Genomic DNA, 56181 nt, shown 5'->3' on the forward strand with positions numbered 1-56181 from the left:
CTCCGTCGCCCGCGCCCATGGCGTCAGCCCCGCGCAGGTCCGCATCGCCTGGACCCTGCACCAGGGCCCGCACGTCCTCGCCATCCCCGGCACCGGCAACCCCGACCACCTGGCCGAGAACGTCGCCGCCGGTGCGCTGCGGCTCACCGGCGCGGAACTGGCGCTGCTCGGCGAAGCCCGTACGCCGAACGGCTGACGGAGAGGTCGGGGGAGCAGGGAGAACGGGGCGACTACCATCGTGCAGACGGGGCCGGGGCCAGACCAAGACGGGGTGAGGAACGTTCCCATGACCGACGCCAAGGACGAACGCCGGCCGGCCGGTGAACTCGAAGCGAGCGTCATGGCCGTCCTCTGGGCCGCCGACGCGCCCCGGACGCCCGGACAGGTCCAGCAGAGCCTGGGGGTCGACCTCGCCCGTACGACGGTGACGACCATCCTCACCCGGCTGCACGACAAGGGGGTGGTCGACCGCCGGCGCCAGGGCCGCGGCTACGCCTACGCTCCCGCCCGCGACGTTCCGGACGCCCACGGTCTCACCGCCCGCCGGATGCACAGCGAGCTGGACCGGGACGGCGACCGGGAGACCGTCCTCGCCCGCTTCGTCGCCCAGCTCAGTCCCGACGACGAACGCGTCCTGCGGGACCTGCTCGAAGCCGACGGCCGATGACCGCCCTGCTGCTGCTCCCGCTCCTGCTGCCGTGCGCCCTGCCGGCCCTGGCCCGCCGGGCCCTGGGCCGGCTGTCCCCGGCCGTCGCGCTGTGGACCGTGACCGGCTGCGCGGTGCTCCTCGCCGGGTGCTCGCTGGCGGCGCTCGCCGTGTTCCTCCTCATCGGGCTGCTCCGGCTGCCGCCGTTCGCCGCGCTCGGCGAGCTGGTCCACCCGCTGCACACCGCCTCCGCCGTCCTCGTCGTCCCGGCCGCCGTCGCCTCGGCCGGTGCCCTCGCGGGCTCGGGCTGGACCCTGGTCCGCTCGGCATTGCGCCAGGGCCGCGCCTACCGGTCGGCCCGGGCCCAGGCCGCGCGCCGGCCCCCCGCGGGCGACCTGTGCGTGGTGGACTCGCCCCGGCCGGACGCCTACGCCCTGCCCGGCCGCCCGCACCGGGTCGTCGTCACCACGGCGATGCTGCGCAGCCTGGACGGCCCCGAGCGGGAGGCGCTGCTCGCGCACGAGCGGGCGCACAACGCGGGCGGCCACCACATCGCCCTCGCCGCCGCCGAGCTGGTGGCGCACTGCCATCCGGCGCTGCGCGGGGTCCGCGCCACGATCCGGCTGGCCGCCGAACGCGCCGCCGACGAGGCCGCCGCCGCGTCGGTCGGCGACCGGCGCCTGACCGCCCGGGCCATCGCCCGCGCGGCCCTCGCCGGCCAGGCCGCGCGGTCCGTCCGCCCCGGCTTCGCCCCCGGCGCCGCGACCGGGCCCGTCCCGCAACGCGTCGAGGCCCTGCTGGCCGCCCCCCGCCCCCCGCGCCCCCGGGCGGGCGGTGCCGTGGCCCTGCTGCTCGCCGCCTGCACCGTCCTGTCCTGCGTGGCCTCGGCCACCGCCACGGCCGAGGTCCACCACCGCGTGGAGGTCGCGCAGGGAGAGGAGAGCCCCTGACAGGGGGGCCTGACAGCGGGTTCTGACGGCGGGATCCTGACGGCTGGATCCTGAGGAAAGCCCTGACAGCAGGTTCCTGGGGGAGCCCGTGCCGCCCCCGCCGTGACGCGCGTAGACCGGGACTGGCATCCGGGGAGTTTTACGTATAACCTCACCGGCTAACCAGTCCAGCCCGGAAGGTCAGCATGCGTCGCCTCGCCCTCGTCACCCTCGTCGTGCAGGACTACGACGAGGCCATCGGCTTCTACACCGAGGCCCTCGGATTCCGGCTCGTCGAAGACGCCCCGCGCCCCGACGGCTCCCGCTGGGTCGTCGTCGAGCCCGGCGACGGCTCCGGCACCGGTCTGCTGCTGGCCCGCGGCAAGGACGCGGACCAGCGGGCCCGGGTCGGGGACCAGACCGGCGGCCGCGTCGGCTTCTTCCTGCACACCGACGACTTCGCCCGCGACCACGCCCGGATGACCGCGGCCGGCGTGACCTTCCTGGAGGAGCCGCGCCACGAGCCGTACGGCACGGTCGCCGTCTTCCAGGACCTGTACGGCAACCGCTGGGACCTGCTCCAGCCCGCCGGTCACTGAACACCACCGCACCGCACCACCAGCCGAGGAACGAAACGCCCATGACCGCGTCCCGCATCGACACCGAGACCCTCCGCCGGCTCCCCAAGGCCGTCCTGCACGACCACCTCGACGGCGGCCTGCGCCCCGCCACCGTCGTCGAGCTCGCGGACGCGGTCGGCCACACCCTGCCCACCACCGACCCCGACGAGCTGGCAGCCTGGTACGTCGAGGCCGCCAACTCCGGCGACCTGGTCCGCTACATCGCGACCTTCGAGCACACCCTCGCCGTCATGCAGACCCGTGAGGGCCTGCTGCGCACCGCCGAGGAGTACGTCCTCGACCTGGCGGCCGACGGCGTCGTCTACGCCGAGGTGCGCTACGCGCCCGAGCTGAACACCAACGGCGGGCTCACGATGCGCGAGGTCGTGGAGACCGTCCAGGAAGGCCTCGCCGCCGGCATGGCCAAGGCCGCGGCGGCCGGCACCCCGGTCCGCGTCGGCACCCTGCTGTGCGGCATGCGGATGTTGGACCGCGTCCGCGAGGCCGCCGACCTGGCCGTCGCCTACCGGGACGCCGGTGTCGTCGGCTTCGACATCGCCGGCGCGGAGGACGGCTTCCCGCCCGCCGACCACCTCGCCGCCTTCGAGCACCTGCGCCGCGAGAACGTGCCCTTCACCATCCACGCCGGCGAGGCGCACGGCCTGCCCAGCATCCACCAGGCCCTCCAGGTGTGCGGCGCCCAGCGCATCGGCCACGGCGTCCGCCTCACCGAGGACATCCCCGACCTCGCGGCCGGCAAGCTCGGCCGTCTCGCCTCCTGGGTGCGCGACCGCCGCATCGCCCTGGAGATGTGCCCCACCTCCAACCTGCAGACCGGCTGCGCCACCTCGATCGCCGAGCACCCGATCACCGCCCTGAAGGACCTCGGGTTCCGGGTCACCCTGAACACCGACAACCGTCTGGTGTCGGGCACGACGATGACCCGCGAGATGTCCCTGCTGGTGGAGCAGGCCGGCTGGACCGTCGAGGACCTGCGCACCGTCACGGTGAACGCCCTCAAGAGCGCGTTCATCCCGTTCGACGAGCGCAAGGCCCTCATCGAGGACGTGGTCCTGCCGGGTTACGCGGCCGCGCTCTGAAGCAGCCCCCTGAGGTAGGCGGCCTGTCCGACGTGCTGGAGGTCGTCGGACAGGACGCTCACCAGCCGGACCCCCAGGGTCACCGGCGGGTCCCAGCGCTCGTCCACCACGCGTTCCAGGTCCTTGGCGGCCAGCGAGCGCAGGGCGCCCAGGGTCTGCTCGTGGACGGCGTCGTAGTACCCGGTCAGCAGGTCCGCCGACTCGACCCGCACCTTCGCGACCTTGGCGGGCGTGTGACCGTAACCGGTGTCGTGCCGGGGCAGGTCGAGGCCGAACCGCTTCTCCCAGCCCTGGGAGAGCCACACCTGGTCCAGGTCGAACGCGTCGGCGACGTGGTCGTCCTGCACCCGGGTGAGGTGCCAGACCAGCCAGGCGACGGAGTTGGCGTCACGGGCCGGGCGGTGGTGCAGTTCGTCCGGGCCCAGCCCGTCGAGGGCGGCGTGGACTTCTTCCTGGATGCGGCCGTAGCCGTCGATGAGGACGTCCTTTGCATGCATACCGTCCACCATCGCAAACCACCGCCGCTCACGCGTCCGGAATCCAGCTTCCGTGGAAGCCCAGCGGCACCCGCCCGGGCAGGTGCACCCGCGCCACCGGCTCGCCGGTGAAGTCCTGCGCCGCGAGGATCACCAGGTCGGTCGCCCCGCGCTCGGGATCGTGCACGTACGCGAGTGCGTAGCCGTCGTCCTCGGCGGCCCGGTGGTCCGCCGGATCCCGGGGCACGAACACCGCCTCGCCGGCCGCCGCGCCCCGGGGCAGGCGGTGCAGCCGGGTCGTACCGCGCAGCAGGTCGTGCTGGATCAGCGCGTTGGAGAAGGCGCCGTCGGGCGGGTTCCCGTCGGGGGAGAGGTAGGCCAGCGTCAACTCGGCGCAGGCCGCCGAGTAGCCGTAGCGGTGCCGCCGGGACACGAACGCCTCGTTCACGCGCGGGAACTCCTGCGGCCGGTCGTCCAGTACCCGCTGCCGTACCCGGCCCCGGTCCATCTCCACGGTCCACCGTTCCAGCCGCGGTGTGCCCACCGCGTGCGGCCCGCCCGAGCCGCGCCCGGCGACCTCGAACGGCGCCGGATACGTCGTCAGGTCGACCACCACCGACGTGCCCACGTCGTAGGCGTTCAGGGTGTGGGAGTAGAACACCGGGTCGATGGGGAACCAGCGCACCGGCCCGCCCGAGCGCGGCATGACCCCCACGCGGGCGGGGTGCCCGGGGTTCCAGACGTACGGCACCGGGGCGCCGCGCCCCGCCGCCCCCGGATCGAAGGTGACCGGGACGTCGATGACGACCACGTGCCGTGCGGTGAGCGCGAAGTCGTGGATCATCGGCGCGTCCGGCATCGGGATCCGCGTGGTGCGCGCGACCCGGCCCGACGGGTCCACCACCAGGTGCCGGATGTGGTCCCAGGCCGGGTAGTAGGCGAGGGCGTGCAGCTCACCGGCGTGGGCGTCGAACTTGGTGTGCGCGGTGAACGCGCCCTCCAGGGTGCCCCGGAAGTCGTACGCGCCGACGGTGTTCAGTTCGCCGTCGAGTTCGTACGGCAGTGGGCCGCTCTCCTGGAGGGCGAGGATCCGGCCCCGGTACGGGACCACGTGGGTGTTGCATGCGAAGTCGTCCGGCGGGACCGGGCCCGGGTACGGTTCGCCCAGCTTCCGCGCGACCTGCGAGGACCGCACCCAGCGGTTGCGGTACCACTCCGCCCGGCCGTCGCGCAGCCGCACCCCGTGCACCATGCCCTCGCCGAGCATCCAGTGGTGCGCCCGCGGATCCTCCAGGCCCAGCACGTTGGGCCCGTTGCGCAGCAGGCGGCCGTTGAGCCCGCGCGGTACGCGGCCGGTGACCGGCAGGTCGTACGCCGTCAGTTCCTCCGTGACCGGAGCGAACGCGCCTTCCAGGAAGGGATGGTGAGGCGGTGCGGGCGCGCTCGTCCCCTGCACCGCCGCCGCGGGCCGGCCGGCTGTGCCGGCGAGTGCGCCCGCCGCCGCGAGTCCGGCCGTGCCCCGCAGCAGGGTCCGCCGGGTGTGTTCCGCCATCGTGAATACTCCTGACCGTCGTCTCCGTGGCTGACGGTCCGAGTCTGCGGCGGCGGACGGCCGGAATCAGGAGGGCTGGACCCCGTCCCGGGGTGGTGTCAGACCCCCTGTTTCCAGCAGGGTGACCAGCGCCCGGGCGGCCGGACTCGTGGCCCGGTCCGGCGGCAGCAGGGCGACCGTCTCGTACTCCGCCTCCCCCGTGCCCTTCAGCGGGAGGGCCGTGAGCCCCAACCGCTTGTGCCGGAAGTGCCGGGGCACGACGGCGATCCCCAGGTTCTCGTCCACCAGGTCCAGCAGGCTGTGCACGTCGTTGACCTCCAGCGCCACCGTGCGCCGGACACCGGCCGCGGCGAACGCGGCGTCGGTGGCGCGCCGCGGACCCCAGTCGGGGTGGAAGTCCACGAAGACCTCCCCGGCGAGGTCGTCCGGGCCGAGCACGGCCGGGGCCGCGGCCAGACGGTGGCTGGGGTGGCACAGCACGGTCATCGGCTCGCTGGTCAGCGCCACCGAGCGCAGCTGGTCGGTGTCGGCCTGGGTGCGGTACGCGAACGCCAGGTCGAGCCGCCCGGCCGCGACCTCCTCGGCCAGCGCGCCCGAGCCGGCCTGCCGCAGCCGTATCTCCACGTCCGGGTGCCGGCCCCGGAAGGCCGCCAGCAGCCGGGCCACCTGTACCCCGGCGATGCACTGCTCGGTGCCGAGCGCCAGCGTGCCCCGCAGCACGCCCTGCACCGCCGCCACCGCCTCGTGCGCGGAGCGCACCTGCGCCAGGATGCGCTCGGCCTCCACCAGCAGCGCCCGTCCCGCCTCGGTCAGCGTCACTCTGCGGGTGGTCCGCACGAACAGCGGCGCCCGCAGCTCCCGCTCCAGGGCCCGGATGGACGCGGACAGGCCCGACTGCGACACCATCAGCCGCTCGGCGGCCCGGGTGAAGTGCTGGTCCTCGGCTACGGCGACGAAATGCTGGAGGTGGCGCAGTTCCATGATTGAGCAGCCTAGTCGCTGAATCCCATCCGATTCTCCTGTTGGACCACTGTCCGCCGCACGGGGAAGAGTGGAACCGGTAGATCGTGTGCCCACCCCTCAGGAGTCGCGTTGTACACCGCACACCCCGACCGCTATGCCGACATGCCCTACCGGCGGACCGGACGCAGCGGCCTGAAACTGCCCGCTCTGTCGCTCGGCCTGTGGCACAACTTCGGGCCCGACCGGCCCGTCGAGACCCAGCGGGCCATCCTGCGCCGCGCCTTCGACCTCGGCGTGACCCACTTCGACCTGGCGAACAACTACGGGCCGCCGCCCGGCGCCGCCGAGTCCGCCTTCGGGGAGGCGCTGCGGGTGGACTTCGCCCGCCACCGGGACGAGCTGGTGATCTCCACCAAGGCCGGCTACCGGATGTGGCCCGGCCCGTACGGCGAATGGGGCTCGCGCAAGTACCTGCTGTCCTCGCTCGACCAGAGCCTGGCGCGGATGGGCCTGGAGTACGTGGACATCTTCTACTCGCACCGCTTCGACCCGGACACTCCGCTGGAGGAGACGATGGGTGCCCTGCACACGGCGGTGCAGCAGGGCAAGGCCCTGTACGCCGGTGTGTCCAACTACTCCGCCGAGCAGACCCGCGAGGCCGCCCGGATCCTCGGTGAACTGGGCACCCCGCTCCTGATCCACCAGCCCCGCTACTCGATGCTGGACCGGCGCCCCGAGGACCAGGGCCTGCTCGACGCCCTGGACGAACTCCAGGTCGGCTCCATCGTCTACTCCCCGCTGGAGCAGGGCCTGCTCACCGGCCGCTACCTCGACGGCATCCCCGAGGACTCCCGGGCGGCGAGCGACAGCCCGTTCCTGAACTCGGACGCGGTCACCGAGGACCTGGTCGCCCGGCTGCGCGCGCTGGACGAGATCGCGCGGTCCCGCGGCCAGACCCTGGCCCAGCTCGCGCTCGCCTGGGTGCTGCGCGGCGGCCGGGTGACCTCCGCCCTGGTCGGCGCGAGCAGCGCACGGCAGCTGGAGGACAGCGTCGCCGCCATCCGCAACCTGGACTTCGACGCCGAGGAGCTGGCGCGGATCGACGCGATCGTCCGGGCGTAGCGCACGGGGTGGCCGGGGTGGCCGGGGAGGGCAGCAAGGGGCGGGGGAGCGCCGGCTGGTCAGGCGCCCGCCGGCACCCGGTCCAGGAATCCCAGTACCTGCCGGATGCGCCCCTCCTCGTCCAGGGTGACCACGTCGAACCCGGCCACCGGCGCCGAGCCGTCGGCCGGGTTCACCAGCTCCCAGCCGAAGCGCGCGGTGTCGTGGTGCCCGTCGACCGCGCCCAGCGGGCGGAAGACGAAGCCGGGGAACTGCTCGTGGACGGCCGCGATCACGGCCGCGATCCCGTCGTGGCCGCGGACGTCCGCGAGGGGGTCGGTGTACCCGCCGTCCGCGGTCCACGCGGCGGCGACGGCCTTCTCGACGGCCTCCGGCCCGGTGGCGTTCCAGGCCTCGAAGTAACGGGCGGCGGCGTTCTCGTAGCGGTCGGTGCGCACGGCCATGGCGAAACATCCTCCATCGAGGTGGTCTTGACTGGTCAGGGTCCGGATCGCGGGTTCGCCGATCCGGTGTGACCACCATGCGGGAGGAGGGGCGGCCGGGTCGATTACCTCAGGGGTCATGCCCCAACGGCCGTACGGGCCGCCCGGTTCCGGCCACAGCGGGCAGGGAATATGCCAAGAGACTGGCCGGAAAGACATGGTGACAGTGGTTCAGTAGTGAACATACTCGACTGTAAGGACTTCACTTCCAGCGAGGTTCCGCTCACGCACCGCACATGAGCCGCACCGAAAGCGAGGTCCGCCCGAGGCGACGACGCGACGGGGGAGTGTGCATGCACGACGAGTTCCTGTGCCACGTCACCGCGTACGGCACCTGTGGCGGCCGGCGCATCGGAGTGCCCCTGGGGACCTACCGGGCGCCCACCCTGGCCCTCGCCCTGTGGTGGCTGCGCGACCGTGCGAACTGGATCGCGGACCGCCTCGACCCGCAGCCCGGGGCGGAGCACTTACCGCCCCGTGCGCTCGTCCCGGTCGCCGACTCCGTGCCCGACGTGCCGTCCGTGCTGCGCGCCTGGTGCGGCGACCCGGGCCGGCAGGAGCAGGTCGCCGACGAGCTGGCCGCGGGCAGGCTCGTGCGGATCGTGACCGGCGACGACACCACCGAGTACGAACTGCTCGCGGAGTCCGTCGACGCACTGCGCATGCAGCGGACCGTCCCGGCCCTCGTCCTGCCCGTCGCCTGAGCGGCCACCACGCCCTCGGCGCGGGGTGCGCGCGCGGGTGGACGGATCGGCGGAATTCCGGCATGTGTGCTGCTGGTGATGCCGCCCGTGCTCCCCAGGTGCGCGGCCGTCCGGTCGCCGCGCCGGTGCGAGCCGGCCCCGGGAGGGAGGCGGGCGGGCGATGACCGCCCCCCCGATTCCGGCCCACGCACGTCGTCCCGCCGCACGGCCTGCCCGCGTGGGAAACCCCCGACCCGACGCGGCCCACCGTGCCCCTGGATCCGCTGCTGCCCGTGCAGCTCGTGGAACGGCGCGGCGACTGGGGGCACATCCGCTGCGCCAACGGCTGGGCCGCCTGGGTCGACGGCCGCCTGCTCGTCGCCGTACCCGACGACCCGCCCGCCGGCGGCGACCCCGGCGGCACCGCCGATCCGCGCCCCCTGCTGGCCCGGGTCGAACAGGCGCTGGCCGGCTACCGGGCGGCCGTGGAGGGCCTGGCGGCCGGCGCGACGGACGGCGAGGCCTTCGAGGCCCGCACCCGGGGCCTGCGCATCGGGCTCGTGGTCGACGGCGCGTCCACGTGGGTGTACGACCCGCAGGAGGGGCGGTGGCTGTACGGCGACGGACGCAGACTGAGCCCGTACGCCACCGACCGGCCGGTGGACGGGGCGGACGACACCGGGCGTGCCCCGGCCCGGCTGGTCGCGCCGGAGGGTGAGCGCTGACGACCGGCGGGACCGGCCTGTTCGCCGGCCGTCCCCCGGCGGAACCGGGCGGCGGCCGGGTGGCGGAGGCGTCCGCTCCGGCGCCCCCCCGAGACCCCGGCTCCCCGGACCGGCGGACCGTCGCAGGCACCGCAGCAGCAACAGCAGCCACAGCAGCAACAGCAGCAGTGACTCTTGTCACTGTGCGCGCTCGGCGAACGGATCGGGTGGACTGGCGGGCCGGGGTCGGGGTACGAGGACTGGTGCACCATCGACCGGCGGACCGGGTTTTCCGAGAGAGACAGTATGAGCGAGCACCTGGGCGGGGCAGTGATACCGACTGGTTTCGACGTACCCGTGGAGCCGCTGCGGCGTGCGGCGCACTACACGGGCGAACCCGGATGCATCGCCGACGCCCGCGCCTTCGCTGCCCAGTTCCTCCAGCAGCTGCGCACCGAGTGGTGCGCCAGCGCCGACGGCCTGGCCGACGGCGAGCTGCTCCTCATGGTGAGTGAGCTGGTCACCAACGCCGACCGGCACAGCAACGGGCCGTACATCCTGGAACTGGAAGGCACGGACACCGCGGTGGTGGTGTCCGTGTACGACAGCAGCAGCGCCCTGCCCCGCCGCTTTCCCAAGGACCCGCAGCGGATCGGGCGGCACGGTCTGGAGATCGTGCACGCCCTGGCCTCGCAGGTGACCGTCGAGCGCGTCCCCGTGGGCAAGCGCGTGCGGGCGGTCTTCGCGCTGCGCCGGGACTGAGCCGGCGCCCCGGCCTCAGGCGCAGTCGAGCTCGCCGAGCATCCCCTCGCGCAACCGGGCGATGATCCGCTTGATCAGCCGGGAGACGTGCATCTGGGAGCAGCCGAGCTGCTCGCCGATCTCCGCCTGGGTGGCCTCCTCCACGAACCGCAGGTGGATGATCCGGCGGTCGCGCTCGCTCAGCTCCGCCATCAGCGGGGCGAGTGCGTGGAAGTCCTCCACGAGCCGCAGCCCCTCCTCCTCGACGCCGATGAAGTCGGCCAGCACGGCCTCGCCGTCCTCGGGCCCGTCGCCGGTGAGCGCCGCGTCCAGGGAGGCGGAGTTGTAGCCGTTGGAGGCGAGCTGGGCCTCGACGACCTCCTTCTCGGAGATGTTCATCAGCGTGGCCAGCTCGGCGGTCGTCGGATCGCGGTCCAGCCGGCTGGACAGCTCCTCCCGGGCCTTCGCCAGCTCCACGCGCAGTTCCTGGAGCCGGCGCGGCACGTGGACGGCCCAGGTGGTGTCGCGGAAGAAGCGCTTGATCTCGCCGACGATGTACGGCAGCGCGAAGGAGGTGAACTCGACCTCGCGTGCCAGTTCGAACCGGTCGATGGCCTTGATCAGGCCGATCATGCCGGTCTGGACGACGTCCTCCATGTCGTCGCCGCGGCCCCGGAACCGTCCGGCGGCGAACCGCACCAGCGACATGTTCATCTCGATGAGGGTGTTGCGCGCGTACTGGTGCTCGTGCGTGCCCTCTTCCAGCTCGGCCAGCCGGCGGAAGAACTGGCGGGACAGTTCCCGCGCGTCGCGCGGGGCGACGGACGCCGGGTCCGCGATGCCAGGCAGTGCTCGCTCGCCCGTCCCGTCCTGCTCGGCCTGCTCCACGACCTCTGCTTGCGACCGGATCCCGGCGGCGGTCTTCATTGCCTCTCCCACGAAAGTCACGGTGCGACGTCTGCCTTCACAGCATGTGTCGGATTCCCGGCGCACCTGTCGGGCCCCGGGTACCCGTTGTCCGGCCGTCCATGCGTGCCGTTACGGCGCTCACCGCGCGGGTACCCACGGTGACACGACGTATGCACCCGCCGCTCGGCACTGGCGTGAAACAACCGGTCCGGGACCTTGGACGGCCCCGGGATTTCCCTCAGGGCGCAACCGTGCGCCCTTGCCCCCGACCGTACCGCTCCTAGGCTGACGGGATGAGCAACCCGGTGAGCGACGAAGCCGAAGTCATCCGCCTGCGGCCGGCCCCCGCCCGCCCGGCCGCGCCGGACACCGAGCCCCCCGCCCCCAGGGAACCCCTCTGGCGGGATCTGGTCGGCGAGGTGCTGCGCCGGGAGCGGCAGGCGCAGGAACGCACGCTCAAGGACGTGGCCGACGCGGCCCGGATCTCCCTGCCGTACCTGTCCGAGATCGAGCGGGGCCGCAAGGAGGCCTCGTCCGAGGTGCTCGCCGCCGCCGCCCACGCGCTCGGCCTGGGCCTGGGGGACCTGCTGTCGCTGACGCACGGCGAGCTGGCCCGGCGCACGGCCGCCGCGCAGCGGCGCGGCCGGCCCGCCGCCCCGCACCGGCCGCACCGGGGGCTCTGCTTGGCGGCCTGACCGGCCGCACCCCCCCACGCGTCCGTCCGGGCTCCCGGGGCGGTGACGCCGGACCGATGGACCGATGGACCGATGGACCGATGGACCGATGAGTTTCCCGCCGTGGCCCGGTCGATACCCATGACCGCGTACCCATGACCGCGTACCACGCCCTGTCCCGCCCGCAGGAGGAACTCATGACCACCGACGGATTCACCACGTGCCTCTGGTTCGACGGTCAGGCGGAGGAGGCCGCGCACCATTACGTGTCCGTCTTCAAGGACTCCGGTATCGGCCGCGTCGTGCGGTGGCCGGAATCCGGCCGCGGCCCGGCCGGTTCGGTGCTGACGGTGGAGTTCACCGCCAACGGCCAGAGGTTCGTCGCGCTCAACGGCGGCCCCGAGTTCACCTTCGGCGAGGCGGTCTCGTTCCAGATCCTCTGCGCCGACCAGGACGAGATCGACCACTACTGGACGAAGCTCACCGAGAACGGCGGCGAAGGCGGTCCGTGCGGCTGGCTCAAGGACAAGTACGGCGTCTCCTGGCAGGTGGTCTACGCCCCGCTGCTCGACATGATCGGCGACCCGGACCCGGAGAAGGCCGCGCGGGCCATGAAGGCCATGATGGGCATGGGCAAGCTGGACGCCGCGGCCCTGGAGCAGGCGTACGCCGGGGAGCAGCCGTAGCGTCCTGCCCCGTCATCGTCACCGTCACCGCACCCCGGCCTCGGCGAGGACCTCGGCGAGCGCGTGCCGGGAGTTCTCCGCCAGGGCCGGGTTGGTGTCCCAGTAGTACGGCAGCTGGATCAGCGAGATCGACAGCGCCCAGCCCCGCCCGCGTGCCCACTCCGCGTCCCCGGCGCCGACGGCTTCGCGGAACGTGTCCCGGGCGCCCGCCGGCAGCAGGTTCCAGGCCACGGCCAGATCCACGGCCGGGTCTCCGACGCCGGCGGTGCCGAAGTCGATGACCGCGCTCAGCCGTCCGCCGTCGACCAGCACGTTCCCCGGGGACAGGTCCGCGTGCACCCAGACCGGCGGGCCCGAGTGGGCCGGGACCCGCAGGGCCTCCTCCCACAGGGCCGTCACGGCCGCGGTGTCGATCCGGCCGCCGAGCCGGGCGAGCGCGGTCCGGGTCGGCCCGTCCCGGTCGGCGAGGGGCACGCCGCGGCCGGCGGCCGGCCCGCCGTGCGCGTCGGTCCGGCGCAGCGCGCGCACGAACGCCCCCAGCTCCTCGGCGACCCGCCGGGGTTCCGCCACGGCTCCGGCGACCGGATTGCGTCCCTCCAGCCAGCGGTACACCGACCAGGGCCACGGGAAGCCGTCATCGGGCCGGCCCACGCCCAGCGGCTCGGGCACGGCCACCGGCAGCAGCGGACCGAGCCGGGACAGCCAGCGCTGTTCGTGCCTGACGTCCGGCACGGCGGAGGGGCGCCGGGGGAGCCGGACCACGAGGTCGCCGCCCAGCCGGAACATGGCGTTCTCCGTCCCGGCGGAAGGGACACGCCGTATCGGGCAGCGCCGCCCACCGCGGGAACCGGCGGGCGATCAGCCGGTGGACCAGCGGGGCGTCGACGGCGATCTCGTCGGCGTGCATCGGCCGCGCGGGCGCCCGCTGCGGGGTGTCACCGTGGAAGGCACTCATGGAGGTCCATCCCAGCGCCTGGGCGCCCCCGCTGTCGACGGGATTTCGCCGGCCTCAGACCCGGTCGGCCACGATGAGCAGGTACTGGAAGCTGCCGTTGCGGTACGCGGACAGGAACGTGTCCTCGATGCCGGTGACCAGGTGGTCCGCCTCCTTGCGCAGTTCCCAGTACGGGATGGTGGCCTGCGTCAGGTCCTCCACGTGCACGGGCACGAGCCGGTGCCGGGCCATCGCCCGGAAGTACGCCGACCGCGGGTGGATGTCGCAGATGTAGTGCGCGTTGATCAGCGACACCTCGCGGGAGGCCCGCCCGTAGGTGTCGTTGTAGCAGCCGGTGATGACCACGTAGCGTCCGCCGCGGCGCAGCAGCCGGGCGTGCTCCGCGAAGAGCAGGTCCAGTTCGACGTACATGGTGGACTCGTTGTTCCAGGACGCCGCGTACGCGCCCGTCTCGAAACCGGTGTCCAGCATGTTGCGGTGGTGGTAGCGCACCTTGCCGTCGATGCCCCGCTTGCGGGCCTGCTCATGGGCGAAGTCGGCCTGCTTGGCGGAGATCGTGACGCCGTCGGCGTGGCAGCCGTACCGCAGGTGCGCCACCACGCTGCCGCCGCCGCGGCCGCAGCCGGCGTCGAAGACCCGGTCGGTGGGGGAGAGCGGGCCGAGGTGGGAGGCGAGCAGTTCGGCCTGGGCGTGTTCGAGCCGGTGCAGTTCGGTGGTGATGCGCTCGCGCCGCAGCGCGCCGTCCGGCTCGTCCAGCACCGAGCGGTCGGCCGCCCCGATGCCGTAGTGGTGGTGGTAGAGGTCGTCGATCTTGCCGAGTTCCAGGTTGACCGGGTTCTCCTCGGCGTTCCAGTAGTCGGCGACGCGGCTCTGGTAGGTGGACTGGGCCGGTACCGGAACCGATGCGGTCCGGGTGGCGGGCACGGTCGTCAAAGGTGGCTCCTCGGTGCGCGATGTGCGGTGGTTCGTTCCGTGCGGACGGGCGGTCACCAGTAGTCGGGCAGGTGGTAGCGGTGGGAGTTGGTGGCGTGCCACTCGTGGTTGCCGGACACCCAGGCGGCGAGCCCCTGGGCGTAGCGCTCCACGACGGGCGAGGTGCCGGACAGGACGGCGGACTCCTCCTCGAAGGCCTCCATGATCCGGTTGTGGATCTCGACGGACTTCAGGTAGGCGGCCTTCAGTCCGCAGCGCTCGTTGGCGGCGACGACCTGCGGCAGGTTGAGGTGGGTCGGATCGCTCGCCAGCTCCTTGGTGAAGGAGTACAGGTCGTTCACGATGGTGGTGGCGTTGCAGGCCAGCGCCGTGATCCGCTGGATCTCGGGGCGGGCGTAGACCTGCTCGGGCAGTTCGTAGCCGTCCACCGCGTCGACGATCGACAGACAGGGCCGGAAGTTGTTGAACTGCCGCATCACCAGGTACTCCCACACCCGGGGCGTGTACCGGGTCTCGGCCCAGGCGGCCTCGGCCAGGTAGCCCAGGTGCAGCCGGGCGATGTCGTGCACGAACCGGTCGGTCTGGCTGGGCGTGGCGAACGTCGCGTAGTCGGCGAGGGCGAAGTGGTACGAGCGCAGGGGACCGTCGGCCCGTACGCCCGCGCGCCACTCCTCCTCCAGCTCCGGGATGCCGTGGTAGGGGTCGATCGCCGACTGGGCCGTGATCAGCCGCCCGCCCAGGCCGCGGCGGGCGCCGCCCCGGCCCTCGTCCTCCTCGCAGTAGCAGGAGTCGACGACGTTCTCCGCGAGCAGCAGCTTTCCGGCGGCCGTCAGGCGGTCCAGGTCGAGGGCGCCGGGGTGCTGCAGTACGACGGCCCGGCCGAACTGGAAACCCGAGAAGTCCCCCTTCCAGGCCGCCGGGAACAGGTCGAGGCCGCGCGCCCAGGTCTCCAGCCGGTGGTCCACCTCGGCGGCCTTCGCCGGGTCGGCGGGAGCGGCCGGGCGGTGGCGCAGCCCGGGGATCGCCCCGGTGCGCCGGTCCCTGCGCAGGCTCCGTGCCACGTCCGGCGGCCCGGGCAGCCGGTAGGCGTGGGTCGGTGTGCTCATCGCGCGCTCCCGGCCGTCACTCGGCGGTCCGGCCGACCTGGACGTTCTCCAGGATTCCGGCCGCGTCGGGGACGAGGATGGCCAGCGAGTAGTAGGCCGTGACGAGGTAGTTGACGATCGCGGCGCTGTCGATGCCCATGAACCGGACGTTCAGGCCCGGCTGGAACTCCTCCGGGATACCGGTCTGGTAGAGGCCGATCACCCCCTGGTCGGCCTCGCCCGTGCGCAGCGCGATGATGCTGCTGGTGTGGTTCCCGGTGATCGGGATCTTGCTGCACGGGAAGATCGGCACACCTCGCCAGGCGGGCACCTCATGGCCGTCGACCTTCGCGGTGCCCGGCACGAGTCCCCGTTTGTTGCACTGCCGGAAGAAGGCCGCGATCGCCTTCGGGTGGGCCAGGAAGACCTTCGTCTTGCGCCGCATCGCCAGCAGTTCGTCCATGTCGTCGGGGGTCGGCGGCCCTGTGAGGCTGCTGATGCGCTGGCCGTAGTCGACGTTGTGCAGGAGCCCGAACTCACGGTTGTTGACCAGCTCCCACTCCTGTCGCTCGCGGATCTCCTCGACGGTCAGCCTCAGCTGCTGGGCGGTCTGGTCCATCGGGTCGCTGTAGAGGTCGGCGACCCGGGTGTGCACCCGCAGCACGGTCTGCGTGAGCGACAGCTCGTACTCGCGCGGGGAGAGTTCGTAGTCGACGAAGCCGGCCGGCAGGGTGGGCTCGCCGACGTGCCCGGCCTGCACGGGCAGTTCCGCCTCGCCCTTGCGGTTCATCGGCCGGCGCTGCCGCTCGACGTACTCGCGCAGGTGCGCCGCGAGGGAGGGCACCCGCGCGGTGAACTCCTCCACGACCGCCCAGGGCAGCGCCAGCACCACGCCTGCGGTCTCCGCCCGGACGGAGGTCAGCCACAGCGGATCCGACTGGCCGACCGCCTCGTCGCCCATCTGGTCGCCGTCCGTGACGACGCCGACGATCTCCTCGTCGCCGTACTTCCCGGTGGCGTAGCGGGTGAAGCGCCCGTGCGCCACGAGGTAGGCCTCGGTGACCGGCTGGCCCGCCTCGAACAGCACCTGGCCCGGGCGGATCTCCCGGGACCGGAAGCGCGCGGCGATCTCCCGCAGCACCTCGGTGTCGGGATAGCCGCGCAGGATCGGCAGCTCGGTCAGGGTCTCGGGGACCACCCGGACGTCGTCGGCGCCGTTGAGCTCGAAGTGCACGCGCCCGCGGCCGGTACGCAGTTGCAGACGCCGGTTGACCCGGTAGGCGCCGCCCTTGACGTCCACCCACGGCAGGCTCTTCAGCAGCCACCGGGAGGTGATGGCCTGCATCTGCGGTTCGGACTTGGTGGTGGTCGTGAGCTGGCGGGCCGCCCGGGTGCTCAGGCTGGTGAGCCGGGCGTCGGCCGGCGGGCCGGGATCCGGTTCGTCGACTGCGGAACCGGTGGCGATGTCCGGAGTGGACACATTCCCTCCTGCAAACAGGCGGACGGGGCGGTACGGATGGGACGGGTCGGTGGTGCGGGGGATGCCGGTGTGCTCGCACCAGCCAAACAGGACGCCTGTTGTCCCGGTACAGCGCGAAGGGGGCGGTTTTGATCACCGTGTGGCGTAAACCTGCGTGTGGGGTGTGGTGCGGTGTTCACGGTGATCCGCGCGCCGATCTTGTGCCTCCGCGCCCGGCTCCGCCCGGGTTTGCGGCGCGGGTGTTCGGCGCGCGGGGCGGGGGCGGGGTGGCTAGCGTGAGGAAGCGGGACAGTCCGGCCGACCGAGAGGGCTCCGATCATGGCCGTGCAACCGGAGGGAACGCCCTGTTGGGCCGATGCGATGTTCAGCGACGTCGAGGGAGCCGAACGGTTCTACGGTGACGTCCTCGGCTGGAGCTTCGGCGAGTCCTCGTCGGAGTACGGCCACTACACACAGGCCTACGCGGATGGCAAGGCGGTCGCCGCCGTCGTCCCGCCCATGCCCGGCCAGGAGGGGCAGTCGCAGTGGTGCCTGTACTTCGCCTCGCCGGACGCCGCGGCCACCGCGGACAAGATCCGGCAGAACGGCGGCGAGGTGCTGATGGAGCCGATGCCGGTCGGCGACCTGGGCACCATGTGCCTGGCCCGGGAACCCAGCGGGGCCGTGTTCGGCGTGTGGCAGGCGGGCACCCACGAGGGGTTCGAGACGACGGCCACGCCCGGCGCCTACTGCTGGGCCGAGGTCTTCACCAGGGAGCCGGAGCAGGCGGACGCCTTCCTCTCGGCCGTCTTCCCGTACCGGATGAAGCAGATCGAGGACGACGCGGTCGACTTCCGGATGTTCGACGTCGGAGGGGACACCGTGCTCGGCCGGATGCGGATGACGGACGACTTCCCGCCCGAGGTGCCGTCGTACATCAATGTGTACTTCACCGTCGACGACTGTGACGCTGCCGTCGACCGGGCCGTCAAGCTCGGCGGCATCCTCCGCTTCGGACCGATGAGCAGCCCCTTCGGCCGGTTCGCGGCGCTCAGCGACCCGCAGGGCGCGAACCTCTCGGTGATCGACATCGCCACCACCGAGGGCCGGATGCCCCAGGTCAGGGAGGTCTGACCGGTCCCGGAACGGCGTCGCCCGCGGCCATGGCATGATCGAGGTCATGGGTGAACGTGTGGTGGCCGCGTGCGACGGGGCTTCGAAGGGGAACCCCGGGCCGGCCGGATGGGCGTGGGTGGTCTCGGGCGGCGACGAGCGGACCCCCGCGCGCTGGGCGGCGGGCCCGCTCGGCCGGGCCACCAACAACGTCGCCGAGCTGACGGCGCTGGAGCAGCTGCTCGCCGCCGTCGAGCCGGACGTGCCGCTGGAGATCCGCATGGACTCCCAGTACGCGATGAAGGCCGTCACCACCTGGCTGCCCGGCTGGAAGCGCAACGGCTGGAAGACGGCCGCCGGCAAGCCCGTCGCCAACCAGGACCTGGTGGTCCGCATCGACGAGCTGCTCGGCGGCCGGTCCGTCGAGTTCCGTTACGTGCCCGCCCACCAGGTCGACGGCGACCCGCTGAACGACTTCGCCGACCGCGCCGCCAGCCAGGCGGCCTCCGTGCAGGAGCCGGCCGGCAGCGCGCTCGGCTCGCCGGAGCCCCCGCCGTCGCCCGACACCCCGAAGGCGGCCGGCGCACCGCGCGGGAAGGCACCCCGCCGCACCGGCGGCGCCGCGTCCGCCCGCACCGGCGGGGGGGCGTCCGCCCGCACCGGCGGGGGAGCGTCCGCCCGCACCATCAAGGCCAAGTTCCCCGGCCGCTGCCAGTGCGGCCGGCCCTACGCGGCCGGCGAGAAGATCGCCAAGAACGCGCAGGGCTGGGGCCACCCCGAGTGCCGTACCGCCGACGCCTGAATCAGACGTCGAACGTGTAGAACTTCGTGTGGTCCAGCAGGTCCGCCGGGCGCACGGTGTTCCACGGCTTCATGGTGTCGTTCAGGTCCACCACGTCCGGCGTGCCGCCCGTCGGCACGTAGCCGGCGCCCGGGTGCCGCCGCTGCCACTCCGACCACAGCTTGTCCACGAAGGCGTGGTGCAGCCAGAACACCGGGTCGTTGGGGGAGACGCCGGTGCCCATCTGCCCGCCGACCCACACGTGCACCCGGTTGTGCAGGTTGACCCCGCGCCAGCCCTCCAGGTGGTTGCGGAATCCGTCCGAGGAGCTGTTGTACGGCGCCATGTCGTACGTCGCCATCGACAGCACCGAGTCCACCTCGGCGCGCGTGGGCAGCTCCCGCACGCCGGTGCCGAGCGAGCGGCGCAGGAACGTACGGCCGTCGACCCGCACGTTGATCGGCCAGTTGCCCGCGGAGGCGGCGAACGGGCCGTCCATGACCCGGCCGTCGGTGCTGCGCCCGGTGCCGCCGAGGAAGTCCGGTGCCCACAGCGAGGCGCGCACGGTGCGGTCGGTGCTCCAGTCCCAGTAGGGCAGCGCCACCGAGGAGTCCACGGACTGCAGCGCCTGTTCGAAGTCGAGCAGGAATCTGCGGTGCCAGGGCAGGAAGGACGGGGAGCGGTGGCCGGTCCGCTCGCCGCTGTCGGTGTCCGACATGATGAACTCGTTGTGCGTACGGACGAAGTCGTCGTAGCGCCCGTTGCGCTTGAGTTCGAGGACGGCGGCGACGAACCGCTTCTTCTCGTCGGCGGTGAGGGCGGCCTGGTTCTTGCGTACGGTCATGGTGTGCGGTGCTCCGGAAGTCCTTGCGGGGGCGGTCAGTTGGCGGGGAACGGCAGCAGCGGCGCGCCCTGCAGCTCGTTCACCGCGGCGCGGGCGGCGGCGCGCGGGGTGGGCACCGGGTCGTAGTGGCTGACGACGCTGATCCAGCTGCCGTCGGCGTTCTGCATCACGTGCAGCTGTACGCCGTCGATGAGCACCTCGTAACCGCCGCCGTGTTCGTGGTGGTGTCCGCCGCCGCTCGCCGGACGGCCCTGTATCCGGCGGCCCTTGTAGACCTCGTCGAAGGAGTCGGGGGTGGTGGGCATGTGGTGGCCGGCGGCCGACGCGGCCGGTGCGGCGAGGGTGGCGGCGGCCGTGGCCGTGGCGGCGACGGCGGCCGCCGCGGTGAGCGCGCGGCGCCGGGTGATGTCGGGCATGCGGGTCCTCCTCGGGAGTGGTCCGGTGGTGACCACGCATGCCTATCGGGACGTTCCGGAGCAGAAGAAATCATCCGGAACCGGTTGGCTGTGATCCGGACAATCACCCCCATGTCGTACAGAGTTGAACGAAGATGATCTTGCTGGGGCGGTGGGCCGACCTGCTCCGGAACGGGGAATTCCTTGCCCGGCCGCCTGGGTTTACGAAGATCCTTTCCGGGTTCCACCGGTCCGAGTGGTACTCCTCACCCCGCGAAACTGGCGCGATCGCGGGCCGACGTGCTGCTACTCTCCGGTGCCGTCCGACCGCGTCCGGTGACTGTCAGGGGTGTGCGTGTGAAGGTCGTCTGCGTCGGAGGGGGGCCCGCGGGCCTGTACCTCGCGATCCTGCTCAAGCGGCAGGATGCGTCCCATGACGTCACCGTCCATGAACGCAACCCGGAGGGCTCCACCTACGGCTGGGGGGTGACGTACTGGCGCGGACTGCTCGACAAGCTCCACGAGCACGACCCGGAGTCGGCGCGCGCGGTCGAGGAGCACTCCGTCCGCTGGACCGACGGCGTCGCCCGCGTCGGCGACGTGACCACCCGGCACCGCGGCGACGAGGGCTTCGGGATCGGCCGGCACCGGCTGCTCGGCCTGCTCGCCGCCCGGGCCCGCGCCCTGGACGTCCGCCTGGAGTTCCGAAGCGAGCTGACACGGCCGCCCGCCGGCGCGGACCTCGTCGTCGCCGCCGACGGGGTGCACAGCGCCCTGCGCACCCGCGCGGCCGGCCACTTCGGCACCCGCGTCACGGCCGGCCGCAACCACTACATCTGGCTCGGCACGACCAAGGTCTTCGACGCCTTCACCTTCGCCTTCACCGAGACCGAGCACGGCTGGATCTGGGCCTACGGCTACGGCTACGGCGCCGGCCACAGCACCTGCGTCGTCGAGTGCTCCCCGCAGACCTTCACCGGCCTCGGCCTGGACCGGGCCGACGAGGCCGAGCGAGCCGCCCTGCTGGAGAAGCTCTTCGCCGACGTGCTCGACGGCCACCCGCTCATCGCCCGCCCCGGCGCCGGCTGGCTGACCTTCCGCACCCTCACCAACCGGACCTGGCACCACGGCAACCTGGTCCTGCTCGGCGACGCGGCCCACACCACCCACTACTCCATCGGCGCCGGCACCACCCTCGCCCTGGAGGACGCCATGTGCCTGGCCGGCACGCTGCGCACGCACGCCGGCCTGCCCGAGGCCCTCGCCGCCTACGAGCAGCGGCGCCGGGCCGAGCTGCTGTCCGTGCAGAGCGCCGCCCGCTACAGCGCCCAGTGGTACGAGAACCTGCCCCGCTACATCCGCCTGCCCCCGCACCGGATGTTCGCCCTGCTCGGCCAGCGCCACTCGCCGCTGCTGCCCCACGTCCCGCCGCAGCTCTACTACGGACTGGACAAGGCCGCCGGGCAACTGGAGCCGCTGCGCAGGTTCAAGCGCTGGCTCGGCCCCCGCGCCGCCCGCGCCCTGCACGCCCGTTCCACGGCGCGCCAAGGCTGAAGGTTGTCCCGTGGCGAGGGCTGGGGGCTCAGCCATACTGGCGTTCGTTGCCGCCGAGGTCCGGAACCAGGAAGGGAGCCCGAGTGCCTGAGCTGCGGTGCGAAGCGGTTCGTTGGGTGGATGACGAGCCGTTTCCCGGCATCGTCGAGGTTCAGTTCGTCGACGCCGCGGGCCGACGCCGGTCTTCGATCGACAAGAGTTCGGTCTTCGCGCGGTTCGCCGAGCTGACCCCCGAGTCGGTCTACCCGATCGAGGTCACGGTGGCGTGCGAGGTCCAAGGCGACATCGAGGCGACCTCCGGCGACGGAGTCGTGACTGTCTCCACTTGCCCGGACGGGGTCACGACGCCGGATGGACGGGACACCTTCGCTGTGCACAGGAGCCGGCTCATCCCGTGAGCGCGAGACCGCCAAGCCGGGCGATGCCGAGCACGGCCTGGTGAACGCCGGTGCCCTGATGGCCGCCGGCCGCCGGGTGAACACGCGTTGGTGAATACCCATTCACTCGATAAGGTGAATGGGTATTCACCTCGTCACCGTGCCGCCCGCCCCGCAGGAGCGCCGATGGACCAGCCCGCCCCCATACCCCCGCGGCCCCGGCTGCGCGACCGGCTCACCGTTCCCGTGCTGGCGTCGGGCGGCATCCTCATGGCCGTCATGCAGACCGTGGTCGTCCCGCTCCTGCCCGACCTGCCCCGGCTCACCGGCGCCTCGGCCGCCGCCGTCTCCTGGACGGTCACCGCGACCCTGCTCTCCGGCGCCGTCCTCACCCCCGTGCTCGGCCGGGCCGGTGACATGTACGGCAAGCGCCGGGTGCTCACCGCCGCGCTCGCCCTGATGACCGTCGGCTCCGTGATGTGCGCGCTCTCCTCCGACATCGGCGTGCTCATCGCCGCCCGCGCGCTCCAGGGCGCCGCCGCCTCCGTGGTCCCGCTGTCCATCAGCATCCTGCGCGACGAACTCCCGCCCGAGCGCCGCGGCTCGGCGGTGGCCCTCATGAGTTCCACCGTCGGCATCGGCGCCGCGCTCGGCCTGCCGCTCGCCGCGCTGGTCGTGCAGTACGCCGACTGGCACACCATGTTCTGGCTCACCGGCGCCCTCGGCGCGCTGGGCGTCACGGCGACCTGGTGGGCGGTGCGGGAGTCGCCGGTGCGCGAGCCCGGCCGCTTCGACGTCGCCGGCGCGTTCGGCCTCGCCGCCGGGCTGGTCTGCCTGCTGCTGGGCGTCTCCCAGAGCGGCACCTGGGGCTGGGGCAGCGCCCGGGTCCTCGCCCTGTTCCTCGCCTCCGCCGTCGTGCTCGCCCTGTGGTGCGGGCAGCAGCTGCGCGCCGCCCGGCCGCTGGTCGACCTGCGGCTGGTCACCCGGCCACGGGTGGGCCTGTCCCATGTGGCGGCCCTGCTCACCGGGTTCGCCTTCTACGCCAACTCGCTGGTCACCGCCCAGCTGGTGCAGGCACCGAAGGCCACCGGGTACGGCCTGGGCCTGTCCATCGTCGCCACCGGGCTCTGCCTGCTGCCCGGCGGCGTCACCATGCTGCTGTTCTCCCCGCTGTCGGCCCGCATCTCGGCCGCGCGCGGCCCGCGGATCACGCTCGCGCTGGGCGCCGCCGTGATCGCCTGCGGATACGCGCTGCGCATCGCCGACAGCCGGGACCTGTGGATGATCATCCTGGGGGCGTCCGTGGTGGCGACCGGCACCACGCTCGCCTACTCCGCACTGCCGACCCTGATCCTGCGCGCGGTCCCGGCCGCCCAGACCGCCTCCGCCAACGGCGTCAACGTCCTGATGCGCACCATCGGCCAGGCCGTCTCCAGCGCGGCCGTCGCCGCCGTCCTCGTCCACCACAGCAGTCCCCTCGGCGGTGTTCCCGTGCCCACCCTGCACGGCTACCTGCTCGCCTTCGCGCTGGCGGGCGCCGTCGCCCTCGCGGCCTGCGCGGCGGCCCTGTCCATCCCCGGCGACGGCCCCGACCACGGCACCGGACGGTCCCGGGGCGCCACCCGGGGCACCCGCGACGAGGCGATGGAGGGAGCATGAGAGCCATGACCACGCCACCCGGCCGGGCGTCCGCCCCCGCGCGCAGGGACGCCGAGGCCACCAAGGCCGCCATCCTGAAGGCCGCCCGCCACCTCCTGGCCCGGCACGCGCACGCCGACATCACCCTGAAGGCCGTGGCCGAGCGGGCCGGGGTCAGCCCGCCACTGGTCCTGAAGTACTTCGGCAACAAGGACGCCCTGTTCGCCCGCGTGATGTCCTTCGAGACCGACGCCGACGACCTGCTGGACGCCCCGCTGGAGGACCTGGGCCGGCACATGGTCCGGCACGTGGTGTCCAGCCAGCGCGAGCGGGGCGCCGACCCGCTGCTGCGCATCGCCTTCGCCCCGCTCCACGGCGACCACGGCGAGGTCCTGCGCGCCAACTTCCGCGCCCAGGTGACCGAACGCCTCGCCGCCCGGCTCACCGGTCCCGACGCGGGCCTGCGCGCCGAGCTCGCCGTCGCCGCCCTGGTCGGCCTCGGGGTGATGTACGGCGTCGCCCGCGGCCCGCACCTGCGCGGCACCGACGCCGACGCCCTCGCCGACCGCTACGGACCCGCCGTCCAGGCGCAGCTCACCCCCTTGCGGCGCGTTCCGCGGGGCGCGGCGGGGCCGCACCGGATGACAGACTGACGCCATGGACGAACGCGTGATCGGCAGGTCGGGTCAGTGGGCATCGGTCGTCGGCCTCGGCACATGGCAGCTGGGCGCCGACTGGGGCACCGTGGACGACAAGGAGGCCCTGTCCGTCCTGGAGGCGGCGGCCGAGGCCGGCGTCACCTTCTTCGACACGGCCGACGTGTACGGGGACGGACGCAGCGAGGGGACCATCGCCTCGTTCCTGCGCGGCCGCCCCGACCTGCACGTGCTCGTGGCCACCAAGATGGGCCGCCGGGCCGAGCAGATCCCCGCCCACTACGTGCTGGACAACTTCCGCGCCTGGACCGACCGCTCCCGCCGCAACCTCGGCGTCGACCGGATCGACCTGGTGCAGCTGCACTGCCCGCCCACCCCGGTCTACTCCAGCGACGCGGTGTTCGACGCCCTGGACACCCTGGTCGAGGAGGAGCGCGTCGCCGCGTACGGGGTGAGCGTGGAGACCTGCGCCGAGGCGCTCACCGCGATCGCCCGGCCGAACGTGGCGAGCGTGCAGATCATCCTCAACCCGTTCCGCATGAAGCCCCTGCATGAAGTGTTGCCCGCCGCCCGCGCGGCCGGCGTCGGCATCATCGCGCGCGTGCCGCTCGCCTCCGGGCTGCTGTCCGGCAAGTACACGAAGGACACGGTCTTCGCGGCCGACGACCACCGCACCTTCAACCGGCACGGCGAGGCCTTCGACCAGGGCGAGACCTTCTTTGGCGTGGACTACGCGACCGGTGTCGAGGCCGCCGCCGAGTTCGCCGCGCTGGCCCCGGAGGGGTACACACCGGCCCAGCTGGCGCTGCGCTGGATCATCGAGCAGGACGGTGTGACCACGGTGATCCCCGGCGCCCGCAACCCGGAGCAGGCCCGCGCCAACGCCGCCGCGGCCAAGCTGCCGCCGCTGCCCGAGGAGACGTTCACCGCGATCCGCGAACTGTACGAACGGCGCGTCAAGGACCAGGTCGAGCACCGCTGGTAGCCGCGGACACGCGCACCGTTTGAAGGGACGACCGGACGGTTACACGCAACCGCATGACGCAGGCGGAACGGCGCAGAGGGCGCGACGAGACCGAGGAGGAGCGGGCCGACCGGATGTGGGGTGAACTCATCCAAGAGGTCCGGGTGGCCCAGACGGGGGTGCAGATCCTCTTCGGCTTCCTGCTGACGGTGGTCTTCCAGCCGAAGTACGTACGGCTCACCGACACCGACCAGGCCATCTACATCGTGACCGTCGTCCTGGGCGCCTGCGCGACCGGCGCCCTCATCGGACCGGTCTCCCTGCACCGCCTGGTCTCCGGCCGCCGGGTCAAGCCGCAGGCGGTCCGGCTGGCGTCCCGGCTGACCTTCGTCGGCCTGGTGCTGCTGCTCGCCACGATGACGTCGTCCCTGCTGCTGATCCTCCGGGTGGCCACCCACGACGGCTACGTGCCGTACCTGGTGGCGGCCGTCGTGTCCTGGTACCTGCTGTGCTGGTACGGCCTGCCGCTGTGGGCCCGCCGCCGGCACTCCTCCCGGGCGGACGACTAGGGCCTGTCGGACTGGCCCTGGGACCGGCGGGCCCCGAGGGCCCCCAGCTGCCGGTCGTGCACCCTGCTGAGCAGCACCACCGAGAGCACCGCCCCGATCAGCGCGCAGCACATGTCCCACTGGGTGTCCCACACATCGCCCTGGGTGGCGAGGAACGCGTCCGCGCCGTGGCCGCCGATCTCGGCCGCCAGCCACTCCAGCAGCTCGAAGCAGGCGCTGAAGGCGAGGCAGGCGCACACGGTGAGCGGCGCGAGCCACCGGCTCCCGCGCAGCGGCGAGGTACGGGTGAGCAGTTCCCGCACCAGCACGGCCGGGACGAAGCCCTGCATCAGGTGGCCGAAACGGTCGTACGGATTGCGGTCCAGGCCCAGGGTGTCGCGCACCCAGTCACCCACCGGCACCTGCGCGTAGGTGTAGTGCCCGCCGACCGCCAGGACCAGCGCGTGCGCGGTCAGCAGCCCGCACAGCAGTCCCGTCAGCGGGAAGCGCCGCCACGCGAGCACCACCAGCGGCAGGCCCACCAGCGCCCAGACCGTCTCCAGGAACCAGGTGGTGCGGTCGCGCGCACCCCACGCGGACACGGCCAGGCCCGCCGCCACCACGCCGGCGAAGAGGGCGGGTGGTACGCGGCGCGGCGCGCGGAGCGGGGCGGGGTGCACTGCGGTCACGGCGGGCTCCTTGCCTGAGGACGGCCTCGGGTGTCGTAGGAGCCCCATGGTGCGGCCCGGCGCGGGCCGCGGGCATGAGTACGGCTACTCAGACTCAGCCGTGGAGAGGATCTCCGCCAGCAGCTCGTCCGCCGGGAAGCGTTCCCGTCCCGTCGGCACGACCTGCTGCGTCTCGCGCAGGAACGCGGCGATCGCGGGAGCCCAGGCGAACACCACCGCGTGATGACGGCTGCCGTCCGGCCGGACGTCCCCGAGGAACTCCAGGCGCAGCTCGTGCCAGAGCCCGGTGGCCTCCGGCCGCATCCGCACGTCGCCGACCCCGACCGGCCGGACCAGCCCGTCGGACAGCATCTGCCGGTCCAGCCGCCAGGAGGCCAGCACCCGGCCGTCGTGGGCGAAGACGGCGCTGACGGCGAACGGGTCGTCCGCGTCGTAACTGAGGTGGGCCAGCACCGGGCACCGTCCGGTGCCCTGGGCCAGGAGCTGCACCACCAGGGTCTTGTACACGAACGACTTCACGCGGGGGCCTCCGGCGACAATGGACGTAGGGCCCTCTAGTACCCCCGATGTGCCCGGGATGCTCACCCAAGTGACTGATTCCCCACAACCCCGCCCGCCGCCGCCGGGCACCGGGCCGGACGGCGGTCCGTCAGGCGAACGCCTCCCGCAGCGCCGGCAGCAGGGTCTTCGCCGACCAGTCGAGGAACTCCGGCTGCGAGTCCCCGCCGATCTGCACCAGGGCGATCTCCCCGTACCCGGCCTCCGCGTAGGGCCGTACGGCCTCCACGAAGGCGTCGGGGTCGTCACCGCACGGGATGGCGGAGGCGACGTCGTCCTCGGTGACGAACTGGGTCGCCGCCTCGAAGGAGTCCGGGTGGGGCAGCTCCGCGTTCACCTTCCAGCCCAGCCCGAACCAGCGGAACTGGGAGTGGGCGCGCTTGACGGCGGTGTCCCGGTCGGGGTCGTAGCAGACCGGCAGCTGGCCCACGCGCGGCTTGCCGCTGCCGCCGTGCCGGTCGAAGGCCTCCAGCAGCCCCGCCTTCGGCTCGGTCGCGATCACCAGGTCGGCGAGGTGCCCGGCGAGCTTGCAGGACTGCTCCCCGGAGACGGCGATGCCGATCGGCGGCGCCTGCTCCGGCAGGTCCCACAGCCGGGCCGACTCGACGTCGTAGTGCTGCCCGTGATGGTTGACGTGTCCGCCCTCGAACAGCGCGCGGATGATCTGGACCGCCTCTTCCAGCATCTCGTGGCGCACGTCGGCCGGGGGCCAGCCGCCGCCCACGACGTGTTCGTTGAGGTTCTCGCCGGCACCGAGGCCGAGCCGGAACCTGCCCTCCGACAGCAGCTGCACGGTCGCGGCCTTCTGCGCCACGATCGCCGGGTGGTACCGCAGGATGGGGCAGGTGACGTAGGTCATCAGGGGGATCCGCGAGGTGGCCTGTGCGGCGGCGCCCAGCACGCTCCACGCGTACGAGGCGTGCCCCTGCGAGCGCAGCCACGGGAAGTAGTGGTCGGAGATCACCGAGAAGTCGAACCCGGCCTCCTCGGCGCCCACCACATGGTCCACCAGCTCCCGGGGACCCGTCTGCTCGGTCATCATCGTGTATCCGATTTGCACCATGGGAACCGAGTCCCCGGCACGGCGGCCGGAAAACGGCCCGCGGGCCCGGCTCACGCCTTCGGCGGCCGGAACGTCCCCAGGAAGGTCTTCAGCGCCAGTCGGTCGGCGGTGTCGTCCCAGCGCGCGGCCGGCGCGGTGAACCGCAGGGAGAAGCCCCGGGTGCCGCCCAGCAGGAAGCCCCGCCCGAAGGTGTGCGTCCGCGTGTTCCCGGACCCCGCGAGCCATTCCAGGTCGGCCGCCGGGTGCCCCTGGTAGGTGACGGCCCGTACGGAGCCCACCCGGTGGTAGCCGGGAAGCCGCGCCAGCCCGGGCTCGACGTCGTCCCGCCAGACGGCGACCGGGTCGGGGCCCACCCGCTCGCTGTAGGTCACGGCGAGGGAGGGCGTAGCGCCGCCCCGGCCGAAGGTGACGCGGTAGGCGAGGTCGGACACCCGGGAGGTGGCCAGCCGTCGCCAGCCGTCGGGCAGTGCCACCGAGAAGCCCTCGGGCGCGCTGTAGCGGCGGTAGCCGGCCGGCAGCGCGGAGGACACCGGGGCGCTCGGCGTGGCGGCCGAGGCGGAGGCGGCCGGCGCGGAGGCGGCCGGGGTGCCGCCGTCGGTGTGCCGGCCGGTCGGCGTGGCCGGGGCGCCGGCCCGGGGCGGCGCCGGGGCGGTCGGGCCACCGGGCAGCGCGCCGGTCGCCACCAGCACCGCAGCGGCGACCGCGACCGCGGCCAGGGCGGCGCCGACGGCGAGCACACGCCTGCTCCGCAGCGCCCCCGCCGGCCGTACACCCCGGTAGGCACCGCGCAGCCGGGGCGCGGGGACCGGCTCCCGGTCCGCGTCGGCGTCCTCGCTCACCACCCGGGTCAGCGCCTCCCGGACCACCGGCCGGGTCAGCCGTTCCCGCGCGTCCTTGCGCAGCAGTCCCTGCACGGCCTGGGTGAGCGGACCCGTCCGCAGGGGGGCGCGCAACGGCAGCCGGTCCACCGCCTTCAGCGTGGCGTCGGGCCGGCCGCGGTCCCGGAACGGCGGCCGGCCCTCGACCGCCGTGTACAGCAGCGCGCCCAGTGCCCAGAGGTCGGCGGCCGGACCGATGCGCTCGTCGCGGGCCTGCTCCGGGGAGGCGTACGACGGTGCCGTCAGCCGCGGGACCAGGGTCGCGCCCGCCAGGCCGAACCCGGTGACGACGACGGGGGCGCCGTCGCGCACGAAGACCTGCCCGGGGCTCAGCTCCCCGTGCGTGATGCCCTCGTCGTGCGCGGCCTGCAGCACGTCCAGGAGTTCCAGGCCGAGCCGGGCCGCCCGCACCGGGTGGAGGGAGCCCTCCTCGGCGAGCAGCCCGCTCAGGGGCGTGCCGTCGATCCACTCGGTGACCGTCCACAGGGTGCCGGCCTCCACCACGGCGTCGACGACCGCGGCGACCTGGTCCGGACGCAGCAGCCGCATGGTCTGGGACGTGCGCACGACCCGGGCGGTGACGCGGCGCGCGGTGTCCCCGTCGGCGGGTTCCGGCAGGGCGGTCTGGGCCACCAGGCGCGGCTGCTGCGCGGTCACGTCCTCGGCGTACCACCACAGGCGGTTCGTCTCGCGGGCGAAGACCTCCAGGAGCCGGTACCGGCCGGCGACCAACTCGTGTGCGGAGACGTGCGCCTTGACCATGGTCATCCCTCGCTGAAACCGCTGCGTCCTCTTTGCCAGAGGTACGCGGGGCGCGCGGGGGTGCGTTCAAAGAATCCTCAATTCACGGCGCTTCCCGCCTTCCATTCAAACGTTCGAAGACGGTCCCGGTACCGGGATGGCCGCCGCGGCTCACAGCAGCCCGAAGGAACCGGCCCAGCCGACGAGTTCCCCGGGCGTCGTGTTGCCGCCGCACACCACGAGCCCGATCCGGGCCCCGGCGCCGGCCCGCTCCCGTACCTGCCGGGCCGCCGGCAGCAGACAGCCCGCGGCCGGCTCCGCCCACACCTTGGCGTGCTCGGCGAACTCCAGGCAGCCCCGCACCGACTCCCGGTCCGGGACCACGAGGACCTCCTCGACCAGCGCGGACACATGGTCGTACGTCAGCTGCGACACCGAGGGCGCGCTCAACGTGGTGACCAGGGAGGACAGCGGCACCGGCAGCGGACCGCCGGCCTTCAGCGCGCCGGACATCGCCTCCGCGCCCGCGGTCTCCACGCCCCACACGCGCACCCCGGGCCGCAGGGCGCGCAGGGCCGCCGCCACACCGGCGACGAGGCCGCCGCCCCCGACACTGACCACGACATCGGTCAGCTCCCCGGCGTCCTCGGCCAGTTCGAGGCCCACCGTGCCCTGTCCGGCGATCACCACCGGGTCGTCGAACGGGTGGACCAGCGTCAGGCCCTCGTCCCGCAGCCGGGTCACCAGCTGGAAGGCGCTGTCCATGCCGTCCGTCAGCCGCACCGACGCCCCGGCGGCCTCGGCGAGCGCGAGGGAGCGCGGGGGAGCGGTGCGCGGCATCACCACGGTCGCCTTCACGTCGAGGGCCGCCGCCATGACCGCGAGCGCGATCCCGTGGTTGCCGCCGCTGACCGCGACGACGCCCGCCGCCCGCTCGGCCCCGCTGAGCGACAGCAGCTTGGCGGTGGCCCCGCGGGCCTTGAAGGAGCCGGTGCGCTGGAGCAGTTCGAGCTTGGCGGTGACCGGGACGCCGAGCAGTGCGCTCAGGCCGGGGCTCGGCACCGTCGGCGTCCGGACGACGTGCCCGGCGATGCGCTGTGCGGCGGTCTGGATGTCCGCGAGGTCGATCACGGTTGTCTCACCTTCCGGCGCGGGTCGGAAACCGTGCCGCCCGCACCTTCACCCGCCGGCGCACCGCCGGTCAACGCCGATTCGCCGGACGGCTAGAGCGTGCGGCCCACCAAGAGGTCGAGCAGGGCCGTCAGCTCCTCGGCGGCCCCGGTGGCCAGGGGCGCGGAGGTGAGCAGCTCCCGTGCGGCGGCCGTGTGGGTGCGGGCCGCGGCCAGCGCCGCCGTACGGCCCCCCGCCGCGTCGATCAGCGCGGCTGCCTCCGCGGTGTGCTCGGGGCCCGAGAGCAGTGCGGGCAGCCGCCGGGCCGCCGGGGACCCGAGCGCGGCCAGCACCGGGAACGTCTTCTTGCCCTCCCGCAGATCGCCGCCGACGGGCTTGCCGGTGACGGCCGGGTCGCCCCAGATGCCGAGCACGTCGTCGACCAGCTGGAAGGCGACCCCGAGGTGCCGGCCGGCCCGGTCCAGCGCGGTGACCGTCTCCGGGGGCGCGCCGCCGAGCCCGGCGCCCAGCGCGGCGGCACAGCCCAGCAGGGCGCCGGTCTTGCCCTCGGCCATCTCCTCGTACTCCCGGGCCGTCACCCGGTCCGGGCCGGTCCAGGGCCGGGTGGTGAACAGCAGGTCGTCGGCCTGCCCGCGCACCAGGTCGGCGAGGGCGGCCGAGAGCAGCCGTACCGCGCCCGTTCCCCCGGGCACGGCGGCGAGAGTGTCCACCGCCAGCGCGAACAGCGCGTCCCCGGCCAGCACGGCCGGACCCGTGCCGTAGGCCTGCCAGACGGCAGGACGGCCGCGGCGGGTCGCGTCGCCGTCCATGACGTCGTCGTGCAGCAGCGAGAAGGCGTGCACCAGCTCCACGGCGACCGCCGCCGGGACGCCGGCCCGGCCGTCGGCACCCGCCGCCTCGGCGCCGAGGACCGCGAGCGCCTGCCGTACGCCCTTGCCGCCCGGCGCACCGGCGGGCGCCCCGCCGACCTCGCACCAGCCGAAGGAGTACGCGGCCATCTCGGCGACCCAGGGGTGCAGCCGCCCCACCGCCGCCCGCAGGTGCGGCCGCACCAGCTCGCGGCACCGGACGAGGGCGTGCCGGGCGGACTCCCGCGCCGGCGAGACGGGCGCGGTCACCGTGCGGCCTCCGTTCCGAGACCGAACTCCCGCTGGGCCCGGGCCACCATCTCCCGCGCGTGCCGCAGTCCGCTGCGCTCCAGCGTCCGGGCCAGGTCGGCGAGTTCGGCGGCGGTCTCGGCCCGGTCGCGGCCGAGCCGGGCGAGGGACTTGGCGAGGCCCAGCCGGGACAGTGCCTCGCCGCGCGGTTCGCTCATCGTCCGGAACTCCGTCAGCGCCAGCTCGTACCGCTCCCGGGCCTCGGCGTGACGGCCCGCGCGGTACAGGACGTTGCCCTGCATCTTGTGGTTGTAGGCGAGCGCGCTGGAGAGATTCATCTCCCGGCAGGTCGCCTCCGCCTCGGCCAGCAGTTCCAGCGCCCGCTCGGTGGCGCCGTCGCGCACCGAGAGCACGTCCGCGAGCCCGCGCAGCGCCCAGGCGTGGCCGCGCCGGTCGTCGGCGCGCTCGGCTATCTCCGCGGCTTCCTGGAACAGGGCGTAGGCCCGGTCGTACTCCCCGGTGTTGCGGTGCATCTGCGCGATGCCCTCCAGGGCCCACACCGTGTGCCGGGCCTCGCCCCGCCTGCGGGCCTCGGCCAGCAGCTGCTCGTGCAGTCGGCCGACGGCCGCGTAGTCGCCCTGGATCCGGCCGGTCTCCGCGAGGCCGGCCAGCGAGTAGCCGCGCACCACGACGTCCCCGCCGCGCTCGCCGAGGTCGGCCGCGAGTCCCAGCAGCCGCCAGGCCAGCGGGAACGCCCCGCGCTGCCGGGCCAGCGTGCCCCCGCTCCACAGGGCCCAGGCCATGGCCGCGGTGTCACCGGCCTCACGGGCGGCGCGGTAGCTCGCCTTCCAGGCGCTGTCGGCCTCGTGCACATGGCCGAGCCGCCGGTGTGCCTCGGCGACGGCGAGCCCGCAGCGCGCCGCCTCGCCGGGGCGCCCGGACCGCTCGGCCTCGCGCAGCCGCTCGGTGCCCTCGGCCAGCACGTCGACCAGCGAGGAGTTCACGGACAGGGTGGTCAGGGCGCCCTGGTACTCCGGGGCGGAAGCCTTGCCGTACATGCGTACCCTTCTATACGCGATGTGTATACACGGAGCGTATACACGTCGTGCATAGTGTCTCGGAAGTATGCCCCGGCCCGAGGGGCCGGGGCTCGGTCTGTCGTCCGTCAAGACGCCGGTACGGCGGCGGCGGTTGCCCCTGCGAGGTGGATCACAGTGCGGCGGTCAGTGCTGCTGGGCCTTCTGGGGCGTCACCTCGCTCGGCCGCACCACCACGAACCCCTCGCCCTGGAGCATGAGTTGCACGGCCTCGCCCGAACCGCCGCGCAGCATCGAGCCGATGGACTGCGAGCGGTGCAGCGAGGTCTGCAGGTCCGCCGTCCAGCCCACCACCGCGGCTCCACGGCCGGCCGCACCACGTGCTGACTGGAAAAAAGATCACCCTTCATGCGGGGCATGGTGTCCCGGAAGGCGGCGTTCCGCCAACATCGCGGAGCCTGCCTCAGGCGGGCTGCCACAGCGCCGGCACCGCCGGGGGCTCCCAGCCGGGCTGGGAGGTGTGCGGCTGGAGGCAGACGTAGGCGCGCGCCGCGTACGTGACCCAGTCGCCCGTCCGGTAGGCGGTCCCCGGCGTCCACGTGTTCTCCGGGGACGAGGGGCCGGGCCCCGGGCCGGGATCCTGCGGCACGTCGAGGACGAAGTCGAACGCCGCCTCCCGGCCGCCGCCCCCGTCGCGCACCGTCATCAGCAGGCGGGAGTCGAAGATCGTGTCGGTGTTGTTGCGCGGTTCGTTCGGGAAGTACAGCTGCGTGGTCAGGACGGACCGGTGCGGCGCCTGCACCTTGACGTGGAGGTGACGGGTCCGCCCCGGGTAGAGGCCCGGCACGATCGTGGTCAGCGCGAAGGAGCCGCGGGAGTCGGTGAACTGGTGGCCGCGCAGCCGGAAACCCGTGTTGTCGTACGCGCCGTTGGTGTCGGCCTGCCAGAAGTCCAGCAGGACACCGGACAGGGGGAGACAGGCCCGGCCGAAGACGTAGCCGGTCACGGTGAGCCGGGTACCCGGCAGGCCCGGCTCCAGCAGGCTCGTGCGCTGCGGCGAGTTCGGTTTGAAGTAGGGGCCCTCGATCTGCTCCGGGGTGGGGTGGTCGCCGTCGTCGCACGACGGGGTGAGCCCGGGCGCCGGGCCGCCCGCGGCGAACGTGCGGGCGAGCGCCGGGCCGCCGATCAGGGCGACGGGCACCGCGGCGGTGGCGGCGAGTGCCGCGCGCAGCACCGTCTTGCGGTGGACGAGCCGCCCGGACCGCGGTTCCTCCTGCGCACCGGCACCGGCGCCGTCCCTGCCTGATCCGTCCATGTCTCCTCCTCGTGGGGGGTCGGATGCGCAATGAAACTAAGTGCGCGCGGAGGGGAGTTCGAGGGACTGGTCGTGGCGGCTGTGGTGTTTTCGGAAGTCGCCGGGACTGCTGCCGGTCTCCCGGCGGAAGAACCGGCTGAAGTAGGCGGGGTCGGTGAAACCGGTGCGGGCGGCGACCTGCCGGACCGGCAGCCGGGTGTGGGCGAGCAGTTGCTGGGCCTGGTACACCCGGGCCTCGATCAGCAGCCGTCCCGGCGGACGGCCGGTGGCGGCCCGTACCGCCTGGGCGAGGTAGCCCGGCGTCACGCCGAGCCGGCTCGCGCACTCCCGCACGGACCACCCGGCCGCCTCCGGGCGCGCGATCAGCCGGGTGAACTCCGCGGCCACCGCGGCCGGCCGGCCCAGGGACCGCGGATCGCGGCCGGTCTCCCCGTGCCGCGGCAGCCGGGCGGCCCGGACGACCAGCACGTGGAGCAGCGAGCGCAGGACGCTCTCGTGACCCGGGGCGCGCTGCCGGTACTCCGCGACGAGCTCGGCCATCAACCGCCCCACGGACCGGTCGTGTTCGGCGTCCAGCGCGAACCAGCCCCGCTGTCCGAGCCGCCGCAGCACCTCCCGGTCGGTGGGGTGGTCGACCAGGAAGTCGTCCGTGAACAGCGCCAGGGTCCCCTCCGGGCCCCGCCCGCCCTCCCAGTGGTGCACCTGACCGGGCAGGACCACGGCCAGGTGCGGGGGCCGCACCGGCCAGCGCGCCAGGTCGACGACGTGGGTGCCGGAACCGGCGCTGACGTGGATGATCTCGTAGAAGGTGTGCCGGTGCGGACGGTGCCACCGGGACAGCGGTCCCACCGCCTCGAAGGAGCCCGCGGCGAACGGCGGGTGCCCGGGCCCGGCCACCTCCAGCCGGTGCAGGGGTACGTCCCCGGCCGCGGTCGGCGGACCGGGGGTTCCCGGGGGGACGGTGGTGGCGCGCATGGCTCGTGCTCCTTCCTCCAGGCGTGCCGGACGGGCTCGCCGCTTGCCGCGGACATGGACCAGATACCGTACTTTGGTCTGGACCAACCTCTTGCCCCGTGCCGTCCGGCGCCGCAAGCTCCCCTCATGGAGCTGGAGTTGCGGCATCTCAGGACCCTTCGGACCATCGCGGAGGCAGGCAGTCTGACCAGGGCGGCCACGGTGCTCGGGCTCGCTCAGCCCGCACTGAGCGCACAGCTCAGGCGCATCGAGCGGGCCCTCGGCGGCACCCTCTTCGAACGCGGGCGGCACGGGGTGCGGGCCACCGCGCTCGGTGAACTGGTCCTGGAACGCACCCGGATCGTGCTCCCCGCGGTCAGCGAACTCCAGCAGGAAGCGGCCGAGTTCGCCCGCGGGCGCCGGGACGGCGGGCGGCTGCGGCTCGGCGGCACCCACGGACCGCTGCTCGGCGCGCTGGTGGACCGGCTCGCCGACGCCGTCCCCGACGCCAGCCTGACCACCCGCGCCTCCTGGTCGGAACGGGAACTGGCCGGGCTGCTCGCCGAGGGGCGCCTGGACTTCGCCCTCGCCGGTACCTGCGGCTCGGCGCCGCCGCCCGACGCCACCCACCTGGTCTGGGAGGAGATCGCCGTCGACCCGGTCTTCGTCATGCTCGCCGACACCCATCCGCTCGCCCGGGGGCGGGAGATCGAGCTGGCCGCGCTCGCGGACGAGGCGTGGGCGTGCGTCCCGGGCGACGGCTGCTTCGGCGACTGCTTCACCGCGGCCTGCGCCCGGGCCGGCTTCACCCCCCGCCGCATGTACGAGACGGACACCGCCTCCTGCGTCCACCTGGTGCAGGTCGGCCGGGCCGTCGGCCTGTGCCGGGCCACCTTTCCGTCGACGCCCGGTCTCACCACCCGTCCGCTGGCCGGCACCCCGCTGGTCTGGCGGCACCTGCTGGGCTGGTGTCCGGCCGGTCAGCGGGCGGCCACCGCGGCCGCGGTGCTGGCGCAGAGCCGCAAGGCGCACGAGGACGCGGCGGCGCGCAGCGACGGTTACACCCACTGGCTCGCGCACCGCGACCAGCCGGCGGCCACGCCGCACCACCGCTCCGGGCGCGCGTCGTGAGGCGCCCGGCGGCCGGAGCACGGCGGCGGCGGGCACGACGGCGGGGGCACGACGGCGGGGGCACGACGGTCGCGTCACGGCGGCCGGTGCGCCGCGGCCCGGGCCTGGCGGCGGGTGTTATGGCGTCCCCGCGCTCCGGCCGTGTGATGGCGGCGGTTGTGACGGCGGCCGGGCACGACGGTCGCGTCACGGCGGCCGGTGCGCCGCGGCCCGGGCCTGGCGGTGGGTGTTATGGCGGCGGGTGTGACGGCGGCCGGACGGCGGCCGCGTCACGGCGGCCGGTGCGCGCGGCCGCCATAACACCGGGGCAGGGGGTCGGCTGACGTCTTACGGGCGCCGGCGGGTGCTCCGTACGGTTTCCGGCACTCCACCAAAACCCGAGGAGACCTCCCCATGCTCCAACGACACCTCACAGCCGCGTGCGCAGCCACCGCGGCGGCGGGTGCCCTGCTCGTGGCCGGGCTCAGCGGCTCCGCGAGCGCCCGGCCGTCCGGCTCCCCGGCCGCGCCCACCGCGGCCGAGACGCTCCGCACCGACGCGGCTCCGCCCGCCCTCCTGCGGGCACTGGAACGGGACCTGGGCCTGAACCGGCGGCAGGCCGAGCGCCGCCTGGCCAACGAGGCGGAGGCGGGCGCCACCTCCGGCCGGCTGCGGGCCGCGCTGGGCGCGCACTACGCGGGCGCCTGGGTGCGCGGCGCGGAGTCGGACACCCTGACCGTCGCCACCACGGACCCGGCCGACGTGCCGGCGATCCGGGCCCTGGGCGCCGCCGCGCGCGTGGTGCACCACTCCCTGGCCGCGCTCGACGCGGCCAAGGCACGCCTGGACCGGGCCGCCACCCGGCACGCCGCCACGGACACCCCGGAGTGGTACGTCGACGTGCCGTCCAACGCGCTGGTGGTGCGGGCGGTCCGCCCGGGCGCCGCCCGCCTTCTGCTGGCGGCGGCCCACGTCGACGCCTCCCTCGTCCGCACGGTGAAGTCGGCCGAGCACCCCCGCCCGCTGTACGACCTGCGCGGCGGCGACGCGTACTACATCGACAACAGCAGCCGCTGCTCGATCGGGTTCCCGGTGACCCGCGGCACCCAGCAGGGCTTCGCCACGGCCGGCCACTGCGGCCGGCCCGGCAGCACCACCACCGGCGCCAACCGGGTCGCGCAGGGCACCTTCCAGGCGTCCGTCTTCCCCGGCAACGACATGGCGTGGGTGGCCGCCAACACCAACTGGACGGCGACGCCGTACGTCAACGGCTCCAGCGCGCAGGTCACCGGGTCCACGCAGGCCACCGTGGGCTCCTCCGTGTGCCGTTCCGGCTCGACGACGGGCTGGCACTGCGGCACGGTGCAGCAGCTCAACAGCAGCGTCACCTACCAGGAGGGCACGGTCACCGGGGTCACCCGCACCTCGGTGTGCGCCGAACCGGGCGACTCGGGCGGCTCGTTCCTCTCCGGCAGCCAGGCGCAGGGCGTCACCTCGGGCGGCACGGGCAACTGCACGAGCGGCGGCACGACGTACTTCCAGCCGGTCAACCCGATCCTCCAGTCCTACGGCCTCACGCTGCGGACGACCGCGACCGGCCCCGGCGACCCGGGCGACCCGGGCGGCACCTGGGCGGCCGGCACCGTCTACCAGGCGGGCGCCACGGTGACCTACGGCGGCGCCGCCTACCGCTGTCTGCAGACGCACCAGGCCCAGCCGGGCTGGGAGCCGCCGAACACCCCCGCGCTGTGGCAGCGGCAGTGAGCGGCTGTGCCGGCGACCGCCGGCTGCCCGCACGTTCCGAGCGGAGCGTCCGGGCGGGCCGGCACCGTCCCGCCTAGCCCTTGGCCGCCGCGGGCTTGCCGCAGAACGCCGATTCCAGCGCACCGGCGAGCGTGTCCAGCACCTTGCCGTTGTTCGACGTGTTGGCCATCGCCGTCAGGCTCCGACCGCCGTCCTTCGTGCTGAACGCGTACGTGTAGTAGCCCTGCACCGCCCCGGTGTGCCCGTACACCGACACCCCGCAGCTCAGATCGCGCCGCCGCAAACCGAGCCCGTACGCGGTGGTGCCGTTCACCTTGGTGAACCGCTCCATCTCCGCCAGCCGCGCCGCCGACATCAGCCTGCCCTCCAGCAGCGCGCCGTAGAAGACGTCGAGGTCGTGCGCGCTGGAGATGACCGCCCCCGCGCTCTGTGCCCAGGACACGGTCTGCGCGGTCGCGTCGACCAGCGGAGCCCCCGCCGTGTCGGGTGTCAGGTACCCGCGGGCGTACCGGCCCGGGATCGCGGTGTCCGGGTGGACGTAGAAGGTGTCGGTCAGCTTCAGCGGCCCGATGATGCGGTTCTGGTACGCGGTCCTCACCGGCTGCCCGGTGAGCTTCTCGATGAGGAGCCCGGCGACGACGAAGTTGGTGTTGGAGTACGAGTAGGCGGCGCCGGGGGCGTTGGTGCGCGGTTTCTTCAGGGAGAGGGCGACCAGCTGGCGGTAGGTGAAGACCTTCGTGCGGACCGCCTCGAACCCGGAGACGCTGCTGGCGAACATGTCGTTCGAGTAGTCGTACAATCCGCTTCGGTGGCTCAGCACCTGGCGTACCGTGATCCGGTCGTCCGGCAGCAGGCCCGGCAGATAACGGTTGACCGGCGCGTCCAGCTCGAGCCGGTGCTCGTCGGCGAGCTGGAGCAGGACGACGGTGGAGAAGGTCTTGGTGACGCTGCCGATGCGGAACCGGTCATCGGTGCTGAGGGGCCGCCCGGTGGCGCGGTCGGCGACGCCGCGGGTGAGGCGGTACGTGGTGCCGTGGTCGTCGATCCGGGCCAGCGCCCCCGGCGCGCCCTGGGCGACCGCCGAGCGCAGCACCGCGGCCAGGCCCGCGGTGTCCGGCGCCGGCAGCGCCGCGGCCGCCGCGGTGTCCGGGCCCCCGGTCGCGGCCCGCGCCGGGACCGCGAGCAGTGCCAGCGCGACCGCTCCGAGGACCGCGCCCCGTCCCACCGTTGCAGAGACCATCCCCAACCCACTCCCATCGTCCGGATGCTGATGCGATATCGGTCACATTCCCCCCTGGAACCTAGGGGATGGGTGCGGCGTCTCCACAGCCGACACACAGTTGGTGTTCTCGCGATCACTCCGTGGCGTCCATTCGTAAAGGATTGTCATAGAAGTTCGCGAAATGGATCATTCCGGCTTTACGTGCCCATGACTGATCCGCAAGGGTTGGCCCCCGGGGCCGTACCGGCCCCCGGGGCGCAAATGCGCCACGCCTCAAGGCGGTTGGTCACCCCGGCCGCCTTCGAACGAAGGAACCCTGATCAGATTGCGTAGACCGCACATACGCACCGTGGCGGTCGCCGTCGCGGTGGCGACGGCTGCCACGGGCCTGGCCGGTACGGCCTTCGCCGGTCCCTCCACGGGGGTGGAGCGGTCCGCCGCCTCCGCCACGAACGCCACGCTGGTGGTGGAGGCCGCGCGCACCGCGGCCTTCGCGCACGCGTCGGCGACCGGCGTGTCGAAGGGTGACGCCCTGCACGCGCAGGACGTCCTGATCGACCCCGAGGGCGCCCGGCACGTCCGCTTCGTCCGCACCCACAACGACCTCCCGGTGCTCGGTGGCGACCTCATCGTCCACCTCGACCGCGGGCTCGGCTACACGGGCGTGACCCGCGCCGCCGACCACGCCGTCAAGCCGGCCACCGCCAAGGCCCAGCTGACCGCGGACCAGGCCGCCGCCAAGGCCGCCAAGGCCGCCAAGGGCGACGCGGGCAGCGCCCAGCTCGTGGTCGACGCCCGCGACGGTGCGTCCGCGCTGGCCTACCAGGTCACCGTCACCGACCAGGACAACTCCCGCACGGTCGTCGTCGACGCGGTCACCGGCAAGGTGCGCAGCAACACGCCGACCCGGGACGAGTTCCTGTCGCCGAAGCTGCTCGACGCCCTGCGCGAGCGCGGCGAGAATCTCGACCCGGCCACCGGCGCCGGCTCCGCCTCCGGCGCGTCCGGCCTCGTCGGCTCGGGCGCCACCGGCGCGGCGGCCTACCCGTCGGCCGCCAAGGGCACCGGCAAGACCCTCTTCGTGGGCACCGTCGGTCTGACCACCACCCAGACCTCGCGCGGCCACTACCAGCTCAAGGACCCGAACCGGTACGGCACCGAGACGCGGGACGCCAAGGGTTCGTACACGGAGAAGTTCAGCGCCGGTACGAAGCTCACCAACACCACCAACGTGTGGGGCAACGGCAAGACCACCAGCCGGGTCAGCGCCGCCGCCGACGCCCAGTACGGCATCACGAAGACGCTCGACTTCTACAAGAGCACCTTCAAGCGCAAGGGCATCGCGAACAACAGCAAGCCCGCGCAGGCGATGGTCCACTGGGGCAAGAAGGTCGCCAACGCCTTCTGGGACCCGACCTGCAACTGCATGCTGTACGGCGACGGCGACGGCGACATGTTCAAGAAGCCGCTCGTGGTCCTCGACGTCACCGGTCACGAGCTGACCCACGGCGTGGTGGAGGCGACCGCCAACCTGCAGCCGACCTTCGTCGACTCCGACGGCAACCAGTACGGCGAGCCCGGCTCGCTGAACGAGTCGCTCGCGGACATCTTCGGCTCGAACGTCGAGTTCTACGCCAAGAACACGAAGGACACGCCGGACTACCTGATCGGCGAGAAGCTGGGCCTGTCGCAGAAGTTCCTGCGCCGTCTGGACCACCCCTCGCTCGACAAGCTCGAGGGCACCATCGACTACTGGTCGTCGGACACCTACTACACCGAGGTGCACGCCGGTTCCGGTGTCTCGTCGCACGCCTACTACCTCCTCGCCGAGGGCAGTGGCAAGAAGACGATCAACGGCGTCAACTACAACTCGCCGACGTACCACAACATCGCGGTCAAGGGCATCGGCCGCACCAAGGCGACCGCCATCTACTACCGTGCGCTCACCCGGTACATGGTCTCCACCACCGACTTCCACCAGGCGCGCATCGCGACGCTGAAGGCGGCCAAGGACCTGTACGGCGCGAACAGCACGGAGTACAAGACGGTCGACAAGTCGTGGGCCGCGGTCAACGTGACCGCCGCCAACACGCCGAGCGCCAAGCACTGACGGACGCCACGGCACACCCGCACCACCGGATGCCCCGCCTCGCGCGGGGCATCCGCACGTCCGCGGGCGCCCGGAGCCGGCCGGGTCACCCCGACCCGGCCGGCTCCGGTGCGATCAGACCCCGGCGGTAGGCCACCGCCACCGCCTCCGTACGGCTCGCGGCGCCCAGCTTGGCGAGGATGTTGGACACGTGCACGCTGGCCGTCTTGCCGCTGATGAACAGCTCCTCGCCGATCTGCCGGTTGCTGCGGCCCCGCGCCAGCAGCCGCAGGACGTCCCGCTCGCGCGCGGTCAGCGCGGCCGGGTCACCGGGGGAGGCCGCGGCCCCGAGGCGGGCCCGGCGCACCAGGGCGTCGATGTCCTCCAGCAGCGGCTCCGCGCCCAGCCCGGCCGCCGTCTCCCGGGCCAGTCGCGCCTGCTCCGCCGCCTCCGCCCGCCGCTCCACGGCCAGCAGCGCCCGCGCGTACCGCAGCCGGCACCGCGCCTGCTCGTAGCCGTCGCCGTACCCGAACGCCGCGACCGCCGCCGCCCAGGCCTCCGGGTCCGGCCCGGACGCCACCGTCGCCCACTCCGCCTCGGCACGGGCCAGCCAGGCCTGCCCCTCCGGCCCCTGCGCGCCACCCGTGTCGTCCTGACCGGCCGTGACCCGCGCCAGCTCCACCAGTTCGGCCGCGAGGTCCGTCCAGCCGGCCGGGTCCGCTCCGGCGCCGCCCGCGCGGCGCGACTCCGTGGCCCGGTCGGCGACCGCCGCCAGGCACAGCCCGGCCAGCCGCACCGCCACGCCCGGCCGCTTCGCCGTACCGTCACCGAGGGCCGCGACCGTCGCCCGCAGCCGCGCGACCGCCCCCTCCACGTCGCCGTCCCGTACGGCCGCGTCGGTGAGCACGATCCCGGCGACCAGCGTGCCCATCCAGTCGAACGGCCCCTCCAGCAGCGCCCGGGCCCGGTCCACGGCGTCCTCCTCGCCGCGGGCCAGCGCCACGTACAGGGCCGGACTGACCGCGAAGGCGCCCGCCTTCCCGGGCAGCCCGGGCGCGGCCTCGACCGCCGCGCGCAGGCACTCGTCCCAGCGGCCCAGCGTGTACAGCACGAGCAGCTGGAGGTAGCGGATCTCCAGCGGGTACACCGCGGACAGCAGCCCGGCCCGGCGGGCCCGGTCGAGTCCGTCGGCCAGCACCGGCAGGCACTCCAGGAGGTCACCGGCCTCGAAGGCACCCATCGCCAGGTGGAACAGCGCACGCGTCTCCACCGGCGCGTTCCCGGCGGCACGGGCCAGCTCCCGCGCCCGCCGCAGCCGTTCGCGGCCCTCCGGGGAGCGCCGGCCGCCGCTCCCGGCGACCGCCAGGGAGATCAGCAGATCGGCCTGGGCACCGGTCACGCCCAGCTCCTCGGCGACCCGCAGGGCCTGCCGGCCGATCCGCAGCGCGGTCGTGTCCTCGCCGATCTGGCGGGCCGCCGCGACATGCGTGGCTGCCGCCCACACCCAGGTCCGCGACGGCGGATCGGCGGGGATCATCTCCAGTGCCTCGCTGCTGTAGCGGAAGGCGGCCGCCAGACGGTCCACGGTCAGCAGGTTCCCGGCCAGCGTGTAGCGGACCCGGGCGGCCAGCTCGCCGTCGGTGTCCTGGCCGACCCCGGCCAGCGCCGCCCGCGTCAGCGCGACCGCGCGGTGGAACTCGCCGGCGTGGGCGGCGGCGGCCGAGGCACGCAGGGTCAGCGTGACCCGGTCCAGGCCCTCACCGGCCGGCCGGGCGGGCGCGGGCACCGACGGCCACAGGTCCAGGACCGCCTCCAGGTGCCGCAGTTCCTCGGCGGGGGCGCCCAGCCGCCGGGCGTGGCCGGCGGCCTCCAGGCAGGCGCCCAGCGCCGCGGGCAGGTCGTGGCTCTCCCGGGAGTGGTGGGCGCGCTCCGCCGCGGTCTCCGGGGCCCGGCCGCCGGCCGTGAGCAGCCGGGCGTACGCCCCGTGCAGCCGGGACCGCTCGCCGGGCAGCAGGTCGGCGTAGACCGCCTCGCGGGTCAGGGCGTGCCGGAAGGTGTAGGTGCCGTCGTCGCCGGGGAGCAGGAGCTGACGCCCGACGGCCTCCCGCAGGGCCGCCTCCAGTTCCTCCTCGGGCAGCCCGGCCGCCTCGCGCAGCAGCGCGTGCCGCACCCGCCGCCCGGCCACGGCGGCGGTCCGCAGCACCTGCTGGGCGGTCTCGGACAGCTGCTCGACCCGGATCAGCAGCAGGTCGGCGAGCCCGCTGGGCACCCCGCCCGAGCCGGCGCCCGCCGCGAGCAGTTCCTGCGCGTAGAACGCGTTGCCCTCCGCGCGGGCGACGATGCCGTGCACGACCGCGTCGGGCAGCGGGCGGTCCTCCAGCACCCGCACCAGCCGGGCGACCTCGGGATCCGGCAGCGGCGGCAGTTCCAGCCGTTCCACGGCCGGCAGCCGGACCAGTTCGGCGAGCAGGGGCCGCAGCGGATGACGGCGGTGCAGGTCGTCGGCGCGGTAGGAGGCGAGGATCGCCAGCCGCCGTTCCGGGGCACCGCCCGGCCGGTGCGGCACGCCCCGGCTGAGCAGGAAGCGCAGCAGGTCCCGGGAGGACTGGTCGGCCCAGTGCAGGTCCTCCAGGACGAGCAGCAGCGGGGTCACCCGGGCCAGGTCGGCCAGCAGCCCCGCGACGTCCTCGAAGAGCCGGAGCCGCCCGTCCGGGCCGCCGGCCGCGTCCGGCCCGGCGCCCAGCAGCCGGTCCGCCGCCGGATGCGCGGCCAGCACGGCCGTGAACCGCTCGTCGGCGGCGAGTTCGCCGAGGATCTCGGTGAACGGGAGGTAGGGCAGGCCGACGTCACCGAGGTCCACGCAGTGCCCGGTGACCACGGTCGTCCCGGCGCGCGCCGCCCGTCCGGCCACCTCGTCCAGCAGCCGTGTCTTGCCGACCCCGGCGTCCCCGGCGAGCAGCACCGCTCCCGCGGTGCCGTCCCGGGCGCGCTCCAGCACGCCCGTGAGCCGGGCCAGTTCCTCGTTCCGGCCGATCAGCGGTGCTGTGGTGAAGGCGGTCTGCGACACGGACTCATCCTGCCACGCGGCACCGGCAGCCCCGCCGGCACCGCGGGGCGGTCCGCCCGCCTCGGCCTCAACGCAGCGTCCGCGCCCAGTCGTCCGGCACCCGGCCCGCCGGACCCGGCACCGGCTGGTCGGCGGGATGCGCGGCCGGGGGGGCGAGTTCGGGCCCGGAGGCGTACAACTCCTCGGTGGCGTAGTTCCAGAACCAGCCCTCGCCCGGCTCGAAGCTGCGGATCACCGGGTGACCGGTGGCCCGGTGGTGCGCGGTGGCGTGCTTGGCGGGGGAGTCGTCGCAGCAGCCGATGTGCCCGCACTGCGCGCACCGGCGCAGGTGGAACCACCAGCCGCCGGACTGCTCGCACTCCACGCAGCCCGGGCCGCTGGGCGGGACGCTGGGGTCGATTCCTTCGGTGTCGCTCATTCCGGCTCCTCGTCGGGTGTCTCGGCGGTCAGGGGCAGCAGCACCTGGAAGCGGGTGTCGCCGGGCACGGACTCGACCCGCAGGGTGCCGTGGTGCTTGTTGACGACGATCCGCCAGGAGATGTCCAGGCCGAGCCCGGTGCCCTCGCCGACCGGCTTGGTGGTGAAGAACGGGTCGAAGATCCGGTCCTTGATCTCCGGCGGGACACCGGGTCCGGTGTCCCGGAACTCCACCAGCAGCCGCTCGTGGTGGAGCGCCGTCCGCACGGTCAGCGTGCCCTGGCCGCCCGCGCCGTTCATGGCCGAGACGGCGTTGTCGACGAGGTTGGTCCACACCTGGTTCAGCTCGGCCGGGTAGGCGGGCACCGCCGGGAGCGTGCGGTCGTAGTCCTTGACGACCTCGATGCCCGGCCCGATCTTCCCGGAGAGCATCAGCAGCGTGCTGTCGAGGAGTTCGTGCACGTCCACCACCCGGTACGGGGCCCGGTCCAGCTGTGAGTACTGCTTGGCCGCGTCGACCAGGTGCGAGATGCGGGTGGTGGAGTCCTCGATCTCGTTCATCAACAGCTCGGTCTCGACGGTGTAGTTGAGCCAGCCGACCGCGTTCGGCAGGATCTCCTCGCCCACCGCCGCCGCGACCTGCTCCAGCCAGTCCACGTCCAGTCCGGCCTGCACGAAGGTGGGCGCCACCTGCCAGCCCTGCTGGAAACCGTGGTCCTCCAGCCAGTCGCTGAGGGCGTCCTCCCGGTCACTGGCCTCCAACGGGCTGAGCACCGGCGCCTTGCCCACCCGCTCCGCGGTCCGCTCCTGGATCTCGACGAGGGTCGCCAGGCAGTCCCGGGAGAACGGCCCCCCGGCGATCAGTGCCAGCTTGTGCCGCATCTTCGCGACCCGCTCTCGCAGGGTCGCGGTGGCCCGCACAGCCGCGGCCGCGGGATTGTTCAGCTCGTGCGTGAGCCCCGCCGACAGCGAGCCCAGCGCCAGCAGCCGTTCCCGCTGCCCGATCATCGCCTGGGTGTTCTTCGTCCCGAAGAACAGGCCCTCCAGCAGGTGCACGGCCATCGGGAACCACTCGCGCATGACGTCCGCGAAGAGGTCCGCCGGCAGCACGAAGAACCGCGTCGGCTCGGTGACCCGCATGGAGTTGTTGTAGACCTGCCGCACCCGGTCGCCGAGGTAGGCCTGCATCGCGCCGGCGTACACCCCGGGCTGCGAGGTCCGGGTGACCTCCACGTCGTCACCGCCGACCCGGCGGGAGAGCACGACCGTGCCCTCGATCATCACGAAGAAGCAGGTGGCCGGGTCGCCCTCGGTGTAGACCGGGCCGGGCTGGAACAGCTCCACCCGGCCCTGGGCGCACAGCCGGCCCAGCTGTTCGGCGCTCAGCTTCTCGAAGAGGAACAGCGAGCCGATCTCCTGCGGGCTGCACGCCACGACCTGCCCGCTCATGACTGCTCCAGGTACCGGTGGACGAGCATGACGGCCATGGCTCCCTCTCCGACGGCGGACGCGACGCGCTTGGCGGACTCGGCGCGCGCGTCGCCCGCGACGAACACGCCGGGGATGCTGGTCTCCAGGTGGTACGGCGGCCGGTCCAGCTCCCAGCCGGCCGGCGGCCGTCCGTCGGCGGTCAGGTCGGGCCCGGCCAGGATGAACCCGCGCTGGTCGCGCAGCACGCTCGCGCCGAGCCAGTCGGTCAGCGGGGCGGCGCCGATGAACACGAACATCCACTGGGCGTCGACCTGTTCGGTCCGTCCGGTCACGGTGTTCCGGAGCGTCAGCCGCTCCAGGTGGTCCGCCCCGTGGGCCTGCTCGACGACCGTGTGGCAGCGCACCGCGATGTTCGGGGCCTCGCCTATCTGCTGGATCAGGTAGTGCGACATGGACGCCGACAGGTCCGGGCCGCGCACCAGCAGCGTCACCGACTTCGCTCCCCGGGACAGGTACATGGCCGCCTGGCCCGCCGAGTTGGCGCCGCCCACGATGTAGATGTCCTGGCCCTGGCAGGAGGCGGCCACGGTCAGCGCCGAGCCGTAGAACACCCCGCACCCGGTCAGGTCGGTGCAGCCGGCGGCCTCCAGCTGCCGGTACTGCACCCCGGTCGCCAGGATCACGCTGTGCGCCGCGATCGCCGAGCCGTCCGCGAACCGTACGACCCGTGCGGCGCCGTTGACCTCCAGACCCGTCACCTCGCGGGCGGTCAGGATCTCGGCGCCGAACTTGGCCGCCTGCCGGCGCGCCCGGTCGGTGAGCTGGGCGCCGGAGACGCCGTCGGGGAAGCCGAGGTAGTTCTCGATCCGGGAGCTCTGCCCGGCCTGGCCGCCGGTCGCCGACCGCTCCACCAGCACGGTCCGCAGGCCCTCGGAGGCGCCGTACACGGCCGCGCCGAGCCCGGCCGGCCCGCCGCCGATCACGATCAGGTCGTAGAAGTCGGCCGTCGGTGTCGTCGCCAGGCCCACGTGCGCGGCCAGCTCCGGTGCCTCCGGCTCGACCAGCACCGTGCAGTCCGGGGTGATCACCAGCGGCAGCCGCTGCCCGTCCTGCCCGGCCGCCGCCAGCAGCCGCCGCCCCTCCGGCTCCTCCACCGAGTACCAGCGGTACGGCACCTGGTTGCGGGCCAGGAACTCGCGCACCTCCGAGGAGCGCGCCGACCAGCGGTGTCCGACCACCTTGGTGCTGGGCACGGGCTTGTAGGCGCCGGCCCGCCACGCGGCCAGCAGGTCGTCCAGCACCGGGTAGAGCTTCTCCTCCGGCGGGTCCCAGGGCTTGAGCAGGTAGTGGTCGAGGTCGACCACGTTGATCGCGTCGATCGCCGCGTTGGTGTCCGCGTAGGCGGTCAGCAGCACCCGACGCGCCCCCGGGTACACGTCCAGGGCCTGCTCCAGGAACTCGATGCCGTTCATCTGCGGCATCCGGTAGTCGGCCAGGATCACCGCCACCAGGTCCCCGCGCAGCTTCAGCTCGCGCAGCGCCTCCAGCGCGGACTCGCCGGACTCCGCGCGCACGATCCGGTACGACTCGCCGTAGCGCCGCCTGAGGTCGCGGGCGACGGCGCGGGAGACTCCCGGGTCGTCGTCCACGGTCAGGATGACGGTCCGCGCGGTCTCGGCGGCCTGTGCCATACGTCTCCCCACCCGGTGTCGGATCCCCCGGCCGGTGTCGTGGGGACCACCGCGCCGGTTCCAGGCCATCGTAGGGTCGGGCCGCCGGGTCGCGCTTGTCCGAGAGCGACCACCGCTTGCCCCACGGCGCCCTCGGGCGCGCCCGCCGCGCGGAAGAGCCGGTGCGCCGGCTCGGGGGAAGATCATCATGACCGTGTGCGCCGGCGCCCCGCAGCGGGCACCGGTGTCCTGAGGACGCGACGACGAGGGGATCACGGATGACACGCCCGATCACGGCAGGGGTGGACGGCACCGAGGAGAGTCTGGCCGCGCTGGACTGGGCGGCCCGGGAGGCCGTACGGCGGGGCCTGCCGCTGCGTGTGGTGCACGCCTGGCGGTACGCCGAGGCGCTGGCCGCCGCCGACCGCGAGACCCAGCACGGGTGGGTGGCGCAGGGGGTGGCGGAGGCCGTGCGCGCCGTCTCCGCGCGGCACCCGGGGCTGACGGTGACCACGGACGTGGTCGAGGGCGCTGCCGCGCACGCCCTGGCCGAGGCGGCGGCCGGGGCCGAGACACTGGTGCTCGGTTCGCGCGGCCACGGGCCGGTCGTCGGGTTTCTGCTGGGCTCGGTCGGCCAGCAGGTGATTGCGGAGGCGGCCCGGCCCGTGGTCCTGGTCCGGGCCGGCGACCAGCCCACGGCGGAGGCGGCCGGCCGGGACGTCGTGGTGGGTCAGCACGGCGGCCCCGAGGACAGCGCGGCGGCGCTGCGGTTCGCGTTCGAGACGGCGGCGGCCCGCGGCGCGGCCGTCACCGCCGTCCGCGCCTGGCCGCTGCCGCCGGTGTTCGCCTACAGCCCCGGATCGCTGAAGCTGCTCGACGACGCGGGCGGCCTGGAGCCGTACGAGAAGCAGGCGCTGGGCGAGGCCCTGGCGCCCTGGCGTGAGCGGTTCCCGCAGGTGTCCGTCGCCGAGCACGTCGAGATGGGCAGCGCGGGGCAGGTGCTGCTGTCGCTGGCCGGCCGGGCCCAGCTGATGGTCGTCGGCCGCCGGGCCCGCCGCACGGCCGTCGGCGCCCGGATCGGCTCGGTGGCGCACGGGGTGCTGCACCACGCCGAGTGCCCGGTGGCCGTCGTCCCGCACGAGTGAGCTACCGCGGGGTGGTCGGCTCCAGGGTGGCCCGCGCCTTCGGCAGGACGTTGTCGATGTAGTCCTCGACGGCGGTGCCGAGCCCTATGTCGTGCTGGGCGCGCTCGGACAGGTACCAGCGGTGCTCCAGGAGCTCGTGGTAGATCTCGGCCGGGTCCATGGAGCCGCGCAGCTCGGGCGGCACCGCCCGCACGGTCGGCCGGAACACGTCCCGCACCCAGCGGTGGGCGAGCACCTCGGGCCGGGCGGCGAGGGGGTCGCCGGGCGCGTAGTCGTCCTGGGTGGCCATCCAGCTCTCCAGGTCGTTCAGCAGCCGCCGTGCCTGGTTCTCCTCCGCGTCCAGGCCGGTCAGCCGCAGCAGCTGCCGCTGGTGGTGGCCGGCGTCCACGACCTTCGGCACGAAGGTGACCGTGTCCCCGTTCGAGGAGTGCTCGATCTGCATCTCGGCGACGTCGAAGCCCAGGTCGTTGAGGCGGCGGATGCGGCGCTCGATGTAGTGGTACTTGCCCGCCGGGTACACCGAGGTGCGGGTCAGCTCCTGCCACAGTCCCTGGTAGCGGGTGCGGATCTCGTGGCCGAACTGGACCGGGTCGACGGACGGGTGCAGTGCGCCGGAGGCCTCCAGGTCGAGCAGCTCGCCGCTGATGTTGACGCGGGCGAGGTCCAGGTCGTAGTCCCGCTGCCCGGTGCTGAGCTGCGGGTGCAGGTCGCCGGTCTCGGCGTCGACCAGGTAGGCCGCGTAGGCGCCCGCGTCCCGCCGGAACAGGGTGTTGGACAGCGAGCAGTCGCCCCAGGCGAAACCGGCCAGGTGCAGGCGGACCAGCAGCACGGCGAGCGCGTCCATCAGCCGGTGCATGGTCGCCGGGCGCATGGTCGTCTCGAACATCGACCGGTACGGCATCGAGCCGCGCAGGTGCCGGGTGACCAGGACCGGCTCCAGCGGGGCGCCGGCGGCGTCGGTGCGGCCGGTGACCACGGCGAGCGGGTCGACGGCGGGAATGCCGAGCCGGTCCAGGTCGCGCAGCAGCTCGTACTCGCGCAGCGCGGGCCGCTCGGCCAGCTCCTTGACGGCGATCACCTCGTCCCCGGCGTGCGCGTAGCGCACCACGTGCCGGGAGATGCCGCGGGGGAGCGGCACGAGGTACTCCTCGGGCCACTCCTCCAGCGGGGTGTCCCAGGGCAGGGCGAGCAGCAGCGCGGGGTGCTCCGGGTTCGTGGCGTTGATCTGCAAGGCCATGGCACGCACCCTAAGGCCCCGCGTACCTGTTCGAGGAGCCCGCCGGGAGACGGGAGGCGACAGGCCCTAGGAGGCCCGTTCCCGGGCCTGCTCGGCCGCGGCCCGCACCGGACCGCGGTGGACCGGGCCGTGTCCGGGCAGCAGGGTGTCACCGTCGAGCGCGCCGATCACGTCCAGGGAGGCCACGACCCGGTCGCGCTCGTGGTGGAAGAAGCCGTGCAGGATCTGCGGGCCTTGGATCCGTGAGGTCGCGTGCCCGCTGACCAGGGCGTCGCCGGAGATGACGATGCCCGCCGAGGGCAGGTGGTAGACGCAGTGGCCGTCGGTGTGGCCGGGGGTGTGCACGGGCACGGGGCGGCCGGGCACTTCCAGCGGCCCCTCGCCCGGGAAGCCCGGGAAGGGCTCGGGCGCGGTGACCGGGTTGTGGCGGGTGCCGCCCACCTGGATCACGTGCCGGGCCCAGGGGACGACACCGGGCCGCCAGGCGTTGCGCAGCACGTCGCCGATGGTCGCCTGCTGGAGGAAGTCCCGCCGGGCGTGGGGCACTTCGGCCGGGTGCAGGTACACCGGGGTGCCGTGGCGGGCGCGCAGGTACTCGGCCGAGCCCAGGTGGTCGTTGTGCGCGTGGGTGATCAGTACGGCGGCGACCGCCTCGGGTGAACCGCCCACCTGCGCGAGCGATGCCAGGAGTCCCTCGCGGTCTCCCGGATAGCCGGTGTCCACCAGCGTGAGGGCGTCCCCGTCCTTCAGGATCACCCAGTTGACGTGGTGGCCGTGCACCAGGTAGGTGCCGTCGGCGACTTGGTGTACCTCTGCCCGCATGTTCTCTCCGAGCCCGTGTGCGGCTGGTCGTCGGGGACAGCCAACCAGATCCGGCAGGAGCCCGCGCAAGGGGCCCGCCCGGTCAGTGCACGCCGTGCGGCCGGAACTGGATGCTGACGCGCGGGCCCGCGGCCCGGCTGGACTTGGGGACGCAGTGCTCCCAGGTGCGCTGGCAGGAGCCGCCCATCACGATGAGGTCGCCGTGGCCGAGGGGCCGGCGCAGCGTGCCGCCGCCTCCGCCGGCCGGGCGCAGCAGCAGGTCCCGGGGGGCGCCGACGGAGAGGATCGCGACCATGGTGTCCTCGCGGGCGCCCCGTCCGATCCGGTCCCCGTGCCAGGCCACGCTGTCCCGGCCGTCACGGTAGAGGCAGAGCCCGGCGGTGGTGAACGGCTCGCCCAGCTCCTCGGCGTAGTGCCGGGACAGGGCGGCGCGGGCCTCGTCCAGGACGGGGTGAGGGAGCGGGTCCCCGGCGCCGTAGAAGGCCAGCAGGCGGGGTACGGCCACCACGTTGTCGTACATCCTGCGGTGCTCCGCCCGCCACGGCACGTCCGCCGCCAGCCGCTCGAACAGCGCGTCGGCGCCGCTGAGCCAGCCCGGCAGGACGTCGATCCAGGCGCCGGCGCCCAGCTCGGTACGGCGCAGCCCGTCCAGCGGGCCGAGCCGCAGCTCATCGGTCTGGTCGAACAGGGAGCCCTGGAGGTGCGTGGCCATGGGGACAGCGTACTCCTGAATCGAATATACGTTCCCATTCGATCAAGGCGACGTCACCCGGCCTCTTCCGATACAGCGGTGTATCGGATACGTTCGCGTATCGAACGGCCGGTGACGAAAGGCGCGAGGAACGGCACCGCCATGGACGGCACGACGACGGGCGACACGGCGATGGACGGCACGACGAGGGACGGCACGACGAGGGACGGCACGGCGTCGGACGACGCCCCCAAGCGCGTCACCCGGCGCCGGGCCCGCACCCGGGCCCGGCTGCTCGACGCCGCGTTCGCCGTGTTCGCGGCCAAGGGTTTCGGGCGGGTCTCCATCGAGGAGGTCTGCGAGGCCGCCGGGTTCAGCCGGGGCGCCTTCTACTCGAACTTCGCCACCCTGGACGAGCTGTTCTTCGCCCTCTACCAGGACCGCGCCGACCTCATCGCCGCCCAGGTGGCCGACGCCCTCGCCCAGGACGGGCCGGACCTGGACGTGCCCGCCTCCGTGGACCGGGTCACCGAGGTGCTGCTGCTCGACGTCGACTGGCTGCTGGTCAAGACCGACTTCCTGGTGCACGCCGCCCGGGACCCGGCCGTCGCCCGCGCCCTCCTCGACCACCGCGCCCGGCTCCGGCAGGCCGTCGCCGACCGGCTCGCGCGGGCCCGGGGCCACACCGAACTGCCCGCCGTGCTCGGCGACGCCGACGGCGCCGCCCGCGCGGTGGTCGCGGCCTACGACGGCGTGACCACCCAGCTGCTGCTGGACCGGGACGTCGACGCGGCCCGCGGCTGGCTGAGACAGCTGCTCACCGCGCTGCTCACCGGGAGCAGCGGCACCGCCGCATGAGTCGTACCGGCGGCACCCCCGCATGAGTCGCACACGGAAGGACACGGACACCATGGCCGCCAAGGACGCGGACGTCATCGTCGTCGGAGCGGGCCTCGCCGGCCTGGTCGCGGCACACGAACTCACCAGCCGGGGCCGCCGGGTGGCCCTCGTCGACCAGGAGAACGCCGCCAACCTCGGCGGCCAGGCGTTCTGGTCCTTCGGCGGGCTCTTCCTCGTCGACTCGCCCGAGCAGCGCCGCCTCGGCATCAAGGACTCCCTCGCCCTCGCCTGGAGCGACTGGCAGGGCAGCGCGCAGTTCGACCGTACGGACGACGAGGACTCCTGGGCGGTGCGCTGGGCCCGCGCCTACGTCGAGTTCGCGGCCGGCGAGAAGCGCTCCTGGCTCCAGGGACACGGCATCGAGCTGCTGCCCACCGTCGGCTGGGCCGAGCGCGGCGACCTGCGCGCCGACGGACACGGCAACTCGGTACCCCGCTTCCACATCGCCTGGGGCACCGGCACCGGCGTGGTCGAGCCCTTCGTGCGCTACGCCCGGCAGGCCGCCCGGGACGGCCTGCTCACCTTCCACCACCGCCACCGGGTGGACGAGCTGGTCGTCGAGGGCGGCGCGGCACGGGGCGTGCGCGGCACCGTCCTCGCCCCCGACGACTCCCCGCGCGGTGCGGCCTCCAACCGTGACCGCGCCGGCGAGTTCGAACTCGCCGCACAGGCCGTCGTCGTCACCACCGGCGGCATCGGCGCCGACCACGACATCGTCCGCCGCCACTGGCCCGAGCGTCTCGGCACGCCCCCCGCCCGGATGGTCACCGGCGTCCCGGCCTACGTCGACGGCCGCATGCTCGACATCAGCGCCGAGGCCGGCGTCCGGCTCGTCAACCGCGACCGCATGTGGCACTACACCGAGGGCCTGCAGAACTGGGACCCGATATGGCCCGGCCACGGCATCCGCATCCTGCCCGGCCCGTCGTCCGTCTGGCTCGACGCCCTCGGCCGCCGGCTGCCCGACCCCTGCCTGCCCGGCTACGACACCCTCGGCACGCTCCGCCACCTGCGCACCACCGAGGACATCGCCGGCTACGACCACTCCTGGTTCATCCTCACCCGGAAGATCATCGAGAAGGAGTTCGCGCTCTCCGGCTCCGAGCAGAACCCGGACATCACCGCCAAGGACCGCAAGGCCGTGCTGCGCGACCGGCTCCTCGGCAAGGGAGCCCCCGCGCCCGTCCAGGCCTTCCTCGACAAGGGCGCCGACTTCGTCACCGCGGGCAGCCTCGGGCAACTGGTCGACGAGATGAACGCCCTCACCGGCGAACCGCTGCTGGACGCCGCCGAGGTGCGCCGCCAGATCGAGGCCCGGGACCTGCAGATCGCCAACCCCTACAGCAAGGACGCCCAGGTGCAGGGCATCCGCAACGCCCGCCGCTACATCGGCGACCGGCTCGGCCGGGTCGCCACCCCGCACCGCCTCCTCGACCCGGCCGCCGGCCCGCTCATCGGGGTCCGGCTGCACGTGCTGACCCGCAAGACCCTCGGCGGCATCCAGACCGACCTCGACTCCCGGGCGCTCGGGGCCGACGGGACCCCCATCGAGGGGCTGTACGCGGCCGGCGAGGTGGCCGGGTTCGGCGGCGGCGGCGTACACGGCTACAACGCGCTGGAGGGCACCTTCCTCGGCGGCTGCCTGTTCTCCGGGCGGGCCGCGGGCCGGCACGCGGCCCGGCACACCGGCTGACCTCAGCCCCCCAGCAGCTCCGCGAGGACGTGCGCGTGGCTCTCCCCGGTCTTCTTGGACGCCGTCAGGAGGGTCACCGTGCCCGTGCGGGCCGCTTTCCTGAGGCGGTCCAGCAGCTCGGCGGCCTCCGGGGCGCCGAGCTCCGCCTCGTACCGGCTCCTGAACTCCTCGTACGAGCCCCCGCCGTGGTACCACGTGCGCAGCTCGGAGGACGGGGTCAGCCCCTTCGGCCACTCGTCCACGCGCGCCTCGTCCTTGGCGAGTCCGCGCGGCCACAGCCGGTCGACCAGCACGCGCAGGCCGTCGTCGGGCTCGGGCGGTTCGTAGATACGGCGCACGCGCACGCTCACGGTCGGGGCCCCTCTCGGGTCTGCGGACGGTGCCGCGAGCGTACTGCGCCCCGTCCCGCCCACCCGGCGGCGACGCGGCACGACTTGACCGGAACAAGGGGGAAACCGGCAGTGCCCGGCGCCTAGTCTGACGGCCAGTCGATCACCGGCCACCCTCCGAGGAGCGCACGTGACGCCACCGAGCAGACAGCCCGCCCGCCGCCGCACCGCCGTTCTCGCCACCGTCCCCGTCGCCGTCGCGGCGCTCCTCGGCGCCACCGCACCCACGGCGGACGGCACCGCCGGCGCCCCCGGCGCGGGCGACCCGTACTTCCCGCTGAGCGGCAACGGCGGCTACGACGTCCGCCACTACGACCTGACGCTCGGCTACGACACCGGCTCCCGCCGCCTGGACGGCACGGCCGTCCTCACCGCCCGCGCCACCCGCGAACTCACCCGGTTCGACCTCGACCTCAAGGGCCTGACGGTCACCGCCGTCACCGTCGACCGCACCGGGGCGTCCTTCCGGCGCGACGGCCAGGAACTCGTCGTGACCCCACGTCACATCCTGCGCGCGGGCCGCACGTTCCGCGTCACGGTCGCCTACCACGGCACCCCGAAGCCGGTCACCGACCCCGACGGCTCGGCGGACGGCTGGATCCCCACCGACGACGGCGCGTTCGTCGCGGGCGAGCCGCAGGGCGCCATGACCTGGTTCCCGGTCAACGGCCACCCCAAGGACAAGGCCGCGTACGACTTCACCCTCACCGTGCCGAAGGGCCGCACCGCCGTCGCCAACGGCGTCCTGCTGGGGCAGCACACCGCGCACGGCAGGACCACCTTCCGCTGGCGCCAGACCCGGCCCATGGCCGCCTACCTGGCCACCGCCACCATCGGCAGATTCCGGGTCGAGCGGTACACCACCCGCGACGGCATCCAGGTGTACAACGCCGTGGACGCCCGCGAGGCGCGCGCCGCGGCGCCGGTCCTGAAGCAGCTGCCCGCCGTACTCGCCTGGGAGAGCAAGCTGTTCGGACCGTACCCGTTCCGGGCGGCCGGCGCGGTCGTCGACCACGCCCCGGACGTCGGCTACGCCCTGGAGACCTAGACCCGGCCGCTCTACGACTCCGCGCCCGACCTGGACACCCTCGTCCACGAAAGCGCCCACCAGTGGTTCGGGGACTCCGTCACCCTCACCGCCTGGAAGGACATCTGGCTCAACGAGGGCTTCGCCACCTACGCCGAGTGGCTGTACACCGAACAGCACGGCGGCCGCAGCGCCCAGCGGACCTTCGACGCCCTCTACGCCCGGCCCGCGAGCGACGGCCTGTGGGCCTACCCGCCCGGCGATCCCGGCAGCGGCGCCCGGATCTTCGGCACCCCCGTCTACGCCCGCGGCGCCATGGCCCTGCACGAGCTGCGCCGGGCCGTCGGCGACCGGGACTTCTTCCGGATCCTGCGCGTCTGGGCCACCGGGCACCGCGGCGGACACGGGACCACCGCACAGTTCGCCAGGCTTGCCGAGAAGACCTCGGGGAAGCA

Annotated in this window: 53 protein-coding genes and 3 pseudogenes (1 of these 56 cut by a window edge); 26 read left to right on the forward strand and 30 right to left on the reverse strand. The window is 73.8% G+C overall.

The window, feature by feature from the left end; translation table 11 throughout:
• The 5 genes from IE312_RS38610 to IE312_RS03145 form a co-directional block, all read left to right on the forward strand.
• On the forward strand, window positions 1-196 hold a 196-nt coding region (locus IE312_RS38610), incomplete at its 5' end, for an aldo/keto reductase (RefSeq protein ID WP_229898939.1).
• Between the two features lie 90 nt (window positions 197-286).
• Window positions 287-667: a BlaI/MecI/CopY family transcriptional regulator gene (locus IE312_RS03130; RefSeq protein ID WP_189978049.1), complete on the forward strand. Its 381-nt coding sequence runs from the start codon at window positions 287-289 to the stop codon at window positions 665-667.
• Window positions 664-1596, forward strand: a complete 933-nt coding sequence (locus IE312_RS03135; protein WP_189978050.1) for a M48 family metalloprotease — start codon at window positions 664-666, stop codon at window positions 1594-1596. Before IE312_RS03130 ends, IE312_RS03135 begins: the two co-directional genes overlap by 4 nt.
• A 185-nt stretch (window positions 1597-1781) precedes the next feature.
• Entirely contained in the window at window positions 1782-2174 is a 393-nt protein-coding gene (locus IE312_RS03140) for a VOC family protein (protein ID WP_189978052.1), read from the forward strand.
• A gap of 41 nt (window positions 2175-2215) precedes the next feature.
• A complete protein-coding gene (locus IE312_RS03145) occupies window positions 2216-3295 on the forward strand; it encodes an adenosine deaminase (RefSeq protein WP_189978054.1) in 1080 nt (359 codons plus the stop codon).
• Here IE312_RS03145 and IE312_RS03150 read toward each other — a convergent pair.
• From IE312_RS03150 to IE312_RS03160, 3 genes are all read right to left on the reverse strand, one after another.
• The gene (locus tag IE312_RS03150) at window positions 3277-3792 is read right to left on the reverse strand and encodes a mycothiol transferase (RefSeq protein WP_189978056.1); all 516 of its coding nucleotides are present in this window, start codon (window positions 3790-3792) and stop codon (window positions 3277-3279) included. The genes IE312_RS03145 and IE312_RS03150 overlap by 19 nt on opposite strands.
• 28 nt (window positions 3793-3820) lie before the next feature.
• Window positions 3821-5323 carry a carotenoid oxygenase family protein gene (locus IE312_RS03155; protein ID WP_189978058.1) on the reverse strand — a complete coding sequence of 501 codons (1503 nt, stop codon included), beginning with the start codon at window positions 5321-5323 and terminating at the stop codon, window positions 3821-3823.
• A 66-nt stretch (window positions 5324-5389) separates the two neighbouring features.
• Window positions 5390-6304: a LysR family transcriptional regulator gene (locus IE312_RS03160; protein WP_189978060.1), complete on the reverse strand. Its 915-nt coding sequence runs from the start codon at window positions 6302-6304 to the stop codon at window positions 5390-5392.
• Window positions 6305-6415: 111 nt separating this feature from the next.
• Here IE312_RS03160 and mgrA point away from each other — a divergent pair, with 111 nt between their 5' ends.
• Window positions 6416-7408 (forward strand): L-glyceraldehyde 3-phosphate reductase, encoded by a 993-nt coding sequence (gene mgrA, locus IE312_RS03165; protein ID WP_189978062.1) that lies wholly within the window; start codon window positions 6416-6418, stop codon window positions 7406-7408.
• A 59-nt stretch (window positions 7409-7467) separates the two neighbouring features.
• On the opposite strand, the gene IE312_RS03170 is transcribed toward mgrA, so the two are convergent.
• Window positions 7468-7851 (reverse strand): nuclear transport factor 2 family protein, encoded by a 384-nt coding sequence (locus IE312_RS03170; RefSeq protein ID WP_189978064.1) that lies wholly within the window; start codon window positions 7849-7851, stop codon window positions 7468-7470.
• A 332-nt stretch (window positions 7852-8183) separates the two neighbouring features.
• Here IE312_RS03170 and IE312_RS03175 point away from each other — a divergent pair, with 332 nt between their 5' ends.
• From IE312_RS03175 to IE312_RS03185, 3 genes are all read left to right on the forward strand, one after another.
• The gene (locus tag IE312_RS03175) at window positions 8184-8594 is read left to right on the forward strand and encodes a hypothetical protein (protein WP_189978066.1); all 411 of its coding nucleotides are present in this window, start codon (window positions 8184-8186) and stop codon (window positions 8592-8594) included.
• Window positions 8595-8803: 209 nt separating this feature from the next.
• On the forward strand, window positions 8804-9298 hold the full coding sequence (locus tag IE312_RS03180) for an SH3 domain-containing protein (RefSeq protein WP_189978246.1): 495 nt from the start codon (window positions 8804-8806) through the stop codon (window positions 9296-9298).
• A 285-nt stretch (window positions 9299-9583) separates the two neighbouring features.
• Window positions 9584-10039 carry an ATP-binding protein gene (locus tag IE312_RS03185; RefSeq protein WP_189978068.1) on the forward strand — a complete coding sequence of 152 codons (456 nt, stop codon included), beginning with the start codon at window positions 9584-9586 and terminating at the stop codon, window positions 10037-10039.
• A 15-nt stretch (window positions 10040-10054) separates the two neighbouring features.
• Here IE312_RS03185 and IE312_RS03190 read toward each other — a convergent pair whose 3' ends face one another.
• The gene (locus tag IE312_RS03190) at window positions 10055-10945 is read right to left on the reverse strand and encodes an RNA polymerase sigma factor SigF (protein WP_189978248.1); all 891 of its coding nucleotides are present in this window, start codon (window positions 10943-10945) and stop codon (window positions 10055-10057) included.
• A gap of 275 nt (window positions 10946-11220) precedes the next feature.
• On the opposite strand from IE312_RS03190, the gene IE312_RS03195 reads away from it, so the two are divergent.
• Both IE312_RS03195 and IE312_RS03200 read left to right on the forward strand, forming a co-directional pair.
• The gene (locus IE312_RS03195; RefSeq protein ID WP_189978070.1) at window positions 11221-11622 is read left to right on the forward strand and encodes a helix-turn-helix domain-containing protein; all 402 of its coding nucleotides are present in this window, start codon (window positions 11221-11223) and stop codon (window positions 11620-11622) included.
• A gap of 176 nt (window positions 11623-11798) precedes the next feature.
• Window positions 11799-12287, forward strand: a complete 489-nt coding sequence (locus IE312_RS03200; protein WP_189978250.1) for a VOC family protein — start codon at window positions 11799-11801, stop codon at window positions 12285-12287.
• A gap of 24 nt (window positions 12288-12311) precedes the next feature.
• On the opposite strand, the pseudogene IE312_RS03205 reads toward IE312_RS03200, so the two are convergent.
• The 4 genes and pseudogenes from IE312_RS03205 to IE312_RS03220 form a co-directional block, all read right to left on the reverse strand.
• Window positions 12312-13194: pseudogene (locus IE312_RS03205) on the reverse strand (aminoglycoside phosphotransferase family protein).
• 102 nt (window positions 13195-13296) lie between these two features.
• Entirely contained in the window at window positions 13297-14175 is an 879-nt protein-coding gene (locus IE312_RS03210) for a geranyl diphosphate 2-C-methyltransferase (protein WP_189978072.1), read from the reverse strand.
• A gap of 53 nt (window positions 14176-14228) precedes the next feature.
• On the reverse strand, window positions 14229-15281 hold the full coding sequence (locus IE312_RS03215; protein ID WP_189978074.1) for a family 2 encapsulin nanocompartment cargo protein terpene cyclase: 1053 nt from the start codon (window positions 15279-15281) through the stop codon (window positions 14229-14231).
• 16 nt (window positions 15282-15297) lie between these two features.
• Window positions 15298-16740, reverse strand: coding sequence for a family 2B encapsulin nanocompartment shell protein (locus IE312_RS03220; RefSeq protein WP_189978076.1), 1443 nt, complete (start codon window positions 16738-16740; stop codon window positions 15298-15300).
• Between the two features lie 318 nt (window positions 16741-17058).
• Between IE312_RS03220 and IE312_RS03225 the strand changes: the two genes are divergently transcribed.
• Window positions 17059-17853, forward strand: a complete 795-nt coding sequence (locus IE312_RS03225) for a VOC family protein (protein WP_189978078.1) — start codon at window positions 17059-17061, stop codon at window positions 17851-17853.
• A 34-nt stretch (window positions 17854-17887) separates the two neighbouring features.
• Entirely contained in the window at window positions 17888-18634 is a 747-nt protein-coding gene (locus IE312_RS03230) for a ribonuclease H family protein (protein ID WP_189978080.1), read from the forward strand.
• A 1-nt stretch (window position 18635) separates the two neighbouring features.
• Here the strand turns inward: IE312_RS03230 and melC2 are convergent, their stop codons facing one another.
• Entirely contained in the window at window positions 18636-19457 is an 822-nt protein-coding gene (gene melC2, locus IE312_RS03235) for a tyrosinase MelC2 (protein WP_189978082.1), read from the reverse strand.
• A 35-nt stretch (window positions 19458-19492) separates the two neighbouring features.
• Entirely contained in the window at window positions 19493-19873 is a 381-nt protein-coding gene (gene melC1, locus IE312_RS03240) for an apotyrosinase chaperone MelC1 (RefSeq protein ID WP_189978084.1), read from the reverse strand.
• 336 nt (window positions 19874-20209) lie between these two features.
• Here melC1 and IE312_RS03245 point away from each other — a divergent pair, with 336 nt between their 5' ends.
• The 6 genes from IE312_RS03245 (at window position 20210) to IE312_RS03270 (ending at window position 25610) form a co-directional block, all read left to right on the forward strand.
• Window positions 20210-21406, forward strand: a complete 1197-nt coding sequence (locus tag IE312_RS03245) for an FAD-dependent monooxygenase (RefSeq protein WP_189978252.1) — start codon at window positions 20210-20212, stop codon at window positions 21404-21406.
• A gap of 83 nt (window positions 21407-21489) precedes the next feature.
• The gene (locus IE312_RS03250) at window positions 21490-21804 is read left to right on the forward strand and encodes a hypothetical protein (protein WP_189978085.1); all 315 of its coding nucleotides are present in this window, start codon (window positions 21490-21492) and stop codon (window positions 21802-21804) included.
• Window positions 21805-21969: 165 nt separating this feature from the next.
• Window positions 21970-23442 carry an MFS transporter gene (locus IE312_RS03255; RefSeq protein WP_189978087.1) on the forward strand — a complete coding sequence of 491 codons (1473 nt, stop codon included), beginning with the start codon at window positions 21970-21972 and terminating at the stop codon, window positions 23440-23442.
• Complete coding sequence (locus tag IE312_RS03260; protein ID WP_189978089.1) at window positions 23439-24074, forward strand: TetR/AcrR family transcriptional regulator; 636 nt, start codon at window positions 23439-23441, stop codon at window positions 24072-24074. The genes IE312_RS03255 and IE312_RS03260 overlap by 4 nt, the downstream gene beginning before the upstream one ends.
• Before the next feature lie 4 nt (window positions 24075-24078).
• A complete protein-coding gene (locus tag IE312_RS03265; protein WP_189978091.1) occupies window positions 24079-25062 on the forward strand; it encodes an aldo/keto reductase in 984 nt (327 codons plus the stop codon).
• A 53-nt stretch (window positions 25063-25115) separates the two neighbouring features.
• The gene (locus tag IE312_RS03270; RefSeq protein ID WP_189978093.1) at window positions 25116-25610 is read left to right on the forward strand and encodes a DUF6328 family protein; all 495 of its coding nucleotides are present in this window, start codon (window positions 25116-25118) and stop codon (window positions 25608-25610) included.
• Here IE312_RS03270 and IE312_RS03275 read toward each other — a convergent pair.
• From IE312_RS03275 to IE312_RS03320, 10 genes and pseudogenes are all read right to left on the reverse strand, one after another.
• Window positions 25607-26278: a DUF2238 domain-containing protein gene (locus tag IE312_RS03275; protein WP_229898941.1), complete on the reverse strand. Its 672-nt coding sequence runs from the start codon at window positions 26276-26278 to the stop codon at window positions 25607-25609. The two genes, IE312_RS03270 and IE312_RS03275, sit on opposite strands and share 4 nt — an antisense overlap.
• An 84-nt stretch (window positions 26279-26362) precedes the next feature.
• Window positions 26363-26797 carry an SsgA family sporulation/cell division regulator gene (locus IE312_RS03280; protein ID WP_189978095.1) on the reverse strand — a complete coding sequence of 145 codons (435 nt, stop codon included), beginning with the start codon at window positions 26795-26797 and terminating at the stop codon, window positions 26363-26365.
• 130 nt (window positions 26798-26927) lie between these two features.
• Window positions 26928-27899, reverse strand: coding sequence for an LLM class F420-dependent oxidoreductase (locus IE312_RS03285; RefSeq protein ID WP_189978097.1), 972 nt, complete (start codon window positions 27897-27899; stop codon window positions 26928-26930).
• 50 nt (window positions 27900-27949) lie between these two features.
• Window positions 27950-29545 carry a serine/threonine-protein kinase gene (locus IE312_RS03290; protein ID WP_189978099.1) on the reverse strand — a complete coding sequence of 532 codons (1596 nt, stop codon included), beginning with the start codon at window positions 29543-29545 and terminating at the stop codon, window positions 27950-27952.
• A gap of 144 nt (window positions 29546-29689) precedes the next feature.
• On the reverse strand, window positions 29690-30649 hold the full coding sequence (locus IE312_RS03295; RefSeq protein WP_189978101.1) for a threonine/serine dehydratase family protein: 960 nt from the start codon (window positions 30647-30649) through the stop codon (window positions 29690-29692).
• 92 nt (window positions 30650-30741) lie between these two features.
• On the reverse strand, window positions 30742-31767 hold the full coding sequence (locus IE312_RS03300; RefSeq protein ID WP_189978103.1) for a polyprenyl synthetase family protein: 1026 nt from the start codon (window positions 31765-31767) through the stop codon (window positions 30742-30744).
• Entirely contained in the window at window positions 31764-32804 is a 1041-nt protein-coding gene (locus tag IE312_RS03305; protein WP_189978105.1) for a tetratricopeptide repeat protein, read from the reverse strand. The genes IE312_RS03300 and IE312_RS03305 overlap by 4 nt, the downstream gene beginning before the upstream one ends.
• 165 nt (window positions 32805-32969) lie before the next feature.
• Window positions 32970-33140 (reverse strand): annotated as a pseudogene (locus IE312_RS03310) (AIM24 family protein); the annotation flags it as partial.
• A gap of 106 nt (window positions 33141-33246) precedes the next feature.
• The gene (locus IE312_RS03315; protein WP_229898943.1) at window positions 33247-34098 is read right to left on the reverse strand and encodes a dioxygenase family protein; all 852 of its coding nucleotides are present in this window, start codon (window positions 34096-34098) and stop codon (window positions 33247-33249) included.
• Window positions 34099-34134: 36 nt separating this feature from the next.
• Window positions 34135-35073: a helix-turn-helix domain-containing protein gene (locus tag IE312_RS03320; protein WP_189978107.1), complete on the reverse strand. Its 939-nt coding sequence runs from the start codon at window positions 35071-35073 to the stop codon at window positions 34135-34137.
• A gap of 126 nt (window positions 35074-35199) precedes the next feature.
• On the opposite strand from IE312_RS03320, the gene IE312_RS03325 reads away from it, so the two are divergent.
• Together IE312_RS03325 and IE312_RS03330 are read left to right on the forward strand one after the other, a co-directional pair.
• Window positions 35200-36183, forward strand: coding sequence for a LysR family transcriptional regulator (locus tag IE312_RS03325; protein ID WP_189978109.1), 984 nt, complete (start codon window positions 35200-35202; stop codon window positions 36181-36183).
• A gap of 393 nt (window positions 36184-36576) precedes the next feature.
• Window positions 36577-37926 (forward strand): carbohydrate-binding protein, encoded by a 1350-nt coding sequence (locus IE312_RS03330; protein ID WP_189978111.1) that lies wholly within the window; start codon window positions 36577-36579, stop codon window positions 37924-37926.
• A gap of 73 nt (window positions 37927-37999) precedes the next feature.
• Here IE312_RS03330 and IE312_RS03335 read toward each other — a convergent pair whose 3' ends face one another.
• Window positions 38000-39166, reverse strand: coding sequence for a serine hydrolase domain-containing protein (locus IE312_RS03335; protein ID WP_189978113.1), 1167 nt, complete (start codon window positions 39164-39166; stop codon window positions 38000-38002).
• A 307-nt stretch (window positions 39167-39473) separates the two neighbouring features.
• On the opposite strand from IE312_RS03335, the gene IE312_RS03340 reads away from it, so the two are divergent.
• Window positions 39474-41258 carry a M4 family metallopeptidase gene (locus tag IE312_RS03340; protein ID WP_189978115.1) on the forward strand — a complete coding sequence of 595 codons (1785 nt, stop codon included), beginning with the start codon at window positions 39474-39476 and terminating at the stop codon, window positions 41256-41258.
• An 85-nt stretch (window positions 41259-41343) separates the two neighbouring features.
• On the opposite strand, the gene IE312_RS03345 is transcribed toward IE312_RS03340, so the two are convergent.
• From IE312_RS03345 to IE312_RS03360, 4 genes are all read right to left on the reverse strand, one after another.
• Entirely contained in the window at window positions 41344-44304 is a 2961-nt protein-coding gene (locus tag IE312_RS03345) for a helix-turn-helix transcriptional regulator (RefSeq protein WP_189978117.1), read from the reverse strand.
• Window positions 44305-44371: 67 nt separating this feature from the next.
• On the reverse strand, window positions 44372-44722 hold the full coding sequence (locus IE312_RS03350; protein ID WP_189978119.1) for a UBP-type zinc finger domain-containing protein: 351 nt from the start codon (window positions 44720-44722) through the stop codon (window positions 44372-44374).
• A complete protein-coding gene (locus IE312_RS03355) occupies window positions 44719-46170 on the reverse strand; it encodes an ATP-binding protein (protein ID WP_189978121.1) in 1452 nt (483 codons plus the stop codon). Before IE312_RS03355 ends, IE312_RS03350 begins: the two co-directional genes overlap by 4 nt.
• On the reverse strand, window positions 46167-47843 hold the full coding sequence (locus IE312_RS03360) for an NAD(P)/FAD-dependent oxidoreductase (RefSeq protein WP_189978123.1): 1677 nt from the start codon (window positions 47841-47843) through the stop codon (window positions 46167-46169). The genes IE312_RS03355 and IE312_RS03360 overlap by 4 nt, the downstream gene beginning before the upstream one ends.
• 257 nt (window positions 47844-48100) lie before the next feature.
• Here IE312_RS03360 and IE312_RS03365 point away from each other — a divergent pair, with 257 nt between their 5' ends.
• Window positions 48101-48967 (forward strand): universal stress protein, encoded by an 867-nt coding sequence (locus IE312_RS03365; RefSeq protein WP_189978125.1) that lies wholly within the window; start codon window positions 48101-48103, stop codon window positions 48965-48967.
• 1 nt (window position 48968) lies between these two features.
• Here IE312_RS03365 and IE312_RS03370 read toward each other — a convergent pair whose 3' ends face one another.
• The 3 genes from IE312_RS03370 to IE312_RS03380 form a co-directional block, all read right to left on the reverse strand.
• On the reverse strand, window positions 48969-50204 hold the full coding sequence (locus IE312_RS03370; protein WP_189978126.1) for a DUF4032 domain-containing protein: 1236 nt from the start codon (window positions 50202-50204) through the stop codon (window positions 48969-48971).
• 66 nt (window positions 50205-50270) lie between these two features.
• Entirely contained in the window at window positions 50271-51026 is a 756-nt protein-coding gene (locus IE312_RS03375) for an MBL fold metallo-hydrolase (protein WP_189978128.1), read from the reverse strand.
• Between the two features lie 82 nt (window positions 51027-51108).
• On the reverse strand, window positions 51109-51738 hold the full coding sequence (locus IE312_RS03380) for an alpha-ketoglutarate-dependent dioxygenase AlkB (RefSeq protein ID WP_189978130.1): 630 nt from the start codon (window positions 51736-51738) through the stop codon (window positions 51109-51111).
• Window positions 51739-51909: 171 nt separating this feature from the next.
• Here IE312_RS03380 and IE312_RS03385 point away from each other — a divergent pair, with 171 nt between their 5' ends.
• Entirely contained in the window at window positions 51910-52575 is a 666-nt protein-coding gene (locus tag IE312_RS03385; protein WP_229898977.1) for a TetR/AcrR family transcriptional regulator, read from the forward strand.
• A gap of 22 nt (window positions 52576-52597) precedes the next feature.
• Window positions 52598-54310, forward strand: a complete 1713-nt coding sequence (locus IE312_RS03390; protein ID WP_229898945.1) for an FAD-binding dehydrogenase — start codon at window positions 52598-52600, stop codon at window positions 54308-54310.
• A gap of 2 nt (window positions 54311-54312) precedes the next feature.
• Here IE312_RS03390 and IE312_RS03395 read toward each other — a convergent pair whose 3' ends face one another.
• Window positions 54313-54660 carry a DUF488 domain-containing protein gene (locus IE312_RS03395; protein ID WP_189978132.1) on the reverse strand — a complete coding sequence of 116 codons (348 nt, stop codon included), beginning with the start codon at window positions 54658-54660 and terminating at the stop codon, window positions 54313-54315.
• Window positions 54661-54829: 169 nt separating this feature from the next.
• Here IE312_RS03395 and IE312_RS03400 point away from each other — a divergent pair.
• Window positions 54830-56181, forward strand: a pseudogene (locus IE312_RS03400) (M1 family metallopeptidase); it runs 58 nt beyond the window's last position.

Source organism: Streptomyces capoamus (assembly GCF_014654935.1).
GTDB classification, from domain to species: domain Bacteria; phylum Actinomycetota; class Actinomycetes; order Streptomycetales; family Streptomycetaceae; genus Streptomyces; species Streptomyces capoamus.

Coding starts and splice junctions, on each gene's coding strand:
- IE312_RS03130 (WP_189978049.1), top strand. CDS start 287: ATGACCGACGCCAAGGACGAACGCCGGCCGGCCGGTGAACTCGAAGCG.
- IE312_RS03135 (WP_189978050.1), top strand. CDS start 664: ATGACCGCCCTGCTGCTGCTCCCGCTCCTGCTGCCGTGCGCCCTGCCG.
- IE312_RS03140 (WP_189978052.1), top strand. CDS start 1,782: ATGCGTCGCCTCGCCCTCGTCACCCTCGTCGTGCAGGACTACGACGAG.
- IE312_RS03145 (WP_189978054.1), top strand. CDS start 2,216: ATGACCGCGTCCCGCATCGACACCGAGACCCTCCGCCGGCTCCCCAAG.
- IE312_RS03150 (WP_189978056.1), bottom strand. CDS start 3,792: ATGCATGCAAAGGACGTCCTCATCGACGGCTACGGCCGCATCCAGGAA.
- IE312_RS03155 (WP_189978058.1), bottom strand. CDS start 5,323: ATGGCGGAACACACCCGGCGGACCCTGCTGCGGGGCACGGCCGGACTC.
- IE312_RS03160 (WP_189978060.1), bottom strand. CDS start 6,304: ATGGAACTGCGCCACCTCCAGCATTTCGTCGCCGTAGCCGAGGACCAG.
- IE312_RS03170 (WP_189978064.1), bottom strand. CDS start 7,851: ATGGCCGTGCGCACCGACCGCTACGAGAACGCCGCCGCCCGTTACTTC.
- IE312_RS03175 (WP_189978066.1), top strand. CDS start 8,184: ATGCACGACGAGTTCCTGTGCCACGTCACCGCGTACGGCACCTGTGGC.
- IE312_RS03185 (WP_189978068.1), top strand. CDS start 9,584: ATGAGCGAGCACCTGGGCGGGGCAGTGATACCGACTGGTTTCGACGTA.
- IE312_RS03190 (WP_189978248.1), bottom strand. CDS start 10,945: ATGAAGACCGCCGCCGGGATCCGGTCGCAAGCAGAGGTCGTGGAGCAG.
- IE312_RS03195 (WP_189978070.1), top strand. CDS start 11,221: ATGAGCAACCCGGTGAGCGACGAAGCCGAAGTCATCCGCCTGCGGCCG.
- IE312_RS03200 (WP_189978250.1), top strand. CDS start 11,799: ATGACCACCGACGGATTCACCACGTGCCTCTGGTTCGACGGTCAGGCG.
- IE312_RS03215 (WP_189978074.1), bottom strand. CDS start 15,281: ATGAGCACACCGACCCACGCCTACCGGCTGCCCGGGCCGCCGGACGTG.
- IE312_RS03225 (WP_189978078.1), top strand. CDS start 17,059: ATGGCCGTGCAACCGGAGGGAACGCCCTGTTGGGCCGATGCGATGTTC.
- IE312_RS03230 (WP_189978080.1), top strand. CDS start 17,888: ATGATCGAGGTCATGGGTGAACGTGTGGTGGCCGCGTGCGACGGGGCT.
- melC2 (WP_189978082.1), bottom strand. CDS start 19,457: ATGACCGTACGCAAGAACCAGGCCGCCCTCACCGCCGACGAGAAGAAG.
- melC1 (WP_189978084.1), bottom strand. CDS start 19,873: ATGCCCGACATCACCCGGCGCCGCGCGCTCACCGCGGCGGCCGCCGTC.
- IE312_RS03255 (WP_189978087.1), top strand. CDS start 21,970: ATGGACCAGCCCGCCCCCATACCCCCGCGGCCCCGGCTGCGCGACCGG.
- IE312_RS03260 (WP_189978089.1), top strand. CDS start 23,439: ATGAGAGCCATGACCACGCCACCCGGCCGGGCGTCCGCCCCCGCGCGC.
- IE312_RS03265 (WP_189978091.1), top strand. CDS start 24,079: ATGGACGAACGCGTGATCGGCAGGTCGGGTCAGTGGGCATCGGTCGTC.
- IE312_RS03270 (WP_189978093.1), top strand. CDS start 25,116: ATGACGCAGGCGGAACGGCGCAGAGGGCGCGACGAGACCGAGGAGGAG.
- IE312_RS03285 (WP_189978097.1), bottom strand. CDS start 27,899: ATGGTGCAAATCGGATACACGATGATGACCGAGCAGACGGGTCCCCGG.
- IE312_RS03290 (WP_189978099.1), bottom strand. CDS start 29,545: ATGACCATGGTCAAGGCGCACGTCTCCGCACACGAGTTGGTCGCCGGC.
- IE312_RS03305 (WP_189978105.1), bottom strand. CDS start 32,804: ATGTACGGCAAGGCTTCCGCCCCGGAGTACCAGGGCGCCCTGACCACC.
- IE312_RS03315 (WP_229898943.1), bottom strand. CDS start 34,098: ATGGACGGATCAGGCAGGGACGGCGCCGGTGCCGGTGCGCAGGAGGAA.
- IE312_RS03320 (WP_189978107.1), bottom strand. CDS start 35,073: ATGCGCGCCACCACCGTCCCCCCGGGAACCCCCGGTCCGCCGACCGCG.
- IE312_RS03325 (WP_189978109.1), top strand. CDS start 35,200: ATGGAGCTGGAGTTGCGGCATCTCAGGACCCTTCGGACCATCGCGGAG.
- IE312_RS03330 (WP_189978111.1), top strand. CDS start 36,577: ATGCTCCAACGACACCTCACAGCCGCGTGCGCAGCCACCGCGGCGGCG.
- IE312_RS03335 (WP_189978113.1), bottom strand. CDS start 39,166: ATGGTCTCTGCAACGGTGGGACGGGGCGCGGTCCTCGGAGCGGTCGCG.
- IE312_RS03350 (WP_189978119.1), bottom strand. CDS start 44,722: ATGAGCGACACCGAAGGAATCGACCCCAGCGTCCCGCCCAGCGGCCCG.
- IE312_RS03355 (WP_189978121.1), bottom strand. CDS start 46,170: ATGAGCGGGCAGGTCGTGGCGTGCAGCCCGCAGGAGATCGGCTCGCTG.
- IE312_RS03360 (WP_189978123.1), bottom strand. CDS start 47,843: ATGGCACAGGCCGCCGAGACCGCGCGGACCGTCATCCTGACCGTGGAC.
- IE312_RS03365 (WP_189978125.1), top strand. CDS start 48,101: ATGACACGCCCGATCACGGCAGGGGTGGACGGCACCGAGGAGAGTCTG.
- IE312_RS03370 (WP_189978126.1), bottom strand. CDS start 50,204: ATGGCCTTGCAGATCAACGCCACGAACCCGGAGCACCCCGCGCTGCTG.
- IE312_RS03375 (WP_189978128.1), bottom strand. CDS start 51,026: ATGCGGGCAGAGGTACACCAAGTCGCCGACGGCACCTACCTGGTGCAC.
- IE312_RS03380 (WP_189978130.1), bottom strand. CDS start 51,738: ATGGCCACGCACCTCCAGGGCTCCCTGTTCGACCAGACCGATGAGCTG.
- IE312_RS03385 (WP_229898977.1), top strand. CDS start 51,910: ATGGACGGCACGACGAGGGACGGCACGACGAGGGACGGCACGGCGTCG.
- IE312_RS03390 (WP_229898945.1), top strand. CDS start 52,598: ATGAGTCGCACACGGAAGGACACGGACACCATGGCCGCCAAGGACGCG.